This is a genomic window from Synechococcus sp. BL107 (assembly GCF_000153805.1).
Lineage (GTDB): Bacteria > Cyanobacteriota > Cyanobacteriia > PCC-6307 > Cyanobiaceae > Parasynechococcus.
This window is the reverse complement of sequence record NZ_DS022298.1, coordinates 689,311-734,580: the sequence shown is the minus strand read 5'-3', so window position 1 is coordinate 734,580 and position 45,270 is coordinate 689,311. Positions and strand designations below refer to the sequence as shown.

Genomic DNA, 45,270 nt, shown 5'->3' with positions numbered 1-45,270 from the left:
CACGGTGTTGAACGTGTCTGCCTTGAAAGATCTCAAGGACGGATCCACCGTGAATCTGGACTCCCTCGTCAAAGACGGCATCGTGACGAGCCCCAAGCATCCCCTCAAGATGCTCGGTAACGGTGAACTCACTGTCAAGAACCTGACGGTGCAAGCCTCGGCGTTCACAGCTTCCGCCCGCACAAAGATCGAAGCGGCCGGCGGTACCTGCGAAACCCTTGACTGACTGATCAGGCTTCAATGCCTTTTCAGCCTTAGGGTCTGAGCCGTCCGCTGGACTTTGGTCCACGGGCGGCTTCGCTGCATCAGCCCAACCTTTTTCTCTTCCGGACATGCTTGTCAGTCGGGGACGTAACCCCAATGCCGCCGAAGTGATCAGCCAGCTGGTCACAAATCCAGGGTTGCGCAGTCGGGTGCTGACCACCCTCGGTCTGCTGCTACTGGTCCGTCTTGGCATCTACATCCCAATGCCAGGGATTGATCGAGAAGCCTTCAAACAGTTCATCGATCAAGGCGGACAACTGATTGGCTTCCTCGACATTTTTACGGGTGGAGGAATCTCCACGCTGGGAATTTTCGCTCTGGGAATTCTCCCTTTCATTAATGCATCAATCATTCTTCAACTGCTAACTGCAGCGTTGCCGCAGTTGGAAGACCTTCAAAAAAACGAAGGCGAAGCAGGACGGCGCAAAATTGCACAAATCACCCGCTATGTCGCCCTTGGCTGGGGACTCATCCAAAGCGTGGTGTTTGCCATGATTTTGCGCCAATACGCCGTAGAGGGTTTAAGCGAAGTTGTCTTCGTGGTTCAAACGGCATTAGCCCTTGTCACCGGATCCATGGTGGTGATGTGGATTGCAGAGGTCATTACCGAACGAGGGATTGGCCAAGGGGCCTCTTTGGTGATCTTCTTGAACATCGTTGCGACCCTTCCTCGCACCCTTGGAGCAACAATCGAGGCCGCTCAAACGGGAGACCGAGACACCGTTTTGGGAATTGTTGTTCTTGTTCTGGTGTTTCTGGCCACAATTGTGGGGATCATCTTTGTTCAAGAAGGAGCCCGTCGTATTCCGATTGTGAGTGCCAAGCGCCAAGTTGGTGGAGCTGGTGCTTTACCAACGCGTCAGAGCTACTTACCCCTCAAGTTGAATGCCGGTGGGGTGATGCCAATCATTTTTGCCTCAGCATTGATTTTCTTGCCCGTCACGGTGGCGAATCTCACCAAAAGTGAATGGCTGATTCGAGCAGCGAGCATGCTTAATCCCAGTGCATCGAATCCCTGGCCCTACGCCCTGGCTTTTTTCACTTTGATTTTGGGGTTCTCTTACTTCTACGCCTCTCTCACGGTGAACCCGGCAGACATCGCCACGAACCTCAAGCGAGGTGGTGTGGCTATTCCTGGAGTTCGCCCTGGAAGCGCCACCACCAACTACCTCTCAGGAGTACAAAACAGGCTGACCTTGCTCGGTGGTCTCTTCCTTGGCTCCGTAGCGATCATCCCTGCCGCAGTGGAACGCGCCACCAATGTGCAGACATTCCAAGGACTCGGTGCAACGTCGTTGCTCATCCTTGTGGGTGTTGCCATTGACACCGCGAAACAGGTTCAGACCTATGTGATTTCTCAGCGCTACGAAGGCCTCGTGCGTCAGTGAACTCCTGCCACTGCAACTGCTGTTGTCATTCCCTCCCAAACCCTCGATGAAAAACCGCCTCCTTTTTCTCGGTCCACCTGGTGCTGGTAAAGGCACCCAGGCAGCTCGCATTTGCGACTCCAATGGCATGAAACACCTGTCCACAGGAGATCTGCTGAGAAGTGAAGTTGCTGCAGGATCAGAGCTTGGCAAAGAAGCCGAAGCCGTCATGAATCGTGGAGAGCTCGTTAGCGACCAGCTTGTGCTGGCAATCGTTGAAAGTCAGATGAAAGCCCTCTCTGGTGAGGGTTGGCTGCTTGATGGTTTCCCGCGCACTGTTCCACAAGCTGAAGCACTGGAACCATTGCTAAGTGAGCTCAAGCAACCAATCGAAGCGGTCGTTTTACTCGAGCTAGACGATGCAGTGCTCATCACGCGCATGCTGAGCCGCGGCCGTGCCGATGACAATGAGGACGTGATCCGAAACCGCCTCGAGGTGTATCGAGACAAAACCGCTCCCTTGATCAACTACTACCAAAACAAGGGACTGCTCATCAGCGTTCCAGCCGAGGGTTCCGTGGAGGAAATCACTGAGCGAATCTCAAAAGTTCTCAGTTGACCCGCATGGTAAGTTTGTCGTTTGGAAATTGGGAGAGCCACGCCTAATGAAGGTGCGCGCTTCTGTTAAAAAAATGTGCGACAAGTGCCGGGTGATCCGTCGCCACGGTCGGGTCATGGTCATTTGCACCAACCCCAAGCACAAGCAACGTCAGGGCTAATTCCCAACGTTCTTCTCAACAACTGATCGATCCACCGTGTTTGCTCAGTTGCCGTCCAATGCCTCCGATACACCGGAGGCCTTTTGTCCCTTTCGATTGAACCTCCTTGGCACGGATCGCCGGCGTTGACATTCCCCGCGACAAACGGGTTGAAGTGTCCCTCACATATATCTATGGAATTGGCCTCACAAGGGCCAAAGCCATCCTGGCCAAAGCGGGGGTGAATCCCGACATCAGGGTCAAGGATCTTGAGGATGGCGACGTCCAGAAGCTCCGTGGTGCCACCGAGGCTTTCACCATCGAAGGTGATTTGCGTCGTCAAGAGGGCATGGCCCTGAAGCGACTACAGGACATCGGCTGTGTGCGAGGCCGTCGTCATCGGATGAGCCTCCCGGTTCGCGGTCAGCGCACCCGCACGAATGCCCGTACACGCCGCGGTGCTCGCAAGACTGTGGCTGGCAAGAAGAAGTAATCCACCTCCGTCCTTTACCTAGTCTCCTAACGGCCCATGGCCAAAACTGCAAAAAAATCAGGTCCTAAGAAGGCCAAACGCAACGTCCCCAATGGCGTTGCGCACATCCAAAGCACCTTCAACAACACGATTGTCTCGATCAGCGACACTGCCGGAGAGGTCATCGCTTGGTCGTCAGCCGGTGCAAGTGGTTTTAAGGGCGCTCGCAAGGGCACTCCCTTTGCTGCACAAACAGCTGCTGAAGCTGCTGCCCGCCGTGCCCTTGAACAGGGCATGCGTCAGATTGAAGTCCTGGTTCGCGGACCAGGATCTGGCCGTGAAACTGCCATCCGTGCCCTTCAGGTCGCCGGCCTTGAGATCACGTTGATTAGAGACGTCACGCCTCTACCTCATAACGGTTGCCGCCGGCCTAAGCGCCGCCGCGTCTGAACCCATTTCGCCTTTCCGGTTCCTTTCCCTACCTCGCTTCAGACCGTGCTGCAGTACCAGATCGATCGCATCGAGCATCAAATCGCCGAGGATCGCGCCCAAACCGGCGTCTTCCTGATCGGTCCCCTCGAGCGTGGCCAAGCCACAACCTTGGGCAATGCCTTGCGCCGTGTCCTGATGGGCGGCCTTGAAGGCAGCGCCGTGACCGCGATTCGCATCGCCGGAGTCAATCACGAATACGCCACGGTCCCTGGTGTTCGTGAAGACGTCCTCGATATTTTGCTGAACTGCAAAGAGCTGTCGGTGAACAGCCGTTCAGCAGAACTCGAGATTGGACGTCTGGTGGTGGCTGGTCCCGCTGAAGTTAAAGCCAGCGATCTTCAGTTTTCTTCTCAAGTCCAGGTCATCGATGGCAATCGCACCATCGCCACCGTCGCAGACGGACACAGCCTGGAACTGGAAGTTCACGTCGAGCGTGGAATCGGCTATCGCCCGGTCGACCGACACAACGAAGACACCAGTGCCATTGATCTTCTGCAGATCGATGCGGTGTTTATGCCGGTGAAACGAGTCAATTTCAATATTGATGAAACAGCTGTTGCAGAAGGTGGTTCAGCCCGCGAGCGCCTACGGATTGAGATCTGCACCGATGGCTCCATCACTCCGGACGATGCCCTTGCTCAAACAGCCAATCAACTACTAGAGCTCTTCCAACCTCTAGCGACCGTCACCCTTGTGGAAGAAGTGGGTGTCGAGCCAGAACCTTCAGCTGAAGCACAAATTCCCCTCGAGGAATTGAACCTCTCGGTTCGGGCGTACAACTGCCTCAAGCGCGCGCAGGTCAACTCCGTGTCTGACCTCATGGGCTTCAGCTATGAGGATCTCCTCGAGATCAAGAACTTCGGTTCTAAATCCGCCGACGAAGTGATCGAAGCACTCGAGCGCATCGGCATCTCTATCCCCCAAAGCCGCACCTCGGCCTAATTTGAGCCGCCTGCTCTTCCCTATTAATTCGACTCAGACAGAACCATGAGACACCAATGCCGAGTACCCCAGCTGGGTCGTCCTGCTGACCAACGCAAGGCAATGCTGCGTGCCCTGACCACCCAACTCATCCGGGAAGGTCGGGTCACCACCACCAAGGCACGTGCCAAAGCTCTCCGCGACGAAGCTGAAAGGATGATCACCTTGGCCAAGGACGGCAGCTTGGCGTCCCGACGTCGTGCCATCGGCTACATCTACGACAAGCAGCTGGTTCACGCCCTGTTCGACAAAGCTCCAACCCGTTACGGCGAGCGCAAAGGTGGCTACACCCGCATTACGCGGACGGTCCCCCGCCGTGGTGACAATGCCGAGATGGCCATCATCGAATTGGTATAGCCCTGACCCCTGTCAGGGTCTGACTTTTGACCGCTGAACCCTCGTCTGCATCCCCTGAGCTGCCAATCCTCCGAAGGATTGCCCTCAGCCTGCAGTACGAGGGTTCAGATTTTTGTGGGTGGCAACGACAAAACAACGCCAGGAGTGTGCAAGCCGTTCTGGAAACAGCGATTGCTCAACTCGATCCCCTAAGACCGATCCAGAGCTTTGCTGCTGGACGGACAGATGCGGGTGTTCATGCTGCAGCCCAAGTGGTGCATTTCGACTGTTCGGGTCCCATTCCAGCTGCAAAGTGGGCCCCTGCTCTAAACGGCCGACTACCCGCTTCGATCCGGGTGCGTGAATCGGTTGAGCGACCACAGGATTGGCATGCCTGTTATTCCGCTGTGTACCGGCGTTACCGATACATCATTCACAACGGTCGGCGACCCAATTTGTTCCTGACCCCATGGACTTGGCACCGATACCACCATCGCCTCAACGAAGAAAACATGCGAGTTGCCCTTGAGGGGATGATCGGCCTCCACGATTTTGCCGCGTTTATGCGCGCCGGAAGCCGACGCCTCCACTCACGCACAACCATCCAGGACGTTCTGGTGGAACGCGAAGGTGACCTCATCCGCGTGGAAATCCAAGCCAGTGGATTTCTGTATGGAATGGTGCGGCTGTTAATGGCCCAGCTCGTTGCCGTCGGCGAGCATCGCCTCAGCGTGGAGGCCTTTGAGCAACGCTGGAGGGACCGGCGTCGAGACCAAGTGAAGGAAGCCGCGCCTGCCAGGGGACTTTGCCTATTAAGGGCAGGGTATGCCGAGACTATTTTTAGCGAAGCTGGCTGGTACGATTGCCAACCGTGGTTTTCTCTGGCGACGAAGGATCCACCCCCGGATCCTCCTTGTTTTGCTAAGTAAGGACGAGCAACAAGAACTCTGACGACCATTCCCGCTCCTAGGAGCGGGTTTGTTGGGGAGTAAGCTCGATCTTTGATCCACGGTTTGGTCCAGTCATGGACCAAACCATCCTGTACAGCTCCGCCGTCTACGACGGGGCACCACCGAACCGGCCTGCCGGCGAGATGAACAAGACCTCCCTTCCTCCAATCGATTCGATCGACCGCCAGTGGTATGTGGTGGACGCTGAGAATCAGACCCTTGGCCGCCTTGCAACCGAGGTCGCCTCAATTCTTCGCGGCAAAAACAACCCCAGTTTCACGCCTCATCTCGACACAGGAGATTTCGTGGTGGTGGTGAACGCTGAAAAAATTCAAGTCAGCGGGAAAAAACCACAGCAGAAGCTTTACCGCCGCCATTCAGGTCGTCCTGGTGGAATGAAGGTTGAAACCTTTGAATCCCTTCAGGAGCGCATCCCTGAAAGGATTGTGGAAAAAGCCATCAAGGGCATGCTTCCCCACAACGCCTTGGGCCGCCAGATGTTCCGCAAGCTCAAGGTCTACAAGGGCACCGAGCATCCCCATTCGGCTCAAAAGCCCCAGCCCCTTCAGCTCAACCCCTCAGCTACCGCAAAATGAGCAGCAATTCCGTCGTCTACTGGGGCACTGGTCGTCGTAAGACCTCAGTTGCTCGCGTACGTCTCGTTCCAGGCAACGGCACGATCACCATCAATGGTCGTCCGGGAGATAACTACCTCAACTACAACCCGGCTTACATCGCTGCTGTTAAAGCTCCCCTCGAAACATTGGGACTCAGCACCGAGTACGACGTTCTTGTGAACGTTCACGGTGGCGGTTTAACCGGTCAATCCGGTGCCATTAAGCAAGGTGCCGCTCGGGCCCTGTGTGAATTATCCGCAGACAACCGCAAACCCCTCAAAACCGAAGGCCACCTGAGCCGCGACCCTCGCGCTAAGGAACGCCGTAAGTACGGTCTGAAGAAAGCCCGTAAAGCTCCTCAGTTCTCCAAGCGCTGATTTTTTTCCTTTCCCATGCCTAAGTCCGACATTCATCCCACCTGGTATCCCGATGCCAAGGTGATCTGCAACGGCGAAGTGGTCATGACCACCGGTGCCACCCAGCCAGAAATTCATGTTGACGTCTGGAGCGGCAACCACCCCTTCTTCACCGGGACCCAAAAAATCCTTGATACCGAAGGTCGTGTGGATCGCTTCATGAAGAAGTACGGCATGGGCAGCACCAAGCAAAAAGACGACGACGCCCAATCCTGAATCTGAGGCGGGGCCATGGATGCCTCTACCCTGACGAGCCGATTACAAACGGCTACAGCCAGCTTCCGGAGCCTCGAGCGGCAGCTGGCTGATCCTGATGTCGCCAATGATCCCAAGCGACTTGAAACGATTGCTCGAGAGCGATCGAGGCTGGAGCCGCTCGTGCTCGATTTTGAAGCGCTCCAAAAATTAGAACAGGAGCAGGTCGATGCCCGGGAGCTTCTACGGGAAAGTCGAAGCGACGCCGCGATGCAAGAACTCGCTCAAAACGAGCTTTGCGAGCTAGAGGCTCAACACGCCGCCTTGCTGCAACGGCTCACCCTGGCTTTGCTTCCCCGTGATCCGCGCGACGATCGCAGTGTGATGTTGGAAATTCGTGCCGGCGCGGGGGGCGATGAAGCCTGTATTTGGGCCGGAGATCTAGCCCGCATGTATGAACGCTATGGCCAGAAACTTGGTTGGTCAGTGCAACAGCTGAGCTGTACTGAAGCTGATCTCGGCGGTTATCGAGAACTAATCGTGTCTGTAAAAGGAGCCAGTGTCTTCAGTCAACTGAAATTCGAAGCGGGGGTTCATCGTGTGCAGCGCGTTCCGGCAACGGAATCCCAAGGACGAGTTCACACGTCCACCGCAACGGTGGCCGTGATGCCAGAAGCCGATGCCGTTGAAGTGCAATTAGACCCCAAAGATCTTGAGATCAGTACTGCCCGTTCCGGCGGAGCCGGTGGTCAGAACGTCAACAAAGTCGAAACGGCGGTAGATCTCTTGCATAAGCCCACAGGCATTCGCGTGTTCTGTACGCAGCAGCGCTCTCAACTACAGAACAGAGAGCGTGCGTTGGAAATTCTTCGGGCCAAGTTGCTCGAACGGGAGCTGGCGGCGGCGGCTGAACGCGAAAGTAGTGACCGGCGATCCCAGGTGGGCAGCGGCGATCGCTCTGAAAAAATCCGCACCTACAACTACAAAGACAACCGAACAACCGATCACCGCCTGGGGCGTAATTTCTCGCTTGAACCAGTTCTTCAAGGGCAACTGGAGGATCTCATAGGAGCCTGCATTGCCGAAGAGCAACGCCAAAAACTGGAAGCACTCAGCGAAGAAACCGACGACTGAGCGAACTAAGCCCCAATGACATATTTGGCCCACTCGCCGTGATGTCCGGCATGAATTTGGCGTGTCGCTTCAAAACTCAGGCTGCTCAATGGACGACGGGGCACACGCTTCAAGGGCATCTCGGCTTCCCCAGGCGTGCGATTCCCCTTACGGACGTTGCAACTAAGACATGCCGTTGTGATGTTGTCCCAATCGTCGGGACCCCCACGACTCCGTGGAATGACATGGTCGATCGACAGCGGCTCACCTGAACAGCCGCAGTACTGACAACAGTGATTATCCCGGTAAAACACATTGCGACGGGTGAGCGGCACCTGTCGGAAAGGAACACGCACGTATTGACGCAAGCGAATCACCGTGGGGAGATGGGTACCCCTGCGAATTTCGCGACTTTCATCCTGTTCGAGACTTTCCGCTTTTCCCTTCAGCATCATCACCATGGCTCTTCGCCAGGTCGTGATGTTTAGAGGCTCGTAGGACGCATTGAGAACGAGAACCTGGCCCATGCCAGCTCCCTGAATAAACGTCATGCTATTGGGCACACCACGTTTGTCTCGGTAGCCCCGAGCACAGTTGTCATGTCGGATCAAAATCCACGCCAGCGAGCCTGGGTGGAGGTATCACCGGCAGCGATTAAGGCCAATGCGGGCGCCTTATGCCAGCACTTGACCCCGGGGACTGAGCTCATGGCCGTGGTGAAGGCCGATGGCTACGGCCATGGGGCTGTCACCGTGGCCAACGCAGCGCTGGATGGTGGGGCCGCCAGTCTTGGCGTGGCCACACTTCAGGAAGGATTAGAGCTCAGACAGGCCGGCCTCAAAGCCCCAATCCTTCTCCTAAGCAATCTCTGCGACCCCGAAGACTTGCGGACCTGCCTGGAGTGGCAGCTCATGCCAACCCTCAGCAGCCTTGCTGACGCCAAGCTTTGCCATGCCCTGGCGGAAGACAGCGGCCGACGCTTCCAGGTTCAGCTCAAAATCGACACGGGCATGAGCAGGCTGGGGTGCGCACTCGACGATGGTGCAGAAACAACTCAAGCCATCCAACACCTCAAAAACTTAGATCTGAAGGGGATTTACAGCCATCTGGCCTGCGCCGATGATCGCAATATCACCGTGACGCAACAGCAGCGGCAACGCTTCCAGTCCGTGATCGAGACCCTCCCCCAACAGGGCACTGGGCTGTGCCGTCATCTCGCCAACTCGGCCGGGACCTTATTGGAACCGAACTTGCATTACGACCTAGTGAGGGTGGGACTTGCCCTGTACGGCCATGCACCCGCGGACCATTTGAGCGACATCGTGCCGTTGCGATCCGCCCTAGCGGTCCGCGCCAAGGTGACGCTGATCCGCGAGATCAAAGCCGGCACTGGCGTGAGCTACGGCCATCAGTACATCAGCCCCAATTCCAGACGCCTTGCTGTCGTCGCCATCGGCTATGCCGACGGTGTTTTGCGATCCCTCAGTGGGCAGATTCAGGTGCTCCATCGCGACAAACGGCTCCCCCAAGTGGGCGCGATCACCATGGATCAGCTCTTGATCGATGCAACCGACGCACCCGAGCTTCATCCCGGCAGCATCGTGACTCTTCTGGGACGCGATCAAAACGTTGAAATCTCCCCGCAGAACTGGAGTGACCGCTGCCAGTCGATCCCTTGGGAAATTCTCTGCGGGTTCAAGCATCGGCTGCCCCGCGTTGAGGTCTGACCAATTGCCCAGCACTTGATAGGATCAATCTGCCCCCTGGAGAGGTGGCTGAGTGGTTGAAAGCGGCTCCCTGCTAAGGAGTTACAGGCGGCAACGCTTGTCGAGGGTTCGAATCCCTCCCTCTCCGTTCCAAGAGTGATTCAAGAGGTCGAATGACCTCCCAAGTCCTCACGTCAGCCTTTAGCCCGAAAAAGCCGACAAGGCGCTGGCCAGGGCTGGAAGCAACTGCTCGTCTTTGGCATGGTCTGGCCCTGAGCTGAACACCACTAGCAACATCGGCGGTTGATCCGGCACCTGCCACCAGGCCGCGTCATGGCGAGCTTGACTCATCCAACCCGCCTTACTCCAAAGCTTCACTCCATCAGGCAAGCCTTCACCCAGAAATCCATCCACCTGATTCTCGGGATCGGCGCGGCGCTGGTCCGGATCGAGGGAGCGTTGCAACAGAGCCCGTAAGCGACGACAAGCAGGAGGGGACACCACCGCCCCGGTCATGACCGCCTCCAACATGCGAGCAGTTCCCGCAGTCGTTAAGGCATTGCGATTGGCGTTGTCGTGTCCATAAAACGCTTTTTCGCGACCAAAGGGCCCATCTCCCCACGTTTTCTGGCAACAGTTCACCAGTTCCAGCTCAGGCCACACCAACGTTTCTAACCATTCATTCACCAGATGCCGCTGTCGCTGCCACATCAGCCAACCCTCCCCATGGAGCATCGGACCACTGGTGGTTCCAGTGAGTAAATCCAACACCAGACCCGTGGCATCGTTGCTGGAATCGGCGATCATCTCCCGTAGGGCCCGTTCCAATTCATCGTTATCGGGAATGAGATCGCGCTGCAACCACTGCTCCGCCGCCACGGCATAAAACAACTTCACCACGCTGGCGGGATAGATGGGCTTCTGGTGATTCCATGACACCCCCAATCCATCACCGGCCTCTGGATTCGCATCCGCATAGCGAATCCAGGTCAACCCCAAGCTGTTGCGGAGTCCTGGGCGACCTTGCGCATCCAGTTCATCCAGCACGGATTCCAGGCGTAAAGCCATGGCGGGATCGAAACGGTAGAACGCCATAGCAAGAGCAACTGGCCATGGCGACGTTAGGCACTCTTTTGGCTCCGGACTTGCTGGAAACCCAGAGCTGTTGGCGCCTGCGATCAAATGTGAATGGTTATTCCCGTGCCACAGGAGCTGGTTTAGCAACCCAAGCCAATGCAGGGAGGAGTTTTCGCATCCTCAAGATCGTTGCTTCACGCCTTCAGGTGATGCTTCTCGAGGATGGATACCAGTGCTGGATTGATCAGGGGGCCGTTATCGGCAAGGCAGAACTGCGAGGAGCGTGGCAACCAAGGCTGCTCACAGCAGCCGAGATTGAACAACGCTTACCAGACATTTTGGCCTGGAGCGAGCGCGTTCAACAACAGCCCAATTCCTATTTGTGGGGTGGCACCACTGAACCAAATATGGACTGTTCAGGTCTGATGCAAATGGCGTTCGCAAGCCAACAGATCTGGATCCCACGCGACGCCTATCAACAGGAGCAGTTCTGCCAACCCATTGCCGTGACGCCTGGATCGTGCCACTTGCTGCGACCGGGGGATCTCATTTTTTTTGGCAGCCGCCAGCGCTGCACCCACGTGGGACTGCATCTTGGCGGTGGTCGCTACCGCCATAGCTCTGGACGAGAGCATGGCCGCAATGGCATTGGTATCGACAGCCTTCACCCCCAGGACAAGCACCCAGTGGCATGCCATTACAGAGCCGAACTTCGGGGGGCTGGACGGGTCTTGCGCTGCCATGACGGCAAGGCTTGGGCTTAAAACCAGCTCGGATCCCCACAAAATCCACGGGAGTCGCCGATTAAGTTGAAATCTCCAACAAGGCAACCGGCATGAGTGCACCCCTAGACCTATCGGTGGTGGTGCCCCTCTACAACGAAGAGGAAAGCTTGCCTCACCTCGTAGAGCAACTGCTGGCGGCGCTCCGTCCGAGCGGCGAACGCTTCGAACTTGTCCTGGTGAATGACGGCTCCAGTGACCGCACTGCCGAGGTGCTCGAGCGCTTAAGCCGAGACATCCCTGAGCTCGTCGGGGTGGTGCTCCGTAAAAACTACGGACAAACCGCCGCCATGGCCGCTGGCTTTGATGTGGCCCAGGGAGAGGTGATCGTGAGCCTGGACGGCGACCTACAAAACGATCCAGCCGACATCCCGATGCTGCTGGCCAAACTGCGTGAGGGATACGACCTTGTCAGCGGTTGGAGGCACCAACGCCAGGACGCCGCATTGCAACGCAAGCTCCCCTCCAAGATCGCCAATCGTCTGATCGGGCGTGTCACGGGGGTGCGCCTGCATGACTACGGCTGTTCACTCAAGGCCTACAGCCGGGACGTGCTCTCCGACATGCGTCTCTATGGGGAACTGCACCGATTTCTGCCAGCCCTGGCCTTCATCGAGGGTGCTCGTATCACGGAAGTGAAAGTGAACCACCGAGCCCGTCAGTTCGGCAGCAGCAAGTACGGCATCGACCGCACCTTCCGCGTGCTGATGGATCTGCTCACGGTGTGGTTCATGAAGCGTTTCCTAACCCGGCCGATGTACGTCTTTGGCTTCGGTGGGCTGATTGCCATCCTGTTGAGCCTCGTGGCCAGCAGCTATCTGCTGGCGGTGAAACTGATGGGGGGTGATATCGCCAACAGGCCTTTACTCACCCTTGCTGTAGTGCTTGGACTGGCGGGCATCCAACTGTTCTGCTTCGGACTCTTAGGCGAACTTCAAATCAGGACGTATCACGAAAGTCAGGATCGACCGATCTACCGCATCCGTGAAACGTTGCGGGGCGGACGGGACGCCTGAGTCACCTTGCGGTGTGGTGAGGAGCGGAAAGGTTCCATGGCCAGAGCCGCTGCTTCCACAACCCGCGGGTCACAGTCGCGCAAGGCTCGGCGCAACAGCGGAAGGACAGATCGATGCCCCCAACGTGCGGCCTGACGCACGGCCAAAAGCCGCTCCTCTGGGCCAGCATTCATCCCAAAACGCAAGGCTTGTTGAAGGCTGATGGTCTCTTGAACGGTGACTGGAGGCGTCCAATCAGACAATTCATCGCCTTTTGTTTTTGAGCTCTGCTCGGTTTCAATGACCAGTTCAAGCTGCGTGCGATTGAGCTGAGCAACGGCGCTGGCGTCAGTGCTGGACAGCATTGGCTTGACCGGCTTCCGTTGCAGCCAAAGAAAAACCGCGAGCAAACCAACAGCACCAGGGACGAGAACGTTCTGCATTTGGATTGACTTTTATGTCGCCGTTACGGCTAAAGAGAAGCCGTTCGATCGGTGATCTATACAGTAAACGCGAAGCTTTTGGCCTCGACATGACTGGAGAATTCGCTGCTGCCTGGCTGCCTGCGATTTTCGTGCCCATGACCGGAATCGTTTTTCCCGCAGTGTTCATCGTCCTCGTTGGTCGAGTGATCACCGCTGCCGAGTGACCGCAGGTTGCGGATCGCCCCAAACCCTCAGCATTCGTTTCAATGACTGTCACTCCTGCCTCTGATCCCTGTGTCGGCAATCTCGCCACACCGGTTAACAGCGGCTATTTCATCAAAGGCCTGATCAACAACCTGCCCTTGTACCGCGAAGGAATTTCACCAAATTTCCGCGGCCTCGAAACAGGTGCTGCTTTTGGTTACTTGCTCTACGGCCCCTTCACAATCTGTGGCCCGCTTCGGGCGACGGAATTCCAAGACACCGCCGGTGTTTTAGCGGCCATTGGAGCCGTTCATATCCTCACCCTGCTGTTCCTGCTCTACAACCAGCCCGGGAAACAGCCCCACATTCCGCCCTCAGACGTCACTGTCAACAACCCTCCGTCTGATCTGTTCACCCGGACAGGTTGGGCAGACTTCACCAGTGGTTTTTGGCTAGGCGGATGCGGTGGAGCCGTCTTTGCATGGTTCCTGTGCAGCACGGTTCATGTTCAAGACTTGTTCAACATCGCTGCTGGCGTTTGGAGTGTTGGTTAACGCCACCCATCTCTCAACCATTTCATAAACTCAACCCCCTGAAATGCACATGATGCTTTTCGGGGGGTTTTCATTGAAAGGTCCTCTCCATCTCTGAATCGTCCAGGATGCGGTCGATCTCTCAGCCCTTCCTGCGGCGCCCCGTTTTCACGGTGGTGTGCAGCCTGCTCATTCTTTTGGCTGGGCTGACCTCCTTGCTGGGACTTGGCCTCGAGGATCTTCCTCAACTTGCGCCGACAAGGGTGAGCGTGAGCGCAAGCTTCCCTGCGGCCTCCCCAGACGTCGTTGAGCAAAGCGTTACGGCTGTCTTAGAGCAGCAGCTCAATGGTCTTGAAGGAGTTGAAAGCATCAGCTCCACCAGCCGGCAAGGCGGCGCAAGTATCAGCCTGCGGTTCAGCTCCGGGGATCCCGAGCTGAATGCGATCAAGGTTCAAAACGAAGTGAGCCTGGCGACACGCCGTTTACCAACGGCTGTTGGTCGACAAGGCCTACAGGTTCGACGCTCATCGAACGACTTACTCATGATCCTGGGATTTAGTCATCCGCCGGATCAATACGTACCAACATTCCTCACGGGATGGCTTGATCAATCACTGAGGGAATCTCTCCTCACTACGCCGGGGGTCGGGGATGTCGTTGTCTTCGGCGGGAGTGAGCTGTCGTTTCGGATTTGGTTAGATCCCCAGCGATTGGAGCAAGCGAAGCTGACTGTCACAGACGTGACTCAGGCACTCGCGGAACAAAATGTCCTGGCAGCGATTGGAAGCATCGGTGCATCACCGGCACCAACTGGACAACTGATCAGCCTTCCCGTCGAAGCAGAAGGACGCCTTCGCAGCCAAGACGACTTTGAGAATCTCGTGCTGCGTCGATTCGACAACGGAGGACTACTCCGACTCAAAGATGTCGGTCGGGTGGTGCTGGGACAGAAAAGCTATGGCCGGACCGCCATGAATCTCCAGGGCGAACGTTCGGTTGCTGTCGGTCTTTATCAGCGGGACGGAGCCAACGCTCTGCAGGTGAGTCGATCGATCAAAGATCAACTCCAACAATTGGAATCGAACTTTCCACCGGGTGTGGAACTGTCGCTGATCGTGGACGTGGCTGACACGGTGCAGGACAACCTCGACCGCACGCTCAGCACCTTGCGCGACGCCGTGATTCTGGTGTTGCTCGTTCTGGTGTTGTTTCTTGGACGCTGGCGTCTAGCGATGATTCCAGGGATTGCCGTTCCGGTTGCTTTGGTGGGCAGCCTGGTTGTGGTCCGACTCAGCGGATCGGAACTCAACAGTTTGATCCTGTTCGGCCTTGTGCTGGCCACCGGCATCGTGGTCGACGACGCGATTGTCGTCACGGAAGACATCGCAAGCCGCATCGAACGGGGCGAGGCCCCGCAGCAAGCGGCAGAACATGCCATGGCCGAGCTTGCCAGCGCAGTGGTCGCCACGTCACTCGTTCTGGCGGCCGTGTTTATTCCAGTGCTTCTCATCCCAGGATCAATTGGCCGGCTTTATCAACCGATCGCCTTGGCCATTGGCGGGGCCATTTTGTTTTCCACCCTCAACGCGCTGTCATTCACGCCGATGGCAACGGCGAGAGTTCTGGGGACATGGAGCGGAGGACTGCCAAACCCGATCCAACGTATTAGCGCGGGGTTGCAGCGCGGGATGGCGCGCCTGCAAACGCTGTACGAACGACTTCTAAGGCACTGGTTGAAACGCAGCCAACTTCTCGCTGTCTTCGTCGCGATTGGCTTGATCGGCACCGCTGCGGGATTAGCCACGATTCCCACGTCGTTTATCCCCAATGAAGATCAAGGCCAAATCCGCGGCTACTTCACGCTGCCCGAGGGAGCGAGCCTGGAACGCACGGTGAAGGTGATGGACCAAATCCGAACCATCGTTGCCAAAGATCCCCTGATCAGAACCGGAAACTTTTACGCAGGAAATTCATTTGGACAAAGCGGCGAAGACCGTGGCTCCTTCTACTTGCGTTTAGCCCCCATCCAGGAGCGAAACCAGCCCAACCAAAGCAGTGCAGCGATTCAACGTCGCCTTTCGCAGGCGATTCGAAGCCAGATCTCCTCCGCTCGCGTGATCGTGACGACGCCTCCCACCGTTCGCGGATTCAACAGCGAATCGGGCTTGGTGGTGGAGTTGTTGGATCGCAGCGGTGGTCAGCTGAGTCTTCCGGAATTTGAAGCGGTGGCTCAACGATTCATCGCTACAGCGCAAGCCAGTGGTCGGTTTGAACGGATTGGTACTCGATTTGATGCGTCATCGCCACGCTGGCGGCTTGAGCTTGACCGCGACTTAACCGCTGCCCTTGATCTGGACTATGGGGCCACATTGCGTGAAATCGGCACCGCTATCGGGGGCCGCTATGTGAACGACACCTATGAAGGTGGACGTGTTCGAAGTATTTACGTTCAATTAGAAGGAGACGAACGCAATAGTCCAGCTGATCTCAGCAACTTGATGGTGCGGAATCGCCAAGGAGAGCTGATCTCAGTTGCATCCGTTGCTCAATTAACCCGTGAAGAAGGTGCCAACAGCATTAGCCATTACGGTCTAAATCGTGCCATTCGAATTACTGCTGTACCAGGGCAAAAGATAAGTAGTGGCCAAGCCATTCAAATATTGAAACGAACAGGCGACCAGATCGGAGGGAACAATATTGGCCTGGCCTTTACTGGCCTTGCAAAAGAAGAACAAAAAGCCCAGAGCGTCACCTGGATGCTGTTCAGCCTGGGAGTGTTGGTTGTATATCTACTACTGGCAGGACTTTATGAGAGCTTCATTGATCCATTCATCATTTTACTCACGGTGCCAATTGCACTCATGGGGGCACTGATCGGATTAAAACTCAGGGGATTACCACTTGATGTGTATGGGCAAATGGGTCTCCTTGTCTTAATCAGCTTGGCCGCTAAAAATGGCATTTTAATTGTCGAATTTGCCAATCAAAGACTTGCTCAAGGGATCAAAATCAAAGATGCAATCCTTGAATCTGCCATCAATCGGATGCGGCCAATCCTGCTCACTGCAACGACATCCTTAGTGGGATTTCTACCTCTTCTGATGGCTAGCGGCAGTGGCTCTGCAAGCCGTATCAGCATCGGAACCGTCGTGTTCAGCGGGCTACTGATGTCGACCTGGCTATCGCTATTCGTGGTTCCAGCGGCCTATCTCTTGATCAAAAGGAAACCAGCTCAATAAATCAAATTCCAAGTTGCTGGACATAGCTGTGAGCCATTCTTTTAGGACCGTGCTTGCTCGATCAGTGAGGCCGACATGCACATAGTTATTCGGTCGATCAACAATATCGATTAACGCGATGCCAACAAAGTCGTACGCGGTGCCTCCGCAAAAAGATCGCGATACGCACTCGCGAAGTGATTCCAAAGCACTTCGCACACTTGTTGTAATCGAATACGGCGCATCAATGCCGACGGCGCACAACCAATTATTTCACGACAACTGAGCGTAAGGGTTGTCTTAGTGGTGAACAACGCAGATGATATCGGTTTTTGGCTAATCAGATCGGAACAAAAGTGTTTCTTCCCAAGATAGCTAGTTACCACTGATGAGAGGCAGTTGGCGGACAGATTTCAACGGAATCACAAGCACAAAAAAAGACCCGCCCGATGAATCGGACGGGTTCGTTATCGAGGAACGACTCGTAAATCAGACCGTTGAACTGATATAGATCAACCGAACTTGCCTGAGGTCGAGGCTATGAGGAAGGCCGCGTAGGTGAGTACGTAACCAACCGAGAAGTGAGCAAGACCCACAACCCTTGCCTGGACAATCGAGAGAGCCACTGGCTTATCACGCCAACCCATCATGTTGGCGATAGGGCTGCGCTGATGAGCCCAAACGATGGTCTCAATCAGTTCCTGCCAATAACCTCTCCAGGAAATCAGGAACATGAAACCTGTCGCCCATACCAGGTGACCGAACAGGAACATCCAAGACCAAACGGCAAGGTTGTTGCTGCCAAAGGGGTTATACCCATTGATCAACTGGGAGGAATTCAGCCACAGGTAGTCGCGGAACCAACCCATGAGATAGGTGCTGGACTCGTTGAACTGAGCAACGTTGCCAGACCAGATCGCAAGGTGCTTCCAGTGCCAGTAGAAGGTGAGCCAACCCACCGTGTTCAAAGCCCAGAACACCGCGAGGTAGAACGCATCCCAAGCTGAGATGTCGCAGGTACCGCCACGGCCAGGGCCATCACAAGGGAAGGAGTAGCCGAAGTCTTTCTTGTCTGGCATCAGCTTGGAACCACGGGCATCCAACGCACCCTTCACAAGGATGAGGGTTGTGGTGTGGAGACCAAGAGCGATGGCATGGTGCACAAGGAAGTCACCAGGGCCAATCGGCAGGAACACATCGGTGTTGCCATTGATTGCCCCCATCCAACCGTCCATGTAAGCGGCATTGGCATTGGCAGCAGCGCCTCCAGCATTGGAGAGCAGCACGTCAAAGCCATAGATCGCTTTACCGGAAGCGGCTTGAACAAACTGGGCAAACACGGGCTCCACCAGGATCTGCTTCTCAGGTGTACCGAAGGCAACAACAACGTCGTTATGGACGTAGAGGCCCAAGGTATGGAACCCGAGGAAAAGAGATACCCAGCTCAAGTGGCTAATGATCGCTTCCTTGTGTTCGAGCATCCGAGCCAGGACGTTGTCCTTGTTGGCTTCGGGGTCGTAATCACGAATGAAGAAGATCGCACCGTGAGCGAAGGCACCGCACATCAAAGCGATGGCGATGTACTGGTGGTGGGTGTAGAGCGCTGCCGAGGTTGTGTAGTCCTTCGCGATGAAGGCATACGACGGCATCGCGTACATGTGCTGCGCCACCAAACTGGTCACCACGCCAAGAGAGGCGAGGGCCAAGCCCAACTGGAAGTGAAGGCTGTTGTTGATGGTGTCGTACAGGCCTTTATGGCCAGCACCCAAGTCCCCAGGAGTGCCCTTGGGGGGATTGTGGGTCTCGAGGATCTCCTTAATGGAGTGACCGATACCGAAATTGGTGCGGTACATGTGACCGGCAATCACGAATAAGCAACCAATCGCCAAATGGTGATGGGCAATATCCGTGAGCCAAAGAGCTTCTGTTTGAGGGTGAAAACCACCCAAGAAGGTCAAAATCGCAGTACCAGATCCTTCTGCACTTCCGAACACCTGATTCATGGAATCAGGGTTCTGGGCGTACACACCCCAGTTGCCGGTAAAGAACGGGCCAAGTCCTGCGGGATGAGGCATCACGCTGAGGAAATTGTCCCAACCGACGTGCTGACCACGGGACTCAGGGATCGCCACGTGAACCAGGTGACCGGTCCAAGCAATGGAGCTGAATCCAAAGAGAACAGCGAGGTGATGGTTCAAACGCGACTCAGCGTTTTTGAACCATGCAAGAGAAGGACGGAACTTGGGTTGCAGATGCAACCAACCAGCGAATAGGGCCCAAGCCGACAGGATCATCATGAAGATGGATCCTTGATACAGCTCGGCATTCGTGGTCATGCCGATCGTGTAAAACCAGTGATAAAGGCCTGAGTAGGCAATATTCACTGGGGAGGAAGCACCAGCTTGGGTAAAGGCGTCAATGGCGCCTTGACCAAAGTGGGGATCCCAAATTGCGTGAGCGATGGGGCGCACGTGCAGCGGGTCGGCGACCCACTGCTCGAAGTTGCCCTGCCAGGCGATGTGGAACAGGTTTCCCGAAACCCACAGGCCGATGATCGCGAGATGGCCGAAATGCGTGGAGAAGAGCTTTTGGTAAAGCCGCTCCTCCGTCATTCCGTCATGGCTCTCGAAGTCGTGAGCCGTGGCGATCCCGTACCAAATACGGCGGGTTGTCGGGTCCTGGGCCAGACCCTGGCTGAACGAAGGAAATTTCGTTGCCATAGAGGGAGAGGTCAGGTGAGGTCAGCCGACCACAAGAATGTGGGCGTGGAAGAAGGCCCAAGTGGTCGCAATACCACCCAAGAGGTAGTGGGCAACACCCACTGCACGGCCTTGGATGATCGAAAGCGCACGGGGCTGGATGGCGGGAGCCACCTTCAACTTGTTGTGGGCCCAAACAATGGACTCAATCAACTCCTGCCAATAGCCGCGGCCACTGAACAGGAACATCAGGCTGAACGCCCAGATGAAGTGCGCACCTAGGAACATGATTCCGTAGGCACTGGTGGAGGATCCATAGCTGTTGATCACCTGTACGGCCTGAGCCCAGAGGTAATCACGCAGCCAACCATTGATGGTGATGGCGCTCTGCGCAAAGTTTCCGTTGGTGATGTGCGCAACAGAACCATCCGCATTCACCGTCCCCCAAATATCGCTTTGCATCTTCCATGAGAAGTGGAAAATGACAATCGACAGGGAGTTGTACATCCAGAACAGGCCAAGGAACACGTGGTCCCAAGCCGACACTTGACATGTACCGCCACGGCCAGGGCCGTCGCAAGAGAAGCGGAAGCCGAGGTTCGCCTTGTCTGGAATCAGACGGGAACTACGGGCATACAGAACACCCTTCAGCAAGATCAACACCGTCACGTGAATCGTGAAGGCATGAATGTGGTGCACCATGAAATCAGCGGTGCCCAAAGGCATTGGAGCAGCCGCGACTTTTCCGCCGACAGCGACAACAGAACCGTTGAACACTTCACTCACGCCAGCAAGAGCGTTGGGCACAGTGCTACCCGCCGCGGCCGCGTGTGCGTTTTGAATCCACTGAGCAAAGATCGGCTGAATTGAAATCGCCTGATCGCTAAACATGTCCTGGGGACGCCCCAGGGCACGCATGGTGTCGTTGTGGATATAGAGGCCGAAGCTGTGGGCTCCAAGCCAGATGCACACCCAGTTGAGGTGGCTGATGATCGCATCGCGGGCCTTGAGCACGCGATCGAGCACGTTGTCGATGTGTTTTGCAGGGTCGTAATCACGAACCATGGCAATCGCGGCGTGGGCCGCACCACCAACAATCAAGAAGCCACCAATCCACATGTGATGGGTGAACAAACCGATCTGGGTGGGGTAATCGATAGCGATGTATGGATACGGGGGCATCGCATACATGTGCTGAGCAACAATGATGCTCACTGATCCACCAATCGCCAGGTTCACTGCCAACTGGGCGTGCCAGGAGGTGGTCATGAACTCATAGAGCCCATCGTGACCATTGGGTGCAGGGAACAGAAGGGGATCGCCTTTCTGACCTTCGTGGATCTCCTTGATGGAGTGACCAATACCCCAGTTGGTCCGGTACATGTGACCGGCAACGATGAACATCACTGCGATCGCCACATGGTGGTGGGCGATATCAGTCATCCAAAGGCTTCCAGTTACAGGATTCAACCCACCCTTGAAGGTAAGGAAGTCGCCATAGGCGGCCCAATTACCAGAGAAGAAGGCTGAAATCCCAGAACCAATGCCTGGATACAGCTGCGCCAACAAGTCCTGATTAAAGAACTCATGGGGCAAGGGGATGTCGGCCGCCGAAGCAATGGTGGTGCCGTTTAACACCAGCGGTTCGCCGGCATCAATGGCATCCATCAACTTGGTGACGGGGAGGGACACATGGATCAAGTGCCCAGCCCATGACAGAGAGCCAAGACCCAGCAGACCTGCCAGGTGGTGGTTCAGCATGGACTCAACGTTTTGGAACCACTCCAGCTTTGGTGCTGCTTTGTGGTAGTGGAAAACACCGGCATTGAGCATGAGGCCGGCCATCACCAACGCACCGATGGCCAAAGCCATGAGCTGGGTTTCGCTGGTGATGCCCCAAGACCTCCACATATGGAAGAGGCCTGAAGTGATTTGGATGCCGTTAAATCCGGCACCCATGTCACCATTCAGGATTTCCTGGCCAAAGATCGGCCACACCACTTGAGCACTGGGCTTCACGAGGGTGGGATCTGCAAGCCAACCGGAATAGTTGGAGAAGCGTGCGCCGTGGAAGAAGGCGCCGCTCAGCCAGATGAAAATGACGGCCAGATGGCCGAAATGGGCTGAGAAGATTCGCCGAGAGACCTCTTGAAGGTCACTCGTATGAGCGTCGAAATCGTGAGCGTTGGCGTGAAGGTTCCAAACCCAGGTTGTGGTTTTGGGACCCTTTGCGAGGGCTCGGTCGAAATGTCCGGGCTTGCCGAACAATTCAAAGGTTGCTGGATTGTCAACCTTTTCGACCTGGCTCTTCGCGTCACTCCCACGTTCAGGTGGGCTGATGGTCATCGAGTCGTTCCTCGAGGGACGGGATCGAGGTGGTGGGCCACCCCTCCGGCGAACCGAAGCTCGTCGGGGCCCCGAGCACAGCTCCGCAAGGGAGTCGTGGCCGGGCGTCAATGCCTTAAAGGAAGCCGAAACCCCTTTACTGCACTGAAGCAGGGGCCCCAAAGAGGGGACCGCTGAAAAAAGCATAGGGGCAGACGATGACCATTCCCCGCCTGAGTTACAAAGGTTCAATCCTGCTGTTCACCAGTCAGTGACAGGGCTCTGTAGAACCCCAATAAGCAAGCTAAATCGAGAAAAGAAGCAATTGTTTCACACAATTCAGTGCAATTAATCACCCTGTTTAACAACAACTCTTTTCAATGGCGTCCCGCCCGTCAAAATGAACCCACTGCACTGACCCTCCATGTCACGCCCGGGCCTGATGCCAATCATGGGGTTGCTGATGGCGATGCTGCTCATCACAGGCATGCCAGTCGAAGGCTTGGCCCTTCCAAGCTGGCCGCTCCAAAGGGGCAGTCATCAAGAAACATCCTTATCGAGCCAATCACCGTCGGGACGGTTACAGGAGGTTGCCCCCCCTGGTGCGGTGCAACAACTGCGCGAAAAGCTGCAGCGATATCAACCAAACCTGCGTCTCGTAAGCCCAACTGACGACAGTGTGATCAACGCCGATAGCGTCGATTTCGTCCTGGACGTGAGGGACTGGCCAGTCAGCCGTGATCTCGAACTTGGTCTTGGGCCTCACGTGGTGGTTCAAATCGACAATCAACCGCAACGTCGGCTGGACTCACTCGAAGGGAATCGCGTACGTCTTCAAATCGACGGCCTCTCTGCTGGGAGCCATCGGTTCAGCGCCTGGGCTGCATATCCCTGGGGGGAAGCCGTCAAAAATCCCGGAGCAAATCTCCAAGGACGATTCCACCTATGGCAACGGGTGGAAGGTACACAGCCGGAGAACGACGCGCCATGGCTTGTTCCCGTGACAACTTCGGACAATCCAGCCGTCCAACCCTTGCTTTTGGACTGGATCATCTGGAATGCTCCGCTCCAAAACTTGCGGGATGGTGACGGTCGCTGGAGGCTGCGGCTCAGCGTGGATGGCGACAGTTTTTTAGTGGATCAGCAAGATGCCCTTTGGCTGAAGGGCTCCGCCTCCAGCGCTGGGAGCTTGGTGCAAATGGAGCTTTTAAACGGAGTCGGCGAACCGATCACACCAGAATTCAACAACCAATTGATCCATCAATCGGGCAAGAAAACGGCACCCCCAACGTGGCTAAAAGCACGCTTAACGGAGGAAGAGCTCGCGCGGCTCAGCGGAACACCTCTCATACCCGCCGCAGACTTGGTACCAGAGGCAAAGGCTGCTGCAGAGTCAAAGGCTGAGCCAACAGCGAAGAAGGAAACAAAACCAGAAGACCAAGACCAGCCAGTTGTCACGGCGGAAAGCCTGACTGAATTGCTCAACGAAGACGAGGCCATAGCTTCGCCAAAGGCAAAGGCTGCTCCAAAGTCAAAGTCCGAAAAAGTGGAAAAGACCGACGATGGGCCCAGTGATGGGGCCATGGTCCCCATGGGATCGAACCCAACCCCAAGACTGAAGACTGAGGCGTTGGTCGATGCGCAGGACACAACAGACGACACCGAGCAATCCGACTTCGAACAAGAGCCTGACGTCGCCAACGAAGAGATCGCTCCCCCACCGGAGCCAACAGCAACTGAGCCAGCAGCAAAAGATTCGATATCAAAGGCTCCAAGGTCAGCAGACGATCAAGCTCCACCTCCGATCAGTGAAAAACCATCCATGCCTGTTCCTTCTGCATCAGAAGAGCGCCTCATTCCGACCAGTCGCCTGGGAGGATCAGCACGAGAGTTGCTGAATGATGACGGCAGCTTGCGCAAGCCCTGAACAGGTCCTGAAGCCCTGACTACTACTTCTGATGTCGAGTTTGCGGGCTTTGGCCTTTCCTCAAGCAGCGACGCCCTCCTACAACGACTCGCTGATCAAGGCCACATCCAACGCGTCATTCCGCATGATGCCGATCTGAAGTCTGAGCTTGCCCATCAATGGCAATCCGGCCAAGGAGTGCTTGTGGTGGGGGCGATCGGAGCCGTCACTCGGTTGATTGCTCCCCTGATTCAAGGAAAAAGCATCGACCCTGCGGTATTGGTTCTTGATCCAAAAGGGGACTACGTGATCCCACTGCTTGGTGGCCATAGCAGTGGGGCCGATCAACGCGCGCTGGAAATAGCCGCGAAAATAGGAGGAACGGCCGTGATCACAGGCGCTTGCTCCCACGAGCAACGCATTCCAATCGACTGTTTTGGAGAAGGCTGGGGTTGGCGCCGCAGCGGAACGGTGGAAGCTTGGCGGCAACTGATGAAAGATCAAGCCAACAAAAAGGTCTTACAAATCAGACAAACCAGCGGTCCACAACATTGGCTGAAAACTTCTGTGCGATCCAGGGTCGATCTCGTTGAAACAGGCCATTGCGACCTTTCCATCGGCCCCCAACAACACAGCGGTTGCTCGTGGCATCCGCCGACGCTTTGGATCGGCTTGGGCTGCGAACGCAACACGAGCAAAAGCCTCATCCATCGAGCGATCGGCCAATCGCTTAATGACGCGGGATTCGCCATCGAAGCGATTGCCGGATTAGCAACTGCAGATCGCAAGGCAGATGAGCCGGCACTACTCGATCTTTGCCATGACTACGACTGGCCATTACGCACTTACAAGGCTGAACAACTAGCAGTCATTCCTGTTCCAACTCCGTCTGAGGCAGTGCAAAAGGAAATGGGCACAGCATCCGTGGCCGAAGCAGCTGCTCTTCTCACAGCAGGGGGTAGCGGAACACTCCGTCAGAGCAAACGCATTCACCATGCGCATGAGTCGGAGCAAGGAGCCGTCACGATTGCCATTGCGGAGAGTGCGGTGCCAATGGCTCCGCATCGCGGAGAACTCCATCTCATTGGAAGTGGTCCTGGAGATCCAGCTTTGATGAGTGGTGATGCCACCAGCGCATTGAGACGCTGCACAGCCTGGGTGGGATACGAGCTGTATCTCGATTTGCTGGAACCCCTACGACGGCCGAATCAAATTCGATTCGATGGACAACTCACCAAGGAGTGGGATCGATGTTCGCAAGCACTCGAACTGGCAAGCCAAGGAGCAAAAGTTGCTCTGATCTCCTCAGGAGACAGTGGGATTTACGGCATGGCAGGTCTCGCCCTCGAACTCTGGCTTCAAAAACCAGAGGCCACTCGGCCTCATTTCCAAATGCACCCAGGCATTTCAGCACTGCAACTGGCGGCGGCAAAAAGCGGCGCACCACTAATGCACGACTTCTGCACGATCAGCCTCAGCGATCGACTCACGCCCTGGGACGTCATTGAACGACGGATCCAAGGAGCAGGGCTCGGAGATTTCGTGATTGCTCTCTACAACCCACGGTCAAAAGGAAGGGCCTGGCAATTCGGAAGGGCAACGGAGATCTTGCTTGAACATCGAGAACGTTCAACCCCTGTGGCGATCGCTCGGCAACTCGGCCGAGACAACGAGCAGATTCGACTTACCACTCTTGGCGAGGTCAACCCAGAGCAGATCGACATGCTCACAGTGGTGTTGGTCGGAAACAGCAGCAGTTACAGCAAGGATGGACGCATGGTGACCCCCAGAGGATATCCAGGTGCCGAACTCAGCTAACCGGTAAAAACAATTCCAGCGAAGGAGTAGCAACAAATATCACGAGCATCTGCAAGATTTAAAAGGCTCGGAAACTCAGCCAAAGCAATGATTGAAATCAAGTATGAATAACCAATGAAAATCTCAGAACATGAACGTTCTTTTGCAAGAACACATCATTTAACAGACATTAGAAATTGGTGTCTCAGCACAATATCGATGCATTCCTTAGCCGGAGATCACGAGACCGCTCAAGCACTAACAAATGAGCACATGGAGCTACTTAAACAAGTCGATTTATCACAGGTGTTATGGATAACCGGCAAGACGATTGATCGCTAGAGCTTGAGGCAAAACGAAACGACTCAGATCTAACCCAACAGAACGTCGAAACAACAATCACAAAAAGCAAAGGGAAAGCAAGTCGTGATATAACCATCCAAGACGACATCAATTAACAAAGACATTAATGGCACAAGAAAGAGTTGGCTCAGGCACTGATGACACCTCACTACGTATCAATTGCAACAAGCACGAATGGCAATAAGCACAAGCGGAGGCGAACGCAAGGGGCAGCCCAAGCCGTGCTCACTGCAAGCAGGACAGAGACTCATTCTGACCAAGCCAAATCACAATTGGCCAACAACAATCGTTGCCGAGCAAGGAATAATCCGATTATCGACCATTGAAAATGAAAGCCATCCGGAAATCACGGTTGCGCTTATGTCTTCATTAGATGACTGCAAATTCTGCCATCCCGACTCACAAAATCTACAAATCGAAGCGATAACAGACTGTATTATCAAGATCAACAATGAACAAAAAGCCCATACTTCCAACGATGACTTTCTCCAGGAATGGATTTTTAGACTTTATACAGTAAGACATCCGATCAAATCAGAAGATCGGCTCAAGTCTTTACTCCGACTTTTAATTATCAGGCTTGGAAAAAGAACCCAAGAAGGATACAAGCTTCAATTCTTACTATCTCATTCTCGACTCGCAGAGATGATTGGTACGACAAGGTCAACAGTGAGCCGATCGCTCGGAGCACTCAAGGAGAAGGGAATTATTTCGATCGATGAAATGAAAGAAGAACTCGTCGTCAAAGATTCAGAACTAATCCCGACCACAGCGACAAGAGTTACCCTTCCACTTTGAACATTTGGACTTTTTACAGCCTTTTTTTTTGCTTACCTTAGTCAGATTATTTTTAGGATTTGTGGAGGCGTTCATTCAGCCAGCAACTCCTACTGCTGTTCTCGATACCTAAGTTACAAGACCCTGGCCTTCGCATAAAAATGGGCCACAGACCAATGAAAGAAAAGCACTTCAGGATGAATCAATCGGCACATCCATCACGGTGTCCGCGGGAATAGCGAGCCTTGGGAGCGCTAAAAGGAACTTGAAGAACGATCAAATGAAACATTGAATTATGGGGTTTTGTTACGTCGAATACCTTCTGAACAAATCAAAATGATCAAGCCCAAGTTTTTGGGCACTTCCTGTGTGAGGAACTATTCAATGAAGCTTTTCCAGCAAATGCTGGTGGCTCCTGCCGCCCTGGGCCTTCTGGCCTCCGGCGCCAATGCCGCCGAGCTCAACATCAACGGCGTTTCTGACTATGCGGCTTCTGCCGATCAAGTCACCAGCGTTACCCAATTCTCCGACGTTTACCCAACTGACTGGGCCTATCAGGCGCTCAGCAACTTGGTTGAGCAGTACGGCTGCGTCGCTGGTTACCCCAACGGCACCTTCCGCGGCAACCGGGCGATGACCCGTTACGAGGCTGCAGCACTGCTGAACGCATGTCTCGACCGCATCACTGAAGTCACCGACGAACTGCGTCGCCTTCTTGAAGAATTCGAAACCGAGCTCGCCATCCTCCGCGGACGCGTTGACGGCCTCGAAGCTCGTGTTGGCGAACTGGAAGCAACCCAGTTCTCCACCACCACCAAGTTGCAAGGCCAAGCCGATTTCTTCCTTGGCGCTGTCACATACGAAGACCGCAACAAGTGCAACAACAAGGGCGGTGATTGCAACAGCGACGGCACCAACATGTCGTACCGCTACACACTCAACCTGAACACATCCTTCACCGGCAAGGATCGCTTGTATACCCGTCTGCGCGCGGGCAACATGGCGAACGTCTGGACACAAACAGATTCCTACCTGGCTGACGCCAAGAAAGGGGATAACACCCTGAAAATTGACAAGCTCTGGTATACGTTCCCGATCGGTTCTGAGTTCACCGCCACCATTGGTGCGCTGGTTGAGAACTACTACATGATCGAGACACCAACGCGCTACAAGCCCATCCTCAAAGCATTCAAGCTTGGTGGATACGGTTCTGTCTTGGGTGCAAGCACAGGCCAAGGCTTCGGTCTTCAGTGGCGTCAAGACGTTGATCCAGGTGAAGCAGCTTTAAACATTGCTGCTAACTACGTAGCCGACGGCGGCGACGGTGCCAAGAGCGACCCTAAAGAAGGCATGTTCGGTGAAAACACCGATGCTTACTTCTTAAGCCAAGTGGGCTACGGAAATCGCCAGTGGCATGTTTCAGCGCTTTATTCGCTGAAAAATGCAGGCCAGCACTGTGCTGTAGAAAACGCTAGAGGCCGATGCATTGAAACCAGCAGCGGTGCAAAAGCTGCGATGGGTTATTCAACACCTTTAGCCAAGGATCTTGGCCATCCGATGCACGCCTTCGGTCTTCGTGGCTATTGGCAGCCCGAAGATTCTGGCTTCATTCCCACCATCAGTGCAGGTGTCGACTTCGGTTATGCCGAAGGTGAATACCGCGGCAATGCCGAAGCTCTGAAGGGCTGGATGGTTGGCCTCAACTGGAACGATGCATTCATCGAAGGCAACAAACTGGGACTGGGCTTCGGCTCTTACTCCAGCTACGCCACTGATGCCAAAGACGTATCGACAGGTGATGAAGCCAACTTCGCCATTGAGGGTTACTACGACTTCCAAGTCACTGACAACATCAAAATTACTCCTGCGATCTTCTGGGTTGACAACGCCTACGGCGAAGCTCAAACCAGCGGCCAGAATAAATTTGGTGGACTTGTAAAAACCACGTTCAAATTCTAGTTTAACGACTAGTTCTTGATTGGTTTGACTCATAACCAAAGCGCCCTTTATGGGCGCTTTTTTGTGGGGCAACAAATATCAGCCAGTGCAATGCCGCCTACTAAAAGACAAGACGAACAACGGAATAGCTATACTAAAAAGAAGATAGCAAAAAGAAAAGCGCCCGCAGGCGCTTATCAAATGGATTATTGATCCGAAAAGACAAACATTTATCGTTTAAGGCTACCAGCAGTTTTCGCCTTCACCAATGGGAACGCAAACATCTTCAGCTATCGCTTTTTTCTTCAAGGCTTTTGCGTCGGAATCGGGAATACTCTTTGCGTCCACCGCCTGATCAGTCGACCATTCTTGGAGACCGCCAGCCGATTGAGCATGAGCAACGACACCTGAAGAGGCGGAAGCCATAAGCAATGATGTAGCAGCTAGAAACACAGATACAGGCGACGTCTTGGCCATGTTCAATGGGTAAAAATCTATTATGAAAAAGGAGAGGAGAAGAAAGACAACATCAGACACTCCGGCGCGTAACAAAAAGCACTTTAGCGACCAGAGAGGCGTCTGACAGCATTGGCATACGATTGGAAGATTAAGTCCAACTCGTCTGAACGTCCGTGACGAGCCAACAACCCTTTCGCACCTGCATCTAAATTAAATAAAATCGATCGATCTTCAGTCGATTGAATATAACTTTCAATCCAACCAACACAGGCAAATCGGGCACCTCTTACAATGGGCTGTACACAATGCAGTGACGAGCTCGGATACAGAATGATATGCCCAGCAGGAAGCCGGATCTCCTTCGAACCCTGCAAAAGCTGAAATGTGAGCTCCCCCCCTTCATAGTCGGAAAGATCACTAAGAAAGAGGGTGAAAGAAATATCACGACGTCCATACTTCGAAAATGGATTATCAACATGCCATCCATATCCATCTCCTACTTCGCTACGAGAAATCAAGATGCTATGGACCTTACGAATCAAAGCGAAGCTCTTGAGGAGAGGACTAGCAATGATTTTTTGTTCAACATTCTCAGCAATCAATTTTGCCAAAGGTGACGACGGATCAAGTTGATGATTTTGCTTCACAAGAGCTGCGTGCTCTCCGGCTGTGAGCCGACCATCAAGCCAAATCGACTCATGCTTGGTGAGTTCACTCTTCCACTGAAGGGTCTCTTCGAAACCCAAAAGCTCCGACGTCAGAAAATCCATGATGTGGGAAAAGAACAGAACACTGCGAAACAGGCTTGTATCATTTGATCCATGAAACGGCGTAACATTCGACAGACCTAAAGGCCATCAATCAATAGGATCTTAAAAACAAGACGGTGTAATGGGTCAATCATCTTTATTGTTGGCAGTCTTAGCATTAGGGATGCCTCTAGCCAATACACTGCCTGGCATTGCTAAAGAAGTTCGCGTCTACTCAGGTCGGCACTACAATACAGATCGTCAGGTGTTTAAAACATTTAGTGAAAACACTGGCATTAAAGTTCGATTGATTGAAGCAACTGGCATCACTCTAATCGAAAGACTGAAACGCGAAGGCAAGAACTCAAACGCAGATGTCATCTTACTCGTTGATTCAGCACGCATTAACAATGCAGCAAAAGAAGGATTATTAGCACCTATACAATCCGAGCAAATTAAAAAAAATGTTCCTGCACGATATCGAGATCCCAACAATCGGTGGTTTGGTCTCACACGTCGCGTCAGGGCAGTCATTGTTAATCCCAAGCTCGTTGATCCAAGCAGTATCAAAACCTATGCAGACTTAGCCGAAGCAAATCTGAAAGGAAAACTATGCCTTCGTAAACGTAAGAATGTATACAACCAATCCCTTGTTGCAGATCAAATTGTCTTAAAGGGAGAAGCTAATGCAACAAACTGGGTGAAAGGAATGGTCAAGAATGTGAATCAGCCATTTTTTGGTGGAGACACATCTCTGATCAGAGCCGTCGGACAAGGAAAATGCGCTGTGGGTGTTGTTAATCACTATTACTTAGCCCGAATGCAAGCTGGTGCGAGCGGAGAAAATGATCAAAAGCTCACCCAGCCAATCAAGTTAATCATGCCGAATCCTGCCCATGTGAATATCAGTGCTGCCGGAATGGCAAAATCTGCCAAAAACAAAAAGGAAGCAATCGCATTAATTACTTTTCTAACATCACCAAAAGGCAGTTCATCGATCGCTGGACCAACATATGAATATCCTTTGAACGGTTTTGGAACATCGAGCCAGCTAAAGGCCTTTGGTCGCTTCAAACCAGACAACGTATCCATCAGTGAACTAGGAGAAACCCAAAAAAGAGCAATACAGATCATGGCCAACAGTGGATGGCGTTAAGAGCAGAAACCACAAAGTTGCTGTGACTGACGAGTGACTTCGCCATAGTTTCTGATAATGACTATCAATAAAGCAGGTGAAATTAACACCGCAACCATGCATTAATGATGCAATCGGTTATGTTGTTAAGACGATCAATAAGAGCTTTTGAAGATGACACAATCAACTGCAGCAACAACTTCCCTCAATACTGTTCTCGTTGGGCCTTCTGGGCGAGCTCTTGCTGAGCCCATAGCGAAGGATCTGCTCAACGGTCTGCAACATCATCTCAACATGGAGCGTCAAGCCCATGCCAACTATTTTGCAGCAGCTGTCTGGTTTGCAGAGCGCGAACTCAGAGGATTTGCACGTTATTTCCGCGAAGAATCACAAAGTGAACATGGACATGCCGCACAGTTTGCTGAATACTTAATTGCTCGTGGACAATCCGTCGATTTACAATCGCTTGAAGCACCAAATCAAGCGTGGGATTCTCCAGCAGATGTATTTGCAACATCATTTTTGATGGAAGCAGATATCACCGCCTCCCTCCATCAACTGTATGCACTTGGCGAACACGCATCAGACGTAAGAACGACCGTCTTCTTGGATCCCATGGTTGATCAACAAACCCAGGCCGAGAATGAGTTTGCCTATCTCCTCGGTCGTGTCCGCTTTGCGGGAGATGATAAGTCTGCATTGCTGATCATTGATAATGAGCTCTATCAAGGACAGCATCAACCAGCTGCGCTCAAAGATTAAAGTTAAACCTCTAGGCAACTCATAAAGGCTTGCATTTAAATAATGCAAGCCTTTTTAATTCCATAGAGCAATAAATACAGGCAGAATGCCTAATCAGTGAATCATTTAGCACGTCAAAACTTAACAATCAGTACCCGCGCACCTCTCAATATTCGCTGCATGGTGCGCGGTTGTTTTTATTGTATGAGTTGTGAATCGGTAATTTTTCACCAAGATGTATTTTTGCGCTTCATTCTTAAAGTCAAGAAGAAACATCTTAAAGATCGCCTTGTTATCAACTCTTTTAATTAATGCTGATAGCAAAGCGCACCAAAACTTCGATGAGATTCAACATGGATCAACCTATAGTTTGATTCAGGAACTCCAGAACGGAGGAAAGATCATCTATATGAGACATGCAACAACAAAGACTGACTGGGCCGATCAGGCATCAGCAGGATTATCACTTGATGATTGCTCGACCCAAAGAGAGCTAAGTACAGCAGGGAAATTACAAGCCACTCAAATTGGCAATTCACTTCGAAACCACAAGGTGCCGATAGGTCGTGTCATATCGAGCGAATATTGCCGAGCGATTGATACGGCACAACTTTCATTCGGAGAACATGAAACGAACAAAGCACTTAATTTTCTTCCATGCGAAGTATGCGCAGAAAGGGATAACGAGATCTATCGACAGAGACTTTTGCCCCTGCTTTCCCAATCTGTCGATCAAGAACAAAATCTAGTTTTAGTCGGTCACGATGACCCATTCGAAGCCGTTACGGGGATTTATCCAGAGCCTATGGGAATTCTCTTTATTATCGAACCAAAAGAGAAGCAGACTTTCAACATACTAGGATCAATTCATCCAGAAGACTTAATCAAGTTTCAACCCAACTGGAGAGACAAGAAATGATACAACCAAATACAAAGTCTAAAATTATTGACATTTACTTAGCCTCAATTACATCGAGAAAAATTACACATAAATCACATCTTTCAGTACTAAAGCTCTGCCAATCGGCCGACAGATCTGAAAAGAAACTCATAAAACACCTAGAGGCCAAAATAAAAAATGGAACAATTCAAGTGAAGGAAGAGGACGCCTGAATGACATCGTTAGAGGTATCATTCGAAACATCAGAATGTAGAAGGGTATAACTACCGCCTACATGCGCGAGCATACTAATAAAAATCGCATTTATAATGAGTCCATCACCGATCCTATGGATTGATTTACAGCCAACTCTTCACTGCTTTAATCAACGCCTTGCCAAGAGACTATCAAAAAATAGATTAGTAAAACGTTGGTCATTCCAACATGATTTAGATGAGGCGTGCAGCATAGAAACGATACATTCAATGATGCTTGAAACGATTAATGAGGGGAGAGAGAAATATCATCTAGCTGGGCATGGAATTAGCGGAGGGATAGCTCATCTATTTGCATGTAAATACCCCAAATTAGTACATTCAGCCACTTTACTATCAGCTGATACGACAATAACAAACCAATGGACATCTCATTATCTAGAAATGAGAAGTCAGCTCCCATGTGGCCGAGAGAGAATTTTATCTCATCTTTCTTCTCAACTGTTTGGGAGTGACTTGTCTAGGAAGTTTCCTATTTTTGCATCACTGCTCGCAAAGTGCTTAGATGAAGAATACATTCTTGGATCGATCGCCTCTCAAATCAAACGGGGAAGATTCAAAGCATCAGATATCCCAACACTCGTTATCAATGGGAATGACGACTTCGTCATCGATCGAACGGCCCACACCCGATGGAGCGAACAACTGAAGCCTGGTGACCACTATCGCGCAATAGAGAATGCTCGTCATTTCTTTCACCACCAGGAAGCAAAGCAAACTGCAGACGTTATTGAGTCATTCCTAGACATGGTTCCCGAAGAGGAAATGAACAATAGTTTAACAATTAAAAGCGCCTACTCGCCTATCCAAATCTCCAAAAATGACTGACTTTATCGACTCAGACGTACTCATTGTTGGCGGAGGTCCTGCCGGATGTGCATGCGCTCTATACACAGCAAGATCATCAATCAAAACACAAATCCTTGATAAAAATCCTGCAGTGGGTGCCTTGGCCATCACCCATCAGATCGCCAATTATCCAGGGGTAACAGGAGCTATATCAGGAGCAGATCTATTAAAGTCAATGCGAGATCAAGCCGTGGGCTATGGAGCCGACTATCAACAGGCTCAGGTATACGGTATCGATCTAAGCTCAGATAAAAAGATTGTATATACGCCCGAAGGAACATTTCGAGGGAAGACTCTTGTTTTAGCAACGGGAGCAATGGGACGTGCATCTACACTTCCCGGCGAAAGTGAATATCTTGGTCGAGGAGTTAGTTATTGCGCCACATGTGATGCTGCCTTCTATAAACAACAAGAGGTGGCTGTCTATGGGTCAAATCAAGAAGCAATTGATGAGGCTTTGGTATTAATTAAGTTTGCATCTAAAGTTCATTGGATCACGAAGAGTAAACCTAGGCCTTCGATACAAGGTGTCGAGACGTTAATGAACTCTCCAAACATTCAGTGGTGGAAGCGTACACAACTGATGGAGATAGAAGGTGATGATTCAGGAGTTAATCAGATCAAAATCTTGGCGAGCGGACAACAAGAGCCGCAAATATTAAAAACCAACGGAGTCTTCGTTTATTCAACTGGATCCATGCCAATTACTGAGTATTTACAAGGCCAGATTCCCTTAAATAATGAAGGTGGGGTTCAAGTCGATGAAAACATGAAAACCAATCTTGATGGTGTTTGGGCCATCGGCGATATTAGAAATACTCCATTTAAGCAAGCCGTCGTTGCCTGCTCTGATGGATGCATTGCTGCAATGTCGATTGACAAATACTTAAATCAGCGCAAGGAGATTCGTGTGGACTGGGTTCACCGATAAAGAACTTGCATTCATCACAAGATCTTTATCGGCCTATCAATCAAAAAATAAGTCTATGCCTCACTATTAATCTGTTGAACCCAAGCTGCTAAGCGTTGATCCGACAGCTCAGATTCATTATCTTCATCAATCGGCAGTCCACAAAACTTACCGTCTATCACGCTCTTAGAGGCATCAAACGTATAACCAGCTGTAGGCACTTTGCCAATAAGTTTAGCTCCAGACTGAAGAAAAGCTGTATACAATTCTTCCATAGCATCACAGAAAAAATCTGAGTAGCCAGATGAATCACCTAGTCCAAGAATCGCGACAGATTTGCCTGCAAAATCAAGACTTGGAATTTCTTGAGCAAGATCATCCCATGCTGTTCCAGACCTTGCTTCGTCGGCTCCCGTATTCCAAGTCGGGACACAACACACGAGTGCATCAGCCGCGACAAGTTCGTCAGAGGAGCCAAGATTATCAACATCTTTTGCTTCTGCACCCGGAAGAAGCTCTTTCAAACGGTCTGCGACGTCTTCAGTTTTACCAGTTGATGTCGCAAAAAAAATGGTGAAAGTCATGACATTATTTGAACTCAATTATTCTGGCGTTTCCCTGAAGAAACCTATTTTTCTGTGATGCATCTAGAAGTCATTATTACTACAAGTGATTAGCTCATTATTGCAGAAAGGAAGTCGCTTAATTAAGACCAAATTGTGCCGCATAAGGTTCGATAATCGCATTCTCGATCCGGTCCCATTTTTTGACAAGCCATGAATTTCCGGGCTCCATCAGCAACTCTGCAAATTCCATAAGAGCTTGATCAAACCCAGCTGTTCTTACTCGAGTCAGCCAGCGCTGACGCTCAAGCGACGACGCCTCAATATGGTCGACAAATATTTCAACGACAATATTTTCAGTGAGGCTCATCACTTGCATCGCGTGAACACCTAACATAAATTTTCGAACGATCCATTGATGTTTACAGCGAACATATTCCGGTATCTTTTTATTCGGCATGACTTGCAAAATTGCATCCCAAAAAGCTTGGAATGCTAACAATGCTACCAAGGATTAAATATATACCGCCCAAATACCTGAGCAAGACTTGTCAATGCAGGATCAATGGCCAGAAAGCTTATTCTAAATATTATAAATATCTAGGCTTATTGAAATTGATTAACCAAAGAATCTTGGCTCTCAAACCAAGCAAATAAAAAATATAGTTTGCACATAAAGAGACTCTCAAGCAAATGCACCTGCTAGAGAAATCATCTACTCATTCAACTTCCGAATAATCGCAGAAGAAAATCCTATCTTTTCACTTCGTCAGATTGAAAAAGCATAGCTTTCATTCAAGGCCCTTCTGACAAGTTCTTTCAATAAACAAAACTGACACGACTGAGAAAGACCAAGTAATTCGAGCTTGCTAACAACAACTTTCATTTCTTGACAGCGTTCGATGTGGACCTTGAGCTCAAAAGAAAACCGACGCCGAAGCCCCGCATTATTGCAACGCTCTAAAGCAACATGAACAGTGGCCAATCGTTTCCAGAGATATTCAGCTTCTCCGCACAAATCACCAAGAAGCCCCATTGTTCCATGAGTCATGGTGTTCAAAAGGTCAGCGGGGATGATTCAACTAAAGCTGGCGAAAGCCTGGTTGTGAGGTCGATCGACGACATTTCGACCAGATCAGACTGACGCCATTTGGAGAGCAATCGAGTCGTTGTTACGCGAGTGGCACCGATGAGCTCACCAAACCGTTCGTGGGTCAAACGAAAGGGCAATTGAAAACAATCACTTCGCCGCATCCCCAGGCGATTCACTAAGAGAACCAACAACGCATGCAACCGCTGCTCAGCCTGGCCTAGGTGGCGAACACGCAACAGCTGCAACGTCCATTCGTTGACGGCATCCATGCCCAGCTCGTCGGCACTCACGGCGTCTCGCCGAAATTTCAGAGCGGTTAAGGCTTCGACGCAGGCACCATCACTACAGAGGCGATCCGTTCGTAAACGATCCCCGGATTGGAGAAATGCCAGGGTCATCCCTTCGGTTTCTTCGCATGGGCAGTACACACGACAAACCCCTTCCATCACTTCAAGAACTGTGGCCTGCTCACGACCAGCTGGGTCCAGCAACACAGTCTGCTGGCGTGGCATCGACATCGGAGCAACCGAATCATCGGGCAAAAAACGGTAGGCAGAAGCCGTCACAACTATTGCGATTGAGAATTGGTTGCAAGAGTACAAGGGCGTTGCTGATATTGCAAGTCATTCTCAATAAGGGATCGGTCTTGAGAACTATTGTGTTGGAAGTGAGACAGGGGTTCGCACAGCGACTCAAGCAAAAGAGTCTTCAACAGCTGAGCGTCGCCTTGAATTCGCAGCATCGGGACAACAGGACCTGGATCAGGAAATTATGTGTTCCGAACCAGAATCCCTGCGAATACATTCCACATCCCTATGTAATGAATGAGTGCAGAGCTTGTACCAAGCCTTGAAAAGCATTCATGGCAGAAGCAAGAGCTGGCCTTAATGTGTGATTTCTGGTTTCAGCAGTGAGCAGCTGCTGATGGAAACGGGGAAAGAGCGGTGAAAGTCCGTCGCTGTCCCGCAGCTGTGAATCGTCTCCGCGAGAGCCGTCAGTCAGAACGCCCGCCAGACCTTCAAACGACGAGGATCGACTTTTGACTTTTTCAATCCAGGGCTGCCAGCGGCCAATCAGGTGGGCTGCCCTCGGAATCATTCCGCTGCTTCTTCTCGGAAGCCCCGCCTTCGCTCACCACCCTTTCGGAATGGGTGACAGCAGCCAGCTCACCGGATGGACCGGTCTTGTAAGCGGTATTGGCCATCCCCTCCTGGGGCCGGATCATTTGCTCTTTCTGCTGGCCATCGCCTTCATCGGTCTCAAGCGGCCAGTTGCCTGGATTTTGCCAATGCTGGCCATCGGCTTGGGCGGCAGCTTGATCTCACAGTTCATCCCCCTGCCCGATGTCGTCGCGCCCTGGGCTGAAGCGCTTGTGTCGTTAAGCCTGGTGGTGGAGGGACTCATCGCCCTTTCGATTGCACCAGCAACCTGGCTTTTGCCATTGTTCGGACTGCATGGCTTTCTTCTGGGGAGCACCATTGTTGGGGCTGAGCCCACCCCTGTTCTTTCCTATTTCTTTGGTTTACTGATTGGCCAAGGTGTTCTGCTAGCCCTTGTTTGCTCCGTGTCGCAAACCGTGATCAGTCGCCTTGGGGAGCAAGGACGACAACTCGGTGCTGGGATCTGGATTGGCATTGGAATTGCATTTGCCTGGGTGGCACTGATCGACTAATAACACTGTTATTTAGACAAACAAAATGCATACCATTCCTCCTTATCCAACGATAAGGAGGTTTTTTTATTCAACATTGTTCCAACACGGTCATGGGATTCATTCAACCAATCCTTATCGCTTCCGCTGCCCTTGGTGTGCTGGCCTCGACGAGTGAGCTCAAGAGCAGAGCCTCCCATGCTGATCTCAACATCAATGACGTTTCTGACGTCGCGGCGCACTTCTCCGACGTTGTCCCAACTGACTGGGCCTATCAGGCGCTCAGCAACTTGGTTGAGCAGTACGGCTGCGTCGCTGGTTACCCCAACGGCACCTTCCGCGGCAACCGGGCGATGACCCGTTACGAGGCTGCAGCACTGCTGAACGCATGTCTCGACCGCATCACTGAAGTCACCGACGAACTGCGTCGCCTTCTTGAAGAATTCGAAACCGAGCTCGCCATCCTCCGCGGACGCGTTGACGGCCTCGAAGCTCGTGTTGGCGAACTGGAAGCAACCCAGTTCTCCACCACCACCAAGCTCAAGGGTGTCGCCACCTTCGTGGTGGGTGCCAATCAATTTCGAGGCTCGGCCAATGCTCTGACACAACACAGCAACGGAAGCTTCGGAGCCACCACTTTTAATAACGACCTTCAACTCAATCTCGAAACGAGCTTCACGGGGAAAGACCAACTCATCAGTGTGTTGCGCGCTGGCAACTTCAATGCTGACAACAATGTTTTTGGTGGTGCGGGACCCACCAACCTCTCAACCCTAGAAACCGCGTTTCAAGAAGGAGACAAGCCCAATCAATTAACGATCGACAAGCTTTTTTATTCCTTCCCCATTGGATCGCAGCTCACCGTGACCGCAGGTCCACGCGTGGGTCAGGAAGACATGTTGGCCATCTGGCCAAGCTTTTACCCAAGTGATGCAATTCTCGATGTACTCACCCTGAATGGTGCGCCTGCGGCATACAACAAAAACCTCGGTGTTGGAGCCGGCATCCGCTGGGATGAGCCGACAGGATTCCGCTTGGCCGCGAATTATGTGGCAGCCAATGGATCAACCAGCACCACAAGTGAAGGGGGGCTAGCCACAACGCATGCGGGAAGCACTGGAACAGTGCAAATGGGCTATGCACGGGAAGCTTGGTCCGTGGCCGCGATTTATACCGCGATTCAAAACGGCGACGATCTCATCACGTATGCCAGCCCATTCACCCAAGCTTCATTGAATACCAAGGGCATGACCCATGCCTTCGGACTCGGTGGATCCTGGCAAGTGCTAGACGAACGCTGGATCCCCTCAATCTCGACGGGGTGGGGCATCAACGTGAGTGATGCATCCCATAACGGCGACGTTCAAACCAGTCAGTCTTGGACGGCAGGCTTGGAATGGAACAACATTTTTATGGATGGCACCAGCGCTGGCATCGCCGTTGGACAACCTGTCTTCGCAACGGATCTCAAGGGTGGCAACAGCCCAAACGATGGTCAGTTCATCTGGGAAGCATGGCTTCAGATGAACGTGACGGATGCCATCACCGTGACGCCTGCCTTGTTTTATCTGTCGCGCCCACTGGGACAAGAAACGCCCAGAGGAGAAACCTTTGAACAACTCGGAGGCCTTGCTAAAATTACATTTAAATTCTAAAAATATCTAAATTTGATCTAAATAATGCATCCATTCGTCCAAAAAGATCATCACGCACCAAGCTCATGACACACCTTAGGGTTTTTCTAGGAGCAGCATTCATAACAACTCTGTTCCATGCAGGCATGGCAGGGAAAACGTCGTCGGCAATGGGACAGTGCAACCCTCCTCAAGCAATCAAAATCATGGAGGCGGAATTATTTCGAGGCAAAGATCTGCAACAGGCCTTTGAACTGGTAATCAAGAAAAAGGCATTTGACGGATCCAAAGCCTGCATCACATTCATTCGCGAAGAAGCGATGAAGGATCGAGAATCAGCCCCGCTTATTTTTAAAAAGCTATGGCTGGAGTAATCAAGAGTTAAGCCTTAAACAACTAACTTTTATCGACTAGTTTTTCGCCAAAACTATTCAGAGTCAATTGAGATTCAAGTTCATAACGCTCTCCAATCGGGATGACAGGATTCGAACCTGCGGCCCCTTCGTCCCGAACGAAGTGCGCTACCAAGCTGCGCTACATCCCGTCCATTACATCCTAAGAGACAACACCAGGTGAACTGCGCCGTTTAGGGTCGGATATAGACCTGAATTCAGTAGTGCTCAAGCCCGAGTGGTTGCGCGTTAAAGCCCCGCAGCGGGAACGGATCGGTGCTGTCGCAGATCTACTGCAAGACCTCAATCTGAACACGGTCTGCCAAGAGGCAAGTTGCCCGAACATCGGCGAGTGTTTTGCCGGTGGAACAGCCACATTTTTGATCATGGGCCCGGGCTGCACCCGCGCCTGCCCCTACTGCGACATCGACTTCGACAAAAGTGTCCGGGAACTCGACCCAACCGAGCCGTTACGCCTCGGGGAAGCTGTTGCCCGCCTTGGGTTGAGCCACGTTGTGATCACATCCGTCAATCGTGACGACCTGCTCGACGGTGGTGCCTCTCAATTTGTGGCGTGTATTGAGCAGGTGAAGCAGCGATCTCCGCTAACCACCATTGAATTACTCATCCCCGATCTTTGTGGGAACTGGGATGCTCTCGCCACCGTGATGGCAGCCGCACCCCACGTACTCAATCACAATATTGAGACCGTCCCACGGATGTACAAACGGGCAAGACCCCAGGGCATTTATGAACGCTCCCTTGACTTACTTCAACGGGTGCGAAAGGGCTGGCCAAAGGTGTACACAAAGTCGGGGCTCATGGTGGGCTTGGGTGAAACGGATGACGAGGTGATCGGCGTCTTAAAAGACCTACGCAACCATCAAGTCGACATTGTGACCATCGGGCAATACCTCTCACCTGGGCCCAAGCACTTAGCAGTCGATCGATTTGTCACGCCAAGCCAATTCGAGTCATATCGCTGCACTGGGGAAGACGAGCTGGGTTTCCTCCAAGTGGTGAGCAGTCCACTCACCCGCAGCAGCTATCACGCTGGCGAGGTGCAACGGCTCATGGCCAGTCATCCCCGCTAACGGGGATCCACTCCTGAAGCTGCCACGCCACAAGACCCTCCACAATCATTGGATCCTGACGCACCCAGGCCAGGGCCTCGGCATAGGACGACGCTTGAAAAATCAGCAGCCCACCTCCACCAGGACGCCGCTGATCATCGACTAAAAAACCACTGCGAATGCGTCGCCCAAGCCCAATGTGCTGAGCCAGCCAATGGCGATGCGCCTCCAAAAAAGGACGCCGCTGCTCGATCGAGAGAGCAGCGGTTTGAGCCGTAAAGGTTTCTGTCTTGACGAACCAAGCCACCCGGTGACTCCGCTGATCGTGATTAAGCCGCGACGGCCTGTTTCTCGGCAAGCCCCATGGCAGAGCGTTCACTGGGGGGCACCAGCACCTTGAAGCGGGCTTTCGCAGAAGGCCAGTCCGCCAGAAGTGCAAACGCTTTTTCACTGCCAGTAGCTGCCAGATAACGCTCCAACAAATCTTTGAGCATGGTGTCTTGCTCTGCCGTTGTGAGAGCACAGACCTCAACAATTTCTGGATTCACGCGAGGCGTCACACCCCCGGTGTCATTCAACAAAAAGGCGACACCACCAGTCATCCCAGCCCCGATATTGCGTCCCGTACTACCGAGCACCACCACGACACCGCCCGTCATGTATTCACAGCAGTGGTCCCCGGCCCCTTCCACAACAGTTTTTGCACCGCTGTTACGAACACCGAAACGCTCCCCGGCTCTGCCGTAGGCAAACAACTCACCTCCTGTTGCCCCGTAGAGACAGGTATTGCCAAGGATCACCTGCTCACCAGGATTTGGGGTGCCATCACTGGGGACCAATGTGATCCGACCGCTGTTCATCCCTTTCCCCACATAATCGTTGGCTTCTCCTTCGAGACGCACATTCATCCCTTGAACGAGGAAAGCACCAAAGCTTTGTCCGGCAGCTCCACGGAATGTGAGATCGAGCTGGCCTTTAAAACCACGATTGCCATGGCGCTGCGCCAACTCCCCAGCCAAACGAGCACAGACACTGCGATCGGTATTAATGATCTCAGTGATACGACTCAGATCGCTGTGGCTCTCAACGGCCGCCATCAACTCACGATCCGCCAGAAAATCATCTTCGAGGATGGGGCCATTGCCGTGGGCCGTAGCGCTATGGGTGAGCCAAGAGCGATCTTCAGAACCGGTAATGGGAGCCAAGAGGCTGGAGAGATCAACACAGCTGGTTTTCGCCAAATCAACGGCGCGGGTCTGCAATAGGTCGGTTCGACCGATCAAATCCTCAAGCTTGGCCATCCCCAAAAGGCTCAGCAGCTGGCGAACCTCCTCGGCGACAAACCAAAAGAAGTTCACCACATGCTCAGGCACTCCCTTAAAGCGTTTTCGGAGTGCTTCTTTCTGAGTCGCAACACCGACCGGGCAATTATTGGTATGGCAAACGCGGGCCATGATGCAGCCCTCAGCAATCATCGCCACCGAGCCAAAGCCGAATTCCTCGGCACCCAACATCGCTGCGATCACAACGTCCCAACCCGTTTTCAGGCCGCCATCGGCCCGAAGCAGAACTCGATCACGCAATCCGTTTTCCAACAGAGAGCGATGCACTTCCGTGAGGCCAAGTTCCCAAGGGCTACCGGCGTGCTTAATCGAACTGAGAGGTGACGCTCCTGTGCCGCCGTCATGGCCAGAAATCTGGATTACATCGGCGTTGGCTTTCGCCACGCCAGCAGCAATGGTGCCGATGCCAATTTCCGAAACTAATTTGACGCTGACTGGAGCTTTGGGATGCACTTGGTGCAAATCATGAATGAGTTGAGCCAGGTCTTCAATTGAATAAATGTCGTGATGGGGAGGCGGGGAGATCAACGCCACTCCCGGTTTGCTGTTGCGCAACCAGGCGATGTAGTTATCAACCTTCGGACCTGGGAGCTGGCCCCCTTCACCCGGCTTGGCCCCTTGAGCCACCTTGATCTCCAACTGTTTGGCACTACGGAGGTATTCAGCCGTGACCCCAAACCGTCCGGATGCGATCTGCTTAATCGCCGAACTTGCGGTATCGCCATTGCGCAAACCTCCGATGCTGGGAAATGCAGCGGACCTTCCTTCCGCATCAACATCACTCAAGACCTGGAAACGGGCTGGATCTTCTCCACCTTCACCGCTATTGCTCTTGCCACCGATGCGATTCATCGCCACAGCAAGAACCTCATGGGCCTCCCTCGACAAGGCACCAAGACTCATCCCACCAGTGCAAAATCTGCTGAACAAACTTTCCACGCTTTCCACCTGATCGAGGGGAAGCGGAGTCGGAGCGATCTTGAACTCCAACAAATCACGCAACGCAGTGACTGGACGGTTCTCCAGCAGTGTTTTGTACGTGGAGAAGTGGTCGTATCCAGGTCCAGTTTTAACTGCAGCGTGCAGCGCCTTCGACATATCTGGACTGTTCAGGTGGAATTCACCACCCGAGCGGTACTGCACAAAACCCATAAATTCGAGCTTGCTGCGGTTGAGTTCGGGGAAAGCCTTGGCATGCAACGACAGGGTTTCGTTGGCTAGTTCCGCAAGGGTCATTCCTGCCACACGACTGGTCGTGCCGGAAAACGCCATCTCAATCACGTCTGCACCGAGGCCGATGGCCTCAAAAATTTGTGCACCGTGATAACTCGCTAGCAGGGAGATCCCGATCTTTGAAAGGATCTTGCGCAAGCCATTTTCCAGTGAGATGCGCACGTTCTCTTGAACTTTGACAGCGTCAAGGGAGGGAAGTTTGCCCTGCTCAATCCGCTTTTGAGTTTTGGGATGCTCTAACCAATGGCGGGTCGTTTCCCATGTGAGCCATGGGCAAACAGCACTCGCCCCATAGCCGATCAAACAGGCCATGTGATGCGTGCTCCAACATTGAGCCGTATCGGCAACCAAAGAACATTGCAACCGCAGCTTTTGGCGCAGCAGATGGTGATGCACCGCTCCAACGGCCAAGAGGGCGGGCATCGCCACCGTTGTGGCACTGAGCTCTGAAGGTTGGCCATCCGCCCGAACACGATCCGATAACACCAACACTTGTGCCCCATCACGCACGAGCTGTTCAGCGCTGTTGCAAAGGTCGTTTAGAGCGGTACCTAATCCGCCAGCACAGGCTTCAACGGCCACTTGCGTGGACAACTTCTTGAGCGGGAGGCCTTGCTGAGACAGGGCTGCCAACTCAGTTTCATTGAGCACTGGGCTATCGAGGTGAATCACCGCAGCAGCCTTGGCCTCAGGCTTCAAGGCCGGGCGACGCTCACCCAGATGCATTTCCAAACTCATCACCAACTTCTCGCGAAGCGGATCAATGGGCGGGTTCGTGACCTGTGCGAAACGTTGCTTGAAGTAGTCGTACAGCAAGTGGGGGCGGTCAGACAGAACTGCTAATGGGATGTCGTCCCCCATGCAGTACGTGGGCTCCTTGCCGAGGCCAGCCATGTCTTCGATCACCAGATCGAGGTCTTCGGCGGTGAAGCCCATCGCCGTCTGCAGACGCAACAGATCGAGCTCTCCCATGCGGCGCGCCTCAACCCAAGGCAGCGCTGATACGGAGGAGCGATGTTGGCGCAACCAGTCGGCGTAAGGAAAACGTTGGGCAGCGTCTTCCTTAACAGCCCAATTATCGAGGAGTTGGCCGGTCTCTAAATCGACGGCCAACATTTGCCCAGGGCCCAAGCGACCCTTTTGGACAATGGTTTTGCCGCCTAAATCAACCACACCAGTTTCTGATCCCATGATCACGAAACCATCATTTGTTGTGCACCAACGCGCCGGTCTTAAACCATTGCGATCCAACGTTGCTCCCACCCGTTTGCCATCGGCAAACACCAGCAATGCAGGGCCATCCCAGGGCTCCTGAATCCCCGCGTTGAACTCATACATCGCCGTCACATCAGGACGTTGATCGAGATCCGGCTGATTGCGGAAAGCCTCCGGCACCAACGTGATCAGGCTGTCGGTGATGGAGCGACCACTGCGAACCATCAGCTCCAACGTTGCATCAAGGTTCGCCGAATCACTGAACGAGGGGTTCACGACGGGGATCAGATCAGCCGACGCCTCACCCCAAACGTTGTGGAGATTGGCTTCCGATGCTTTCGCCCAATTGAGATTCCCCAGGAGGGTATT

The 45,270-nt window shown here is 53.0% G+C and carries 46 protein-coding genes, 2 tRNA genes and 1 riboswitch (1 of these 49 only partly in view); of the genes, 34 read left to right on the top strand and 14 right to left on the bottom strand.

Going from position 1 to position 45,270, the window contains the following annotated elements:
• From BL107_RS03630 to prfA, 13 genes are all read left to right on the top strand, one after another.
• On the top strand, nucleotides 1-226 hold a 226-nt coding region (locus BL107_RS03630), incomplete at its 5' end, for an uL15m family ribosomal protein (RefSeq protein ID WP_009788919.1).
• 106 nt (nucleotides 227-332) lie between these two features.
• Nucleotides 333-1,652: a preprotein translocase subunit SecY gene (secY, locus tag BL107_RS03625; protein WP_009788918.1), complete on the top strand. Its 1,320-nt coding sequence runs from the start codon at nucleotides 333-335 to the stop codon at nucleotides 1,650-1,652.
• 46 nt (nucleotides 1,653-1,698) lie between these two features.
• The gene (locus BL107_RS03620; protein WP_009788917.1) at nucleotides 1,699-2,250 is read left to right on the top strand and encodes an adenylate kinase; all 552 of its coding nucleotides are present in this window, start codon (nucleotides 1,699-1,701) and stop codon (nucleotides 2,248-2,250) included.
• A gap of 46 nt (nucleotides 2,251-2,296) precedes the next feature.
• Nucleotides 2,297-2,410, top strand: a complete 114-nt coding sequence (gene rpmJ / locus BL107_RS12145; protein WP_006173336.1) for a 50S ribosomal protein L36 — start codon at nucleotides 2,297-2,299, stop codon at nucleotides 2,408-2,410.
• 106 nt (nucleotides 2,411-2,516) lie between these two features.
• Entirely contained in the window at nucleotides 2,517-2,882 is a 366-nt protein-coding gene (gene rpsM, locus BL107_RS03615; protein WP_009788916.1) for a 30S ribosomal protein S13, read from the top strand.
• 36 nt (nucleotides 2,883-2,918) lie between these two features.
• Nucleotides 2,919-3,311: a 30S ribosomal protein S11 gene (gene rpsK, locus BL107_RS03610; RefSeq protein WP_009788915.1), complete on the top strand. Its 393-nt coding sequence runs from the start codon at nucleotides 2,919-2,921 to the stop codon at nucleotides 3,309-3,311.
• Between the two features lie 45 nt (nucleotides 3,312-3,356).
• Nucleotides 3,357-4,295: a DNA-directed RNA polymerase subunit alpha gene (locus tag BL107_RS03605; RefSeq protein WP_009788914.1), complete on the top strand. Its 939-nt coding sequence runs from the start codon at nucleotides 3,357-3,359 to the stop codon at nucleotides 4,293-4,295.
• A 45-nt stretch (nucleotides 4,296-4,340) separates the two neighbouring features.
• Nucleotides 4,341-4,691 carry a 50S ribosomal protein L17 gene (gene rplQ, locus BL107_RS03600; RefSeq protein WP_009788913.1) on the top strand — a complete coding sequence of 117 codons (351 nt, stop codon included), beginning with the start codon at nucleotides 4,341-4,343 and terminating at the stop codon, nucleotides 4,689-4,691.
• A 26-nt stretch (nucleotides 4,692-4,717) separates the two neighbouring features.
• Nucleotides 4,718-5,599, top strand: a complete 882-nt coding sequence (truA, locus tag BL107_RS03595) for a tRNA pseudouridine(38-40) synthase TruA (RefSeq protein WP_037988005.1) — start codon at nucleotides 4,718-4,720, stop codon at nucleotides 5,597-5,599.
• A gap of 164 nt (nucleotides 5,600-5,763) precedes the next feature.
• Entirely contained in the window at nucleotides 5,764-6,216 is a 453-nt protein-coding gene (rplM, locus tag BL107_RS03590; RefSeq protein WP_009788911.1) for a 50S ribosomal protein L13, read from the top strand.
• Complete coding sequence (gene rpsI / locus BL107_RS03585) at nucleotides 6,213-6,614, top strand: 30S ribosomal protein S9 (protein ID WP_009788910.1); 402 nt, start codon at nucleotides 6,213-6,215, stop codon at nucleotides 6,612-6,614. The genes rplM and rpsI overlap by 4 nt, the downstream gene beginning before the upstream one ends.
• Nucleotides 6,615-6,629: 15 nt before the next feature.
• Nucleotides 6,630-6,869, top strand: a complete 240-nt coding sequence (gene rpmE, locus BL107_RS03580) for a 50S ribosomal protein L31 (protein WP_009788909.1) — start codon at nucleotides 6,630-6,632, stop codon at nucleotides 6,867-6,869.
• A 15-nt stretch (nucleotides 6,870-6,884) separates the two neighbouring features.
• The gene (prfA, locus tag BL107_RS03575; RefSeq protein ID WP_009788908.1) at nucleotides 6,885-7,982 is read left to right on the top strand and encodes a peptide chain release factor 1; all 1,098 of its coding nucleotides are present in this window, start codon (nucleotides 6,885-6,887) and stop codon (nucleotides 7,980-7,982) included.
• Nucleotides 7,983-7,987: 5 nt separating this feature from the next.
• On the opposite strand, the gene BL107_RS03570 is transcribed toward prfA, so the two are convergent.
• Entirely contained in the window at nucleotides 7,988-8,488 is a 501-nt protein-coding gene (locus tag BL107_RS03570) for an HNH endonuclease (RefSeq protein ID WP_009788907.1), read from the bottom strand.
• Nucleotides 8,489-8,560: 72 nt separating this feature from the next.
• Between BL107_RS03570 and alr the strand changes: the two genes are divergently transcribed.
• Nucleotides 8,561-9,688, top strand: coding sequence for an alanine racemase (gene alr / locus BL107_RS03565; RefSeq protein WP_009788906.1), 1,128 nt, complete (start codon nucleotides 8,561-8,563; stop codon nucleotides 9,686-9,688).
• Nucleotides 9,689-9,726: 38 nt separating this feature from the next.
• A tRNA-Ser gene (locus tag BL107_RS03560) sits at nucleotides 9,727-9,815 on the top strand.
• 53 nt (nucleotides 9,816-9,868) lie between these two features.
• Here BL107_RS03560 and BL107_RS03555 read toward each other — a convergent pair.
• Nucleotides 9,869-10,762 (bottom strand): serine hydrolase, encoded by an 894-nt coding sequence (locus BL107_RS03555; RefSeq protein ID WP_009788905.1) that lies wholly within the window; start codon nucleotides 10,760-10,762, stop codon nucleotides 9,869-9,871.
• Between the two features lie 17 nt (nucleotides 10,763-10,779).
• On the opposite strand from BL107_RS03555, the gene BL107_RS03550 reads away from it, so the two are divergent.
• Both BL107_RS03550 and BL107_RS03545 read left to right on the top strand, forming a co-directional pair.
• Nucleotides 10,780-11,508, top strand: a complete 729-nt coding sequence (locus BL107_RS03550; protein WP_037988003.1) for a C40 family peptidase — start codon at nucleotides 10,780-10,782, stop codon at nucleotides 11,506-11,508.
• 71 nt (nucleotides 11,509-11,579) lie between these two features.
• The gene (locus BL107_RS03545) at nucleotides 11,580-12,542 is read left to right on the top strand and encodes a glycosyltransferase family 2 protein (RefSeq protein WP_009788903.1); all 963 of its coding nucleotides are present in this window, start codon (nucleotides 11,580-11,582) and stop codon (nucleotides 12,540-12,542) included.
• On the opposite strand, the gene BL107_RS03540 is transcribed toward BL107_RS03545, so the two are convergent.
• Entirely contained in the window at nucleotides 12,500-12,964 is a 465-nt protein-coding gene (locus BL107_RS03540; RefSeq protein ID WP_009788902.1) for a HEAT repeat domain-containing protein, read from the bottom strand. The two genes, BL107_RS03545 and BL107_RS03540, sit on opposite strands and share 43 nt — an antisense overlap.
• Nucleotides 12,965-13,053: 89 nt before the next feature.
• On the opposite strand from BL107_RS03540, the gene BL107_RS03535 reads away from it, so the two are divergent.
• The 3 genes from BL107_RS03535 (at nucleotide 13,054) to BL107_RS03525 (ending at nucleotide 16,922) form a co-directional block, all read left to right on the top strand.
• Nucleotides 13,054-13,170, top strand: a complete 117-nt coding sequence (locus tag BL107_RS03535) for a photosystem I reaction center subunit VIII (RefSeq protein WP_009788901.1) — start codon at nucleotides 13,054-13,056, stop codon at nucleotides 13,168-13,170.
• Between the two features lie 42 nt (nucleotides 13,171-13,212).
• Nucleotides 13,213-13,704, top strand: coding sequence for a photosystem I reaction center protein subunit XI (locus BL107_RS03530; protein WP_009788900.1), 492 nt, complete (start codon nucleotides 13,213-13,215; stop codon nucleotides 13,702-13,704).
• Nucleotides 13,705-13,811: 107 nt separating this feature from the next.
• A complete protein-coding gene (locus BL107_RS03525; protein ID WP_009788899.1) occupies nucleotides 13,812-16,922 on the top strand; it encodes an efflux RND transporter permease subunit in 3,111 nt (1,036 codons plus the stop codon).
• 491 nt (nucleotides 16,923-17,413) lie between these two features.
• Here the strand turns inward: BL107_RS03525 and psaB are convergent, their stop codons facing one another.
• Nucleotides 17,414-19,621, bottom strand: coding sequence for a photosystem I core protein PsaB (psaB, locus tag BL107_RS03520; RefSeq protein ID WP_009788898.1), 2,208 nt, complete (start codon nucleotides 19,619-19,621; stop codon nucleotides 17,414-17,416).
• Nucleotides 19,622-19,642: 21 nt separating this feature from the next.
• Nucleotides 19,643-21,946, bottom strand: a complete 2,304-nt coding sequence (gene psaA / locus BL107_RS03515) for a photosystem I core protein PsaA (protein WP_009788897.1) — start codon at nucleotides 21,944-21,946, stop codon at nucleotides 19,643-19,645.
• On the opposite strand from psaA, the gene BL107_RS12565 reads away from it, so the two are divergent.
• The 5 genes from BL107_RS12565 (at nucleotide 21,939) to BL107_RS03495 (ending at nucleotide 28,727) form a co-directional block, all read left to right on the top strand.
• The gene (locus tag BL107_RS12565; RefSeq protein WP_156779376.1) at nucleotides 21,939-22,094 is read left to right on the top strand and encodes a hypothetical protein; all 156 of its coding nucleotides are present in this window, start codon (nucleotides 21,939-21,941) and stop codon (nucleotides 22,092-22,094) included. The genes psaA and BL107_RS12565 overlap by 8 nt on opposite strands.
• A 255-nt stretch (nucleotides 22,095-22,349) precedes the next feature.
• A complete protein-coding gene (locus tag BL107_RS03510; protein WP_009788896.1) occupies nucleotides 22,350-23,852 on the top strand; it encodes a hypothetical protein in 1,503 nt (500 codons plus the stop codon).
• A gap of 135 nt (nucleotides 23,853-23,987) precedes the next feature.
• Nucleotides 23,988-25,649, top strand: a complete 1,662-nt coding sequence (cobJ, locus tag BL107_RS03505; RefSeq protein WP_198002354.1) for a precorrin-3B C(17)-methyltransferase — start codon at nucleotides 23,988-23,990, stop codon at nucleotides 25,647-25,649.
• A 516-nt stretch (nucleotides 25,650-26,165) separates the two neighbouring features.
• Nucleotides 26,166-26,789: a helix-turn-helix domain-containing protein gene (locus tag BL107_RS03500; protein WP_009788893.1), complete on the top strand. Its 624-nt coding sequence runs from the start codon at nucleotides 26,166-26,168 to the stop codon at nucleotides 26,787-26,789.
• A gap of 363 nt (nucleotides 26,790-27,152) precedes the next feature.
• Entirely contained in the window at nucleotides 27,153-28,727 is a 1,575-nt protein-coding gene (locus BL107_RS03495; protein ID WP_009788892.1) for an iron uptake porin, read from the top strand.
• A 222-nt stretch (nucleotides 28,728-28,949) separates the two neighbouring features.
• Here BL107_RS03495 and BL107_RS03490 read toward each other — a convergent pair whose 3' ends face one another.
• Nucleotides 28,950-29,183 (bottom strand): hypothetical protein, encoded by a 234-nt coding sequence (locus tag BL107_RS03490; protein WP_037988729.1) that lies wholly within the window; start codon nucleotides 29,181-29,183, stop codon nucleotides 28,950-28,952.
• Nucleotides 29,184-29,266: 83 nt separating this feature from the next.
• Nucleotides 29,267-29,935, bottom strand: coding sequence for a Fe2+-dependent dioxygenase (locus BL107_RS03485; RefSeq protein ID WP_009788890.1), 669 nt, complete (start codon nucleotides 29,933-29,935; stop codon nucleotides 29,267-29,269).
• A gap of 121 nt (nucleotides 29,936-30,056) precedes the next feature.
• On the opposite strand from BL107_RS03485, the gene BL107_RS03480 reads away from it, so the two are divergent.
• From BL107_RS03480 to BL107_RS03455, 5 genes are all read left to right on the top strand, one after another.
• On the top strand, nucleotides 30,057-31,070 hold the full coding sequence (locus BL107_RS03480; protein ID WP_037988000.1) for an extracellular solute-binding protein: 1,014 nt from the start codon (nucleotides 30,057-30,059) through the stop codon (nucleotides 31,068-31,070).
• A gap of 153 nt (nucleotides 31,071-31,223) precedes the next feature.
• Nucleotides 31,224-31,811 carry a ferritin gene (locus tag BL107_RS03475; protein WP_009788888.1) on the top strand — a complete coding sequence of 196 codons (588 nt, stop codon included), beginning with the start codon at nucleotides 31,224-31,226 and terminating at the stop codon, nucleotides 31,809-31,811.
• A gap of 214 nt (nucleotides 31,812-32,025) precedes the next feature.
• The gene (locus tag BL107_RS03470; protein ID WP_009788887.1) at nucleotides 32,026-32,709 is read left to right on the top strand and encodes a histidine phosphatase family protein; all 684 of its coding nucleotides are present in this window, start codon (nucleotides 32,026-32,028) and stop codon (nucleotides 32,707-32,709) included.
• Nucleotides 32,710-32,999: 290 nt separating this feature from the next.
• On the top strand, nucleotides 33,000-33,773 hold the full coding sequence (locus tag BL107_RS03460) for an alpha/beta fold hydrolase (RefSeq protein ID WP_037987998.1): 774 nt from the start codon (nucleotides 33,000-33,002) through the stop codon (nucleotides 33,771-33,773).
• Nucleotides 33,766-34,725 (top strand): NAD(P)/FAD-dependent oxidoreductase, encoded by a 960-nt coding sequence (locus BL107_RS03455; protein WP_009788884.1) that lies wholly within the window; start codon nucleotides 33,766-33,768, stop codon nucleotides 34,723-34,725. The genes BL107_RS03460 and BL107_RS03455 overlap by 8 nt, the downstream gene beginning before the upstream one ends.
• Before the next feature lie 53 nt (nucleotides 34,726-34,778).
• Here BL107_RS03455 and fldA read toward each other — a convergent pair whose 3' ends face one another.
• The 4 genes from fldA to BL107_RS03435 form a co-directional block, all read right to left on the bottom strand.
• Nucleotides 34,779-35,288, bottom strand: a complete 510-nt coding sequence (gene fldA, locus BL107_RS03450; RefSeq protein WP_009788883.1) for a flavodoxin FldA — start codon at nucleotides 35,286-35,288, stop codon at nucleotides 34,779-34,781.
• Between the two features lie 118 nt (nucleotides 35,289-35,406).
• Nucleotides 35,407-35,778, bottom strand: coding sequence for a hypothetical protein (locus tag BL107_RS03445; protein ID WP_037987996.1), 372 nt, complete (start codon nucleotides 35,776-35,778; stop codon nucleotides 35,407-35,409).
• Between the two features lie 258 nt (nucleotides 35,779-36,036).
• Entirely contained in the window at nucleotides 36,037-36,318 is a 282-nt protein-coding gene (locus BL107_RS03440) for a hypothetical protein (RefSeq protein ID WP_156779374.1), read from the bottom strand.
• Between the two features lie 5 nt (nucleotides 36,319-36,323).
• A complete protein-coding gene (locus BL107_RS03435; protein WP_037988725.1) occupies nucleotides 36,324-36,872 on the bottom strand; it encodes a Crp/Fnr family transcriptional regulator in 549 nt (182 codons plus the stop codon).
• A 370-nt stretch (nucleotides 36,873-37,242) separates the two neighbouring features.
• Nucleotides 37,243-37,390, top strand: a riboswitch (cobalamin riboswitch).
• A gap of 117 nt (nucleotides 37,391-37,507) precedes the next feature.
• Between BL107_RS03435 and BL107_RS03430 the strand changes: the two genes are divergently transcribed.
• From BL107_RS03430 to BL107_RS03420, 3 genes are all read left to right on the top strand, one after another.
• Nucleotides 37,508-38,032, top strand: a complete 525-nt coding sequence (locus BL107_RS03430; RefSeq protein WP_009788878.1) for a HupE/UreJ family protein — start codon at nucleotides 37,508-37,510, stop codon at nucleotides 38,030-38,032.
• Between the two features lie 92 nt (nucleotides 38,033-38,124).
• The gene (locus tag BL107_RS03425; protein ID WP_009788877.1) at nucleotides 38,125-39,666 is read left to right on the top strand and encodes an iron uptake porin; all 1,542 of its coding nucleotides are present in this window, start codon (nucleotides 38,125-38,127) and stop codon (nucleotides 39,664-39,666) included.
• A gap of 149 nt (nucleotides 39,667-39,815) precedes the next feature.
• On the top strand, nucleotides 39,816-40,019 hold the full coding sequence (locus BL107_RS03420; RefSeq protein WP_232192738.1) for a hypothetical protein: 204 nt from the start codon (nucleotides 39,816-39,818) through the stop codon (nucleotides 40,017-40,019).
• 96 nt (nucleotides 40,020-40,115) lie between these two features.
• Here the strand turns inward: BL107_RS03420 and BL107_RS03415 are convergent.
• Nucleotides 40,116-40,189: transfer RNA gene (locus BL107_RS03415), tRNA-Pro, on the bottom strand.
• 72 nt (nucleotides 40,190-40,261) lie between these two features.
• Between BL107_RS03415 and lipA the strand changes: the two genes are divergently transcribed.
• Nucleotides 40,262-41,131, top strand: a complete 870-nt coding sequence (gene lipA / locus BL107_RS03410; RefSeq protein WP_009788875.1) for a lipoyl synthase — start codon at nucleotides 40,262-40,264, stop codon at nucleotides 41,129-41,131.
• Here the strand turns inward: lipA and BL107_RS03405 are convergent.
• Together BL107_RS03405 and gltB are read right to left on the bottom strand one after the other, a co-directional pair.
• Entirely contained in the window at nucleotides 41,109-41,417 is a 309-nt protein-coding gene (locus BL107_RS03405; RefSeq protein WP_009788874.1) for a YciI family protein, read from the bottom strand. The two genes, lipA and BL107_RS03405, sit on opposite strands and share 23 nt — an antisense overlap.
• A gap of 22 nt (nucleotides 41,418-41,439) precedes the next feature.
• Nucleotides 41,440-45,270: the 3' portion of a glutamate synthase large subunit gene (gene gltB / locus BL107_RS03400; protein WP_009788873.1), read on the bottom strand. 771 nt of this gene lie beyond the right edge of the window; only the last 3,831 of its 4,602 coding nucleotides appear in the window; its start codon lies beyond the right edge, outside the window; the stop codon is at nucleotides 41,440-41,442.

What these genes read in the sequence shown, in the direction of transcription:
- BL107_RS03510 (WP_009788896.1), top strand. Translation starts at nt 22,350, where the DNA reads ATGTCACGCCCGGGCCTGATGCCAATCATGGGGTTGCTGATGGCGATG.
- BL107_RS03470 (WP_009788887.1), top strand. Translation starts at nt 32,026, where the DNA reads ATGTATTTTTGCGCTTCATTCTTAAAGTCAAGAAGAAACATCTTAAAG.
- alr (WP_009788906.1), top strand. Translation starts at nt 8,561, where the DNA reads ATGTCGGATCAAAATCCACGCCAGCGAGCCTGGGTGGAGGTATCACCG.
- BL107_RS03490 (WP_037988729.1), bottom strand. Translation starts at nt 29,183, where the DNA reads ATGGCCAAGACGTCGCCTGTATCTGTGTTTCTAGCTGCTACATCATTG.
- psaA (WP_009788897.1), bottom strand. Translation starts at nt 21,946, where the DNA reads ATGACCATCAGCCCACCTGAACGTGGGAGTGACGCGAAGAGCCAGGTC.
- BL107_RS03440 (WP_156779374.1), bottom strand. Translation starts at nt 36,318, where the DNA reads ATGACTCATGGAACAATGGGGCTTCTTGGTGATTTGTGCGGAGAAGCT.
- BL107_RS03550 (WP_037988003.1), top strand. Translation starts at nt 10,780, where the DNA reads ATGGCGACGTTAGGCACTCTTTTGGCTCCGGACTTGCTGGAAACCCAG.
- prfA (WP_009788908.1), top strand. Translation starts at nt 6,885, where the DNA reads ATGGATGCCTCTACCCTGACGAGCCGATTACAAACGGCTACAGCCAGC.
- BL107_RS03525 (WP_009788899.1), top strand. Translation starts at nt 13,812, where the DNA reads ATGCGGTCGATCTCTCAGCCCTTCCTGCGGCGCCCCGTTTTCACGGTG.
- rplQ (WP_009788913.1), top strand. Translation starts at nt 4,341, where the DNA reads ATGAGACACCAATGCCGAGTACCCCAGCTGGGTCGTCCTGCTGACCAA.
- secY (WP_009788918.1), top strand. Translation starts at nt 333, where the DNA reads ATGCTTGTCAGTCGGGGACGTAACCCCAATGCCGCCGAAGTGATCAGC.
- BL107_RS03460 (WP_037987998.1), top strand. Translation starts at nt 33,000, where the DNA reads ATGAGTCCATCACCGATCCTATGGATTGATTTACAGCCAACTCTTCAC.
- rpsK (WP_009788915.1), top strand. Translation starts at nt 2,919, where the DNA reads ATGGCCAAAACTGCAAAAAAATCAGGTCCTAAGAAGGCCAAACGCAAC.
- BL107_RS03570 (WP_009788907.1), bottom strand. Translation starts at nt 8,488, where the DNA reads ATGGGCCAGGTTCTCGTTCTCAATGCGTCCTACGAGCCTCTAAACATC.
- BL107_RS03540 (WP_009788902.1), bottom strand. Translation starts at nt 12,964, where the DNA reads ATGCAGAACGTTCTCGTCCCTGGTGCTGTTGGTTTGCTCGCGGTTTTT.
- BL107_RS03545 (WP_009788903.1), top strand. Translation starts at nt 11,580, where the DNA reads ATGAGTGCACCCCTAGACCTATCGGTGGTGGTGCCCCTCTACAACGAA.
- BL107_RS03500 (WP_009788893.1), top strand. Translation starts at nt 26,166, where the DNA reads ATGGCAATAAGCACAAGCGGAGGCGAACGCAAGGGGCAGCCCAAGCCG.
- rpmE (WP_009788909.1), top strand. Translation starts at nt 6,630, where the DNA reads ATGCCTAAGTCCGACATTCATCCCACCTGGTATCCCGATGCCAAGGTG.
- BL107_RS12565 (WP_156779376.1), top strand. Translation starts at nt 21,939, where the DNA reads ATGGTCATCGAGTCGTTCCTCGAGGGACGGGATCGAGGTGGTGGGCCA.
- BL107_RS03535 (WP_009788901.1), top strand. Translation starts at nt 13,054, where the DNA reads ATGACTGGAGAATTCGCTGCTGCCTGGCTGCCTGCGATTTTCGTGCCC.
- BL107_RS03480 (WP_037988000.1), top strand. Translation starts at nt 30,057, where the DNA reads ATGGGTCAATCATCTTTATTGTTGGCAGTCTTAGCATTAGGGATGCCT.
- fldA (WP_009788883.1), bottom strand. Translation starts at nt 35,288, where the DNA reads ATGACTTTCACCATTTTTTTTGCGACATCAACTGGTAAAACTGAAGAC.
- BL107_RS03485 (WP_009788890.1), bottom strand. Translation starts at nt 29,935, where the DNA reads ATGGATTTTCTGACGTCGGAGCTTTTGGGTTTCGAAGAGACCCTTCAG.
- BL107_RS03555 (WP_009788905.1), bottom strand. Translation starts at nt 10,762, where the DNA reads ATGGCGTTCTACCGTTTCGATCCCGCCATGGCTTTACGCCTGGAATCC.
- BL107_RS03620 (WP_009788917.1), top strand. Translation starts at nt 1,699, where the DNA reads ATGAAAAACCGCCTCCTTTTTCTCGGTCCACCTGGTGCTGGTAAAGGC.
- BL107_RS03420 (WP_232192738.1), top strand. Translation starts at nt 39,816, where the DNA reads ATGGGACAGTGCAACCCTCCTCAAGCAATCAAAATCATGGAGGCGGAA.
- BL107_RS03475 (WP_009788888.1), top strand. Translation starts at nt 31,224, where the DNA reads ATGACACAATCAACTGCAGCAACAACTTCCCTCAATACTGTTCTCGTT.
- rpmJ (WP_006173336.1), top strand. Translation starts at nt 2,297, where the DNA reads ATGAAGGTGCGCGCTTCTGTTAAAAAAATGTGCGACAAGTGCCGGGTG.
- rplM (WP_009788911.1), top strand. Translation starts at nt 5,764, where the DNA reads ATGAACAAGACCTCCCTTCCTCCAATCGATTCGATCGACCGCCAGTGG.
- BL107_RS03530 (WP_009788900.1), top strand. Translation starts at nt 13,213, where the DNA reads ATGACTGTCACTCCTGCCTCTGATCCCTGTGTCGGCAATCTCGCCACA.
- BL107_RS03455 (WP_009788884.1), top strand. Translation starts at nt 33,766, where the DNA reads ATGACTGACTTTATCGACTCAGACGTACTCATTGTTGGCGGAGGTCCT.
- rpsI (WP_009788910.1), top strand. Translation starts at nt 6,213, where the DNA reads ATGAGCAGCAATTCCGTCGTCTACTGGGGCACTGGTCGTCGTAAGACC.
- BL107_RS03495 (WP_009788892.1), top strand. Translation starts at nt 27,153, where the DNA reads ATGAAGCTTTTCCAGCAAATGCTGGTGGCTCCTGCCGCCCTGGGCCTT.
- psaB (WP_009788898.1), bottom strand. Translation starts at nt 19,621, where the DNA reads ATGGCAACGAAATTTCCTTCGTTCAGCCAGGGTCTGGCCCAGGACCCG.
- BL107_RS03430 (WP_009788878.1), top strand. Translation starts at nt 37,508, where the DNA reads ATGGGTGACAGCAGCCAGCTCACCGGATGGACCGGTCTTGTAAGCGGT.
- BL107_RS03435 (WP_037988725.1), bottom strand. Translation starts at nt 36,872, where the DNA reads ATGCCACGCCAGCAGACTGTGTTGCTGGACCCAGCTGGTCGTGAGCAG.
- BL107_RS03425 (WP_009788877.1), top strand. Translation starts at nt 38,125, where the DNA reads ATGGGATTCATTCAACCAATCCTTATCGCTTCCGCTGCCCTTGGTGTG.